This window comes from Brucella sp. JSBI001 (assembly GCF_026014005.1).
Lineage (GTDB): Bacteria > Pseudomonadota > Alphaproteobacteria > Rhizobiales > Rhizobiaceae > Brucella > Brucella anthropi.
The window spans coordinates 1,940,858-1,998,528 of the sequence record NZ_CP110339.1 but is presented as its reverse complement, the minus strand read 5'-3'; the positions used below and the strand labels follow the sequence as shown (position 1 = coordinate 1,998,528).

Genomic DNA, 57,671 nt, shown 5'->3' with positions numbered 1-57,671 from the left:
ATGTTCGGCAAGTGTCTTCGTCAGAAGATCGCGTTCACCGGTGACGATATTGACCACGCCGCCCGGCACGTCGGATGTGTCGAGCACCTGATAGAAATCACTTGCGATCAGCGGGTGACGGCTTGAAGGCACCACCACCGTGCGGTTGCCCATGGCGATTGCAGGCAAGACCAGAGACACAAGCGAAAGAAGCGGCGTTTCATCAGGGCAGACGATGCCCATCACGCCCCACGGTTCATTCATCGCCAGTGTCACATGACGCGACTTGGTGGAATGAACCGCCCCGTCAAACTTGTCGGCCTGTGCGGCATAATAGAAAATGCGGCGCAGTGAGGTTTCAAATTCCTCTTCAGCCTTTTTCTCGCTGACGCCCGTGCTTTCGATCAGCCGTGCCACGAAATCCGTGCGGCGTGCATCGAGGTTTTCGCCAAGATAATAGAGCACCTGAGCCCGGTTATGCGCCGTGGCTGCGCCCCAGCTTCCGGCCTTGCTTGCAGCTTCCACGGCATTACGGATGTCCTTCCGGTTGCCGATGCCAGCCTGGCCAATGACCGCACCGCCCTTGCCAGTGATCGAATAGCTGTAGCCGCCATCCGGGCGGGACTGCTTGCCGCCAATATAGTTCTTCATCGTGCGGTCGATGCCGTCGATGGTGATCTTGTCATCGTCAGAAGGCGAAGCCGATGGCACGAAGGCATCCGCAACTCTGGTCGGAGGGAGTGCTTTCTCCCAATCGGAGACGAAATATTCGTACATGCCTTCGCGCGCGCCCTCGCGACCGAACCCGCTTTCGCGATAGCCGCCAAAACCTGCGCCCGCATCCAGCATGTTGGTGCAGTTGATCCAGACGACACCGGCCTTCACCCGCGCGGCGAAATCAAGCGCGATATTGATGTTTTCAGACCAGATCGACGCGGCGAGCCCGTAGCGCGTATTGTTGGCGAGCGAGACGGCTTCATCCGGCGTGCGGAAGGTTGTTGCTGCCGCAATCGGCCCAAAAATTTCCACCTGACAAACGGTTGAAGCCTGATCCACATCGGTGAAGAAGCCGGGGGCGATATAATTGCCTTTTGCGGGCAGCGGGTTCGGTGTCTGCCAAAGCTCGCCGCCTTCCTCGATGCCTTTCCGGATGAGATCGGAAATGCGTTTCACCTGTCCGGGTGAAACAATGGCGCCGACATCGGTGGATTTGTCGAGCGGATCGCCGACGCGCAAGTTTTCAAGGCGCTTTCTGAGCTTGGCATAGAAGCGGTCGGCAATGCCTTCCTGCACGAGCAGGCGCGACCCGGCGCAACAGACTTCGCCCTGATTGAACCAGATGGCATCGACCACGCCTTCGACTGCGGCATCGAGATCGGCATCTTCAAAGACGATGAACGGCGATTTTCCGCCTAGTTCCAGTGACAGCTTCTTGCCCGATCCGGCCATCTGCTCGCGGATGATGCGGCCAACCTGTGTCGAACCGGTGAAGGCCACCTTGTCCACGCCGTCATGACCGCAGATTTCCGCGCCAGTGGTGCCATCGCCTTGCACGATGTTGACGACACCGGCGGGCAGGCCGACTTCATGGCAGATTTTGGCAAAGGCAATGGCCGAAAGCGGCGTCAGATCGGCAGGCTTCAGAACAACTGTATTACCGGCGGCCAAAGCTGGCGCGATCTTCCAGGCAAGCATGAGAAGCGGGAAATTCCACGGAATGACCTGACCGCAGACGCCAACGGGCGAAAAGCCCTTAAATTCATCTTCCACCATCTCGGCCCAGCCTGCATGGTGATAGAAGTGACGGGCGGCGAGCGGAATGTCGATGTCACGGGTTTCGCGGATCGGCTTGCCGTTATCCATGCTTTCCAACACGGCTAGAAAACGCTCGCGCTTCTGAATATGGCGCGCGATGGCATAGAGATATTTGGCGCGCTCATAGCCCGAAAGTTTGGACCATTTGCCGAAAGCGGTGCGGGCGGCTTTCACCGCCTGATCGACATCTTCCGCATTGCCGCAGATGATTTCAGCAAGCTTGTCACCATTGGCCGGATTGGCAACCGCAATTGCCTTGCGGCCTTCCGGTTTGACAAAGGTCCCGTTGATATAGTGGCCGAAAGAACGGCCATGCTGTTCCAGCCACAGGTTCACATCGCCGTTTGCTTCGGGGGAAGGTCCATATTCCATGGTCTTCAGGATGTCCTTGATGGGTCGCATTTCAATTTTCCTTACGCAGCAGCGTGACGGTTGGCGGCGGAGTAGCGCCCGGTCACGAAGTGCTCCAATTGCCGTTCGATATCGCCAAGCATCGACGATGCGCCGATGCGGAACAGATCGGGCTCCAGCCAGCGATTGCCGAGTTCTTCCTTCATCAGTGTGAGCCAGGCGAGTGCATCCTTGGCGGTCTTGAGGCCGCCTGCAGGTTTGAAGCCGACACTTCGGCCGGAAAGCTCCCCATAATCGCGTAGTGCCCGCACCATGGTCAGGCTCACCGGCAGGGTCGCGTTCACATCTTCCTTGCCGGTTGAGGTTTTGATGAAATCGGAGCCTGCCTGCATCGCCACCATCGAGGCGCGATAAACATTGGTCAGCGTATTGAGATCCCCGGTGGCAAGGATTGCCTTCATATGTGCATCCCCGCAGACTTCGCGCATGGCAGCAATCTCATCGTAGAGGGCCGACCAGTTCTGTGTCAGCACATGCTCGCGCGTAATCACGATGTCGATTTCATGCGCGCCCTGTTCGACGGCATAGGTGATTTCAGCAAGACGGAGCGGCAGCGGCATCAGCCCGGCGGGAAAGCCCGTCGCCACCGAGGCAACCGGAATGCCGGAACCTTCAAGCGCCTTCACGGCATGGGGCACCATGGTGGGATAAACGCAGACCGCGCCTGTGGTGATGCCCGCATCTGCAAGGCCGAGCGCTTCCAGAATATCCTCGCGCACCGGGCGGCGTGCCTTGGCGCAGAGCCTGCGCACGCGGCCTGCCGTGTCGTCGCCTGCAAGTGTCGTCAGGTCTATGCACTGAATGGCGCGGATGAGCCACGCCGCCTGATATTCCTTTTTCACCGAACGGCGGGCGCTGATCGTAGCAGCGCGGCGCTCGGAAGCACTGCGATTGACGGATACATCCTCAAACCATTCCGGCTTGAGCGGTGTCCCGTTATTGCGGGGGAGGGCTTCGGTCATTTCATTGTCCGTTCGTGGGTTCAATTACGTTCAAGTGCGATCAGGCGCGTTCGGTCGAAGGGGCGTGATCGCGGCAGAACGTTTCGAATTCTTCCTGGCTGGCATAGGCTTTCTGCGTGCCCGGCCGGGTGATGGAATGGGCCGCATAAAGAGCGGCCTTGCGAAGCGAGGCTTCCACATCGCCGGTCCCGGCATAGAAGCGGGCAAAGGAGCCGATAAAGGCATCGCCTGCGCCGGTGGTATCTTTCGGCGTGACCTTGACAGGTGGAATATTGACGATTTCGCTTGCCGTAATCATGCGCGCACCGCGTCCGCCGAGCGTGACGATGACGGTGCGGATGCCGCGCGCGATGAGTGAACGCGCTGCGGTGACGATTTCATCGTCCGTGCCGGTCGGCTGGCCGGAGAGGATCGCCAACTCGCTCTCGTTCGGCACGAGAAAGGTCACCTGCCGGATCAACTCGGGATCAAGATCTGCAGCGGCAGGCGCAGGGTTCAAAATGGTTTCGATGCCGTTTTCCGCGGCGAAAGCGATGGTGTGGTAGACTGTCTGAACCGGAACTTCCATCTGCATCAGGATGAGGCTGCACGCTTTCAGATCGTCTGCAGCCTTGTCGACTTCGGCAGGCAGAAGGTCGGCATTGGCGCCCTTGACGATCAGGATCGAGTTTTCACCCGATGGCTCGACGAAGATGGGTGCTACGCCGCTCGACTTGCCGGGAACCTTGCACACATGGCGCGTATCGACGCCGAACTCGTTCAGGTTGCGGATGGTATTGTCGGCAAAAATATCGTCGCCTACACGGGTGACCATCATCACATCTGCGCCAAGGCGTGCAGCAGCGACGGCCTGATTGGCGCCTTTGCCACCACAGCCGATTTCAAATGTCGGGGCTTCCAGCGTTTCGCCAGGGCCGGGCATACGGTTCACATAGGTGATGAGATCCACCATGTTGGAGCCGACTACTCCGATCTTTCTGGTCATGAGATGTTCCTTTGAAATTTCAGAGTGCCTTCATCGTGGCTTCAAACTGTTCGGCGGCGGCTGTATCGAGATAGCCGACACGCACGGGGAAAACGGCGCGCTCACCTGATGCCAGCACCTGAATATTGTTCTTGGCCTTTTCCGCCAGATAGCCTTCCGGCTCGCAGGTCGAGGGCAGGGCAAAGGCTGCAACCTGTGCATCCCCGTTCACGAGGATCCAGCGCACGGTTTTTGGGAAGATTTCGGTCGGGTAGGAAATGCCAAACGCGTCGCCCTCGGGAAGCTGCATCATCAGATGCGTGTTGCCTTCGGCATCTTTCGGCAGTCCGCGAATATAGAAGACCTGCTCGGGATCGTAGCGCTCCGGCTCGTCCAGCACTTCCATCGCGGCTGGATCGGTGGACAGTTCGTCGATCAGCGACAGGTAGTCATCATTGGGCGTAACGTGGCCGGGAACGGCTGTTCGCACCTGCACGTGATCCGGCGTATAGGGCACCGGCTGGAGGATCCGCGCAGCTTCCGCATAGGCGAAATTGACGTGGCACATATACATCAGCTCCATCGGAGCGGATGAAAGGTTCTCGACATCCATAGTGATGTCGAACAGTGTCTCATCAGCATGAAGCCGCACGCTTGGCCGTGCCAGATAATGCGCGCCGAAGCCCATCACATATTCATATTCACCGGTGATTTCGACAAAGGCGCCGCGCTCGTCATGGCCGAAGAGAAGACCGGCCTTGTCCATCTTCGCGCAGGCCATTTCGCCATGCAGAAGATGATTGTCCTGAGGCGAAGGACAGCCATTGCGCAGGATGCCGCTATGGAACGCAAAGCAGCCATAGGTCTCGACGATCGTGGTTGCCGGACGCGGCATGGAGAAGCTGTTGCCCATGGTCAGATCAACGCCGTCAAACTCCGCGCCCCAGATCATCTGCCCCATGAACGGGAGAACAATGATGTTGCCGCGTTCATTCTCGACCAGCAGCGCCTCGATGCCACTTGGATAGCGAAAGGCGGTCACGCTGAGGCTATAGGTATTGGCGATGACATGCGGCTGTTGGACAAAATCCTGACGGCGAAGATGAAATTCGATGTCCTGCATATGGGATCACCTGCCCTGATTGCGCGACGCGTTGATCGCGATGACGAGAATAAGGAAAGCGCCCCAGATGAAATCGATGAGGTGGTTGGAGAACCGCATCATCTGGAAGCCGGAGGAAAGCAGCATCAGAGCAATCAGCGCGATGGCGACGCCCAGAACACGCCCCTTTCCACCCGCCGGATTGGTGCCGCCGAGAACGGCGATCAGTACCGCCTGCAGCAGATAGGATGCGCCATAGTCCGACTTGGCGGCATTGGTGCGGCCCGAAAGGATGATCCCGGCTATGGAAGCAAGTACACCAGTGAGCATGTAGGAATAGAGCACCATGCGATCCTTGCGGATACCGGCAAAGACCGCAGCACGCGGATTGGTGCCGATCAGCATGAGATTGATACCGAGCGTCGTGCGTGTCAGGAGAATTGCCACGACAATGCACACCGCGATGAAGAGCAGGAAAGGCGTGGCGACGCCGAACAGCTTGCCGTTGCCGACCCAGTTCCATGCGTCGGGAAAACCGACGATGGCCGGACCGCCTGTCAGAACCAGAGCAAGCCCCATCAACACCTGTCCGGTGCCGAGTGTTGCCAGGATTGGCGTGATGCGGAGCTTGGCTATCAGCAGGCCGTTGACCAGTCCCGATACCAGCCCGATCAGCACTGCCAGCAATATGCCAATGATGGTGTAGAACAGCATGCCGGAACCGGACGTCTGCGCTGCCTGCACCATGGAAGAATGGAAATAGACGCCAGCGATGATGCCCGCCAGGTTGGCGATACCAACAACCGAAAGGTCAATGCCTCCCGTCAGCATGGCAATCATCATAGCTACGGAGAGGATGCCCAGCTCCGGCATGATGTAGCTGATGGATTCAAAGTTGTAATAGCGCAGGAACTTGTCCGGATTCATCCAGGTCATCAACGCGAAAACAAGCACCGTGATCACAATGAGCTGGATGATGTTGTTGTCTCCGCCAAGGATGCGGCGCATGTCAAAGGACTGTTTCATGTTGCGTTCTCCCCTCAGGCGATGCTTTTGCGGTCACGCCATGCGGTGATGGCTGTGGCGATGATGATGATGAGGCCGACAACGACGCGCTGCCATGTGGTGTCCACCTTCATGATGATGAGCGAGTTCTTGACCATGACGAGCATGAAGACGCCCATCAGCGTTCCAAGAACCGTGCCGCGTCCGCCGAAGATCGACGCGCCACCCAGAACCACGGCTGCGATCACGTCTAGTTCAAGCCCGACGAAATCGCGTGGATTGGCAAGCCAGATCATCGAAGAATGCAGAAGGCCCGCGAAACCTGCGAGCGCTCCGGCCACGCAATAGACGAAGAAGATCGTGCGGCGTGTGTTGAAGCCGACGCGCTTTGCCGCTTCCGGCGAGCCGCCATAGGCGTAAACACTGCGCCCGATCATCGTATAATTGAGGATCAGGTGGATCAGCAGCGCCAGCGCCAGATAGACGAGGAACATCGCGGTCAGGCTAAAGGCGGTTCCGGCGGCATTGGTCAGCGAAACAACATCTGTCTTGCCAAACTCGATCAGTTCCTTCGGCATCTTGTTGATGTTGACGGTGCTTGTACCCACCAGACCAAGCACCAGTCCGCGTACGATGGAACCGGTGCCGAGCGTCACGATCAGCGGGATCATCTTGAAGCGATGGATGATGAAGCCATTGAACGCGCCGAGCAGCAGGCCGATCAGTGTCGCCGCCACGAACGGAATGAACACGCCGTCATAGCCGAGATAGACCATGGCGCGAACGGTCAGATACATGGCCGCGATGGCGAAAGCAGTAAACGATACGTCGATGCCGCCGGAAATCATCACCAGCAGAACGCCAAGCGCCATGATGCCGATGACGACATTGGAGCGCAGAAGGCCGAAGATATTGTCCAGCGACCAGAAAGCCGGATTGATGAGGCCGATAATGACCATCGCCGCGAATAACACGCAGGCAATGATGAATTCGGTACTGCGAAAAAACTTCATGTGCCGGTTCCTCAATTCAGCGTCTTGAGCCGGTCATTGACGGCATCTTCGGTCATGCTTTCACCGGAAAGTTCGTCGACGAAACGTCCGCGATGCATCACCAGCACACGATTGCAGTTCTGCACCAGCTCGGGCACATCGTCGGAAATCATCAGGACGGCGAGACCTTCATCACGGGCAAGCTTGCGGATGATATTGTGGATCTGCGCCTTGGAGCCGACATCGACACCGACAGTCGGCCCGTTGAGGATCAGCACTTTCGCGCCTGTCAAAAGCCAACGTGCCAGCACCACACGCTGGGCATTGCCGCCTGACAGGTGATTGACCGGCGTATGCGGACCGGGGGCAACGATATGCATCGCCGAAAACATGTCGCGCGTCGTGGTGCCAGCTTTCTTGCGGTCGATGAAGAGGCCACGCACGAATTTCTCAATCGATGTGACGATGATGTTGCGCTCGATCGATTGCGTCAGGAACAGGCCTTCCGTCAGGCGGTCTTCCGGCACATAGGCGACGCCGCAGGCAATCCCTTCCTGAACTGTTTTCGGATGGACTTGCTTGCCATCGATACGAACAGTGCCGGTGAAATCCGGCTTCATGCCGAAGAGTGCCAGTGCCAGTTCCGTACGGCCTGAGCCGATCAGCCCGGATATGCCGACGATCTCGCCCGCACTGAGAATGAGGCTGGCATTTTCCACCGAGCCTGGAACAGAAAGATTCGTGATTTCGAGGGTCGGATTGGCCGAAGCGCCTTCACGCGGGGTCCAGTGATAATGGCCCGATGTGAGTTCCTGACCGGTCATCGCGCGGGTGATCGACGGTTCATCGAAATCGGAAATCGGGCCTTCAGCAACCTTCTTGCCATTGCGGAAGACAGTCAGCCTTTCGCTGATTTCCAGCATCTCGCGCATCTTGTGGCTGACGAAAAGCACGGCGATGCCCTGTGCCTGGATATCGCGTACGATCTTGAACAACGCATCGACTTCATGCCGCGTCAGCGCGGTGGTCGGTTCATCCATGATGATGAGGCGGGCGTCAGCCATGACGGCGCGCGCAATCGCCACGATCTGCTTGCCCGATGTTGGCAGGCTGTCCACATCTGCATCGAGGTCGATGCTGACGCCGAGCCGTTCCAGCGCCTTTTGCGCCAGTTCGCGCACGCGCTTCCAGTCGACGCCTTTGCGGCCTTCGATGAGAAAGGTATTGATTGCCAGATTTTCGGCAACGGTCAGGTTTCCGAACAGCGAGAAGTCCTGATAGATCACCTGAATGCCGTGATGAACCGACTTGACCGGGTCGAGCTTGCCGACTGATTTTCCGTCGATCACTATCTCACCATCTTCCGGCGTATAGACGCCCGACATGACCTTGATGATAGTGGATTTGCCGGAGCCGTTTTCGCCCGCGAGGCAGTGGATTTCGCCGGGCTTTATGGCAAAGGAAACGTCGTCCAGTGCCCTGACACCACCGAAGCGTTTTCCGATATGGCGCAGTTCAATCAGGTTTTCACTCATGAGGGGCCTCGTGCAAGGCTGGAATGCAATTTGCCGGATGGGAGGGGCGTGAAGCTCCTCCCATCGAACATCCATGGATATTAGAAGTCGTACTTATCCATGTTTTCCTTGGTCACACCGACCCAGCCTGCACCATAGAGCAGGTTTGGCTTGGCAGCGTCCGGTGCCAACAGGCTTTCATAGCCCGGCAGACCGAGATTGAGACCGGCCTTGATCTGGTCGTTCTTCTTCTCAAGCGCTGCGACGGCCAGCATGTTCATGGCATAGCCTGCAACGGCAGGGTCCCAGAACTGGATGTACTGGACGTCGTCGTTCTTCAGATATTCACCAGCCACCGAAACGAGACCCGTACCTGCGAAGAAGACCTTGCCCTTGAGGCCGCCTTCGGCGATCAGGCGTCCGGCACCGGCAGAGGTCGGCATTGGCGCACCAAGAATACCCTTGATGTCCGGATAGGCGGTCATCGCCTCCTTGAGCTTGTTATAGTCGGTGTTGGCATCGTCATAGGTTTCGAGACGGCCAGTTGCTTCTGACATTTCCGGGAAGTTGGCCTTCTGGTATTCGACTGCACCGTCGATCCATTCCATCTGCGACTTCGAGGTCAGGCTGCCGACGGTCGTGACATACTTCCCCTTGCCGCCCATCGACTTGCCGAGTTCCTTCATGAGGTTGGCGCCATAGGCCTTGTTGTCGAAGGCTTCAATGTCGTAATCGACGTTCTGGATGTTGGATGCTTCGTGGCTGATGACCACGATGCCACGTTCACGTGCCTTCTTCAGAACCGGTTCAACGGCTTCGACCGAGAACGGCACGATGGCGATGGCGTCAACGCCCTGCGCGATCAGGTTCTCGACGATCTGGACCTGTGCCGCGGCATCCGCCTGGCTTGGACCGACCATCCAGACGTCATTGCCGGTATCTGCCTTGAACTGGTCGACGCCGTCACGCATACGGTCGAACCAGGCAATGCCATCGACCTTCACGACTGTCGCAATGGTGTACTTCTTGTCATTGGCAGTGGTGATCAGTTCCTTGTTGATCTTCGACGTATCAACGACGCCTTCTGCAAAAGCGTGCGGAATGGCCACGGACATGGCAATCGCCACGGATGCTAGAAATTTTTTCACCGGTGTTTCCTCCCTGGGAATTCTTTGGTCGCCTGCCCTTGATGGTTCAGACAACACAATTGTTGCTACGCTGACGCATCTCAGGAACGGTGAGTGCGTCGGCGTTTTCCTCCATGCCCGGCTTCCCGGCCGGGCGAAAATTCAATCTGGTTTCCCGCCTGTCTGACGTCCTCGAAGAATGGAATTCTGTTCGAGGCGTGCAATACCCTGTTGTCATATCCTCCCAACAATGCGAATTATAATGTTACAATCCGATCATTATGTTTGGATCGTTTCACATTTATGTTCAGCCTGTCAAGATCGGATGATCGCGTTGCGTGAAATGTGACGGACGTATAAACGGGGTGATCGGACCGGAAGAATGGGGACAGCGTGAGCAGAATCAGCCGTAAGGAAGAGCGGATTGCCGAGCTGGCGGCGTTGGTCGATGAAGCTGGTGTGCTTCGCCTGCGCGATGCGGCAGCGCGTCTTGGCGTTTCTGAAATGACGATCCGCCGAGATATCGGCAGTGACGGCGGGATGCTGAATTGTTTGGGTGGTTACATTATTCCCACACAGGACGGTATGAATGGCGATTATGTCTTTGATTTTGAAAAAGACAGCCACGCCAATGCCAAAGCACAGGCTTGTGCCGCAGCCGCAGCGTTGATCGAACCCTATGATACGGTTTTCATTGATTGCGGCACGACGATGCCACACCTTGCTCACCGCATCCCGCAGAACCAGCACATTACGGTTGTCTGCTACGCTCTCAATATAGCGGAAATCCTGTCGCAGCGCAGCGATGTGCGGCTTATCGTTCTCGGTGGGCTCTATCACCCGGAAGCGGCGTCATTTTCAGGAGATGAGGGGATCGACGTCCTGAAGCGCGTCAACATCAACAAGGCATTTCTGTCGGCTGGCGGTGTCGATGAGCAGCACGGTATCACCTGCTCGCACTTTCATGAAGTGCCAATCAAGCAGATGGCCATGCAGCGCGCTGTTGAAAAACATCTGGTCGTCGACAAGAGTAAATATGGCAAGGTCCGTGCCGCGCGCTTCGCGGGCATGTCCGACTTTACGTCGATTGTGTCGGGCTGAGATCAGCCCGCTGAACCAGAGTACAAACGTAATGAAAGGGCGGCATATGCCGCCCTTTCATCTTCACGACCTCTGGACCAGATCGCATAGCCCCCGCGCAACTTGATATTGGGCAATATCAGCCGAACGCGCCGCGCCGACCGGAAGAGATGGATGGCAAAAAATAGCGGTTGGGGCCTACGGCCAGACGCATGGAACCTGCATGATCCTGCGAGGCTGCCGGTTGGCTTTCGGTTTTGCTGGTGGTCGGCGTCGCAGCAAAAGCTCCTGTTACGAGCATTGCAAACGCTGCCGCAGAAATCAAAGTCGTCTTCATATCGTCCTCCAAATGCGTGGGCTGGTATGCGCCCACATGGTCACCACGAACGATAGTTGGAGGACTGCCGCACAAACAATACGGCAGATGTCGTATTTCGAAAGGTGCTATTCCACCGGCAGGCCGAGGCGAACCGCATAGGCGGTCAGTTCGGCACTGTTGTGCTTCCCAAGCTTGCGCATCAGGTTCTCACGGTGTTTTCTCGCAGTGGGAACGCTGATGCCCAGCCGCTCCGCAATCTCCCTTGTCGTGCTGCCACGCGGAATCAGCGCCAGAAACTGCATTTCTCTGCGGGTCAGGGCGACAGACATCGGCAGTTCGACGGCGGGAAGCGGATTACCTGCAGGGTGTTTCTCTGGGTGATGGGAAATCGTGGCTGGGACACCGTCCAGTTTTGCATTGCGTAACGAGCGGACTGCAGCTACCAGTTCGTCGGGATTGCCGTTCTTGGTGAGGTACAGATCCGCTCCGGCTTCGAGTGCCTTTTCGATGGACTGCCGGTCGGAACTGGCTGACAATATGATGATGTTTAATCGGGGGTAAGCCGTTCGGATTTCTTCGATGAATGCATAGCCCAGAAATCCTGGCATTCCGAGGTCCAGAACAAGTAGATCGCAAGGGCATCGCTTCAGCTCAAGTAACAGTGTGCCGTAATCCCTTGCTTCTCCCACGATTGAAGTGTCTTCTATCGTTGATAAAAGCATCTTCAGACCTTCCCGGACAACACTATGGTCATCGGCAAGTACGACTCTGTAAGTTCGGGACATGAACTTCCCCCGCGGCAACAATCCGGCTTCAATATCACATGACGATCCATCCCGCACAAATAAATAGCTCCGTCGATACGCCGCGGAAACTCGATGAAACCAGAATCCGTGAGGAACTGACCGGCATGCTCTACAAGCATTCAGCGGGTGTCCTCCTGACAAACCTGTTGGTGCCGGTGCCCGCATTCATCGTTTTCTGGGGCAAAGTTCCAGACTGGTGGCTTTGGACCTGGGCAGCTTCGGTCTACCTTCTGTCCATTATCCGGGTATTCGTGACGCGGGCCTTCTTTCGTCGGAAACAACCGATCCTCAATTCCGACCGATGGGCCTGGCTGGCTGCAGGTTTTTCCTGGTTGTCCGGGCTGAACTGGGGCATGCTCGGCTGGATCGGCTTCATGTCCGGCGAACCACATCTCCTCGCTTTCTCGATCATTGTCATGACCGGGCTTGCCTGTGGCTCGGTTCCTACGGGCTCGGCTTTCCCGCCCTCCGTGATTGGCTCACTGTTCACCACAGTGCTGCCGGTAACGATCTTCTGCCTGCAGGCGGGTGGTGGTGTTTATAATGCCTATCTCTTTCTCATCGTGTGTCTGGTGGCGATCAATCTCCAGCACTGTCGGGTGACCTATCGCGATCTCTGGGAAACCATTCGTCTGCGTTTCGAAAACTCGGCGCTTGTGGACGAACTGAGAAGCGAAAGAGACAGGGCTTCGGCGGCCGATCAGGCGAAGACGCGATTTCTCGCTGCGGCAAGCCATGATTTGCGCCAGCCGGTCCATGCGCTGGGGCTGTTTAACTCCACACTTGCCGCACTTGCGTCCAGGGAGACGGTTGCCGCAACTGCAGCGCGACAGATTTCGGATAATATCAAGCGCGTCGTGGGCAGCCTGAGCGACCTCCTCAATGCGCTGCTCGATGTTTCACGACTGGATGCACAGCTCGTCGTGCCCAACAGGCAGGCGGTTTCGATCAACCGGATTTTTGAAGAAGTGCAGCATGAATTCGCAAGTGAAGCGGCTGAAAAGAAGCTCCACCTTCGTATCGTGCCGACTTCGCTTTCCTGTGACAGCGATCCCACGCTTTTGAAGCAGATTCTCGCCAATCTCCTTTCCAACGCAATCAAATATACCGATCAGGGGCGCATCCTGGTCGGCTGTCGGCACCGGGGCCGTGAAATCGAAATTCAGGTGCTCGACACAGGCATCGGAATTCCACAAGAAAAGCATGGTCTCATTTTCGAGGAATTCGTGCAGCTCGATAATTTCGAGCGCAATCGCGACAAGGGACTAGGGCTTGGACTGTCGATCATCAAACGAACGGCGGCACTTTTGCGCCATCCAATCCGGCTTGTCTCAGGGTTCGGGAAGGGATCGTTGTTTTCTGTAACGGTGCCCCGCGCCGAAAAGGTGGGAGAGCGGACAACATCGTCAACTGCGCAGGGAGGTATCCGCAATATCATAGTCATCGATGACGAGCCTGCCGTTCTGGATGCGCTTTGCGGGTTGCTTTCGGTGCTTGGACATAGGGTTCATGCCGGGCCGACTGCGGCGGCGGCCTATCGATCCTATCAGACATCTGAAGTGGCTGGGGAGCCAGATCTGTTGATCGTGGATTATCGGTTGCAAGGCCAGACGACCGGAACAGAAGCTGCGGGCGAAATATTCGCTCTGCTGAAGCGGGCCTTGCCGGTGATCATCCTGACAGGCGATACCTCGCCGGAAAGACTTCGCGAGGCATCTGCCAGCGGCTATCTGCTGCTGCACAAGCCGATTGACCCCGAAAGACTGGTTGCAGCTATTCGCGAAAGGGTCAGGGACTGACTTTCACTTTTCCTGCCGGATCAGCAGACCTTCCAGAAACGTCCGGAACGCCTTGACCGCCCTCTTCGATGTGGTTTCCGGATCGTCTGAATTGGCAATCCATTGTGCCGCAGCACTGCTCGCCGCATTGATCAGCCGCGCGGCGGCTTCCGGGTCAATATCAACAATGACACCATCTTTTCGTAGGGCGTCGAGACCTGTGGTGATCGTGCGAATACAGCCGTTGGCACTCGGCCAACTGGACGGATCGCCGAAAACCGCCGGCCCGTCGCGAAACATGATCCGCTGGATTTCCGGTTCGAGCGCCATCTCGATATAAGCCGTATTCTCTTCGACAAACCCCTGCCAGCGGTCGGGCGCTTTGGCAGAAATCATGCACAATCTCGCGGCCATCTCGCAATCAATTTCGTTGATCACGGCCTGCAGAAGGCCCTTCTTGTCACCGAAATGATGATAGAGCGCGCCGCGTGTCAATCCGGCGGAGGCGGTAAAATCATCCATCGAAGCTTCGGCATAACCAACGTTTCCAAAAGCCTTGCGGCCCGCAGCCAACAGCTTCGTCCTCGTTTCAGCAATCATTTCGCTTCGCGGTTTACGCATCATAGTTCCTTTTATTTGCATACGCTGCGTATATTAGTTGACATACGCCGCGTATCAATTATTTAATTAACATACGGACCGTATGCAAGTGTAGTAATTTTCCCTTTCAAGGACCCACTCCGATGTCCAATCCATATAGAGAAATTTTCAGCGCTCCAGGCGCTATCGGCTTTTCGGCGGCGGCCTTCTTCGCCCGTCTTCCCATCGCGATGGCCCCTGTCGGCATCGTGGCCATGCTTGCGCAGACGCACGGCGAATATTGGCTGGCTGGCGCCGTGTCTGCCACCTTCGCGCTCACGAATGCATTCATATCGCCGCAGATTTCACGCCTTGTCGACCGTTACGGACAAAGCCGCATCGTCATGCCTGCCACAATCGTTTCGGTGATAGCCTTCGTCTTTCTGCTCGTAGCGACAAATCAGGGCTGGGCAAACTGGACATTGTTCGTCTCGGCATTTTTTGCCGGTGCCATGCCCAGTATCCCGGCAATGGTCCGGGCAAGATGGACGGAAATTTTCCGCAACCGCCCCGAACTGAACACCGCTTTCGCGTTCGAGTCGGCGGCGGATGAACTGGTCTATATTTCAGGCGCGTCCCTTTCCGTGGCGCTGGCGGTGTCCCTGTTCCCCGAAGCGGGGATGCTGATCAGCACGGCTTTTCTGGCCGTGGGCACGATCGCCTTCCTCCTGCAGCGTTCCAGTGAACCGCCGGTTCGTGCGCTCGATCAAGACAGCCCGCAACGTTCCGCTATCTGGTCGCGTCCCGTTCAGATCATCACGCTGGCACTTATCTTCGTCGGCTCGACCTTTGCGACAGCCGAAGTCAGTGCTGTAGCGATCACAAGCGAGCTTGGTCAGCCCGGTGCGGCCAGCCTTGTGATCGGTGTCTATGCCATCGGTTCGTTTCTTGTGGGGATAACGCTCGGTGCATTGTCGCTTCGTATGCCCCTGCAGCGCCAGTTGATGATTGCCGTCAGCGTGCTGGCACTGACTGCCTTGCCATTACCCTTCGCGGGCACATCGACCACGCTTCTTGCCGTGGCGGTGTTCGTCAGCGGCGTTGCGATTTCTCCGACATTCATCACGGCCTTCGGCCTTATCGAACGCCGCGTGCCTGAGACGATGCTGACGGAAGGCATTACCTGGGTCATGACCGGCATCGGCATCGGAATGGCGTTTGGTGCGTTCGTTTCCGGTTGGGTGGTCGACAATTTCGGTGCAGCAAACGGCTTCTGGGTTTCTGTTGTCGCCAGCCTGAGCGCGGTTGCAACCGTCGCGCTTGGTCAAGTCAGCCTGTCCGGCACGCGGGAAGCAGCCGAATGCGACGCGCTGTGCGCAGCAGAAGCGGCAGAGTAGCTAGATAGGGACGAGCGGGTAAGGCCCGCTCGTCAATCTCCGTAAATACGGTTTTCCAGCGGTGTGGAAGCGATCAATCCCCTCAATCCGGCCAGCATGGCTTTCTCGGCCTTGTTGAGATTGGTTTCCGGATTGTGGATCAGGAAAACATCGATGGCGGGCGGGTTGTCGTAAGGCGGCAAACGCCAGAGAAGGCCGTCATCAATCTCGCGTCGCGCCACGTGCAGCGGAAGCGGACCGATGCCAAGGCCGGTAATGATCATCCGGCGCACTTCTTCAAGGCTCGACGAGGTGCCGACGACATCCGGTGAAAGCCGCGCCTCACTGCGCAGCAGAGCTACCGGGCGCAGCGCGTCAGCAATGTGGTCGGTCTGGAATGAAACCGACGGTTCTCCCTTCAGATCGGCAAGCGTCAGTCCGGACTGGCCGAACATCCGGTGCCGGGGCCCGCAGAAAAAGCCGAAGAATTCACGATAGACCATGGTGTAGTCGAGCGCCGGATCACGATTGCTCACCAGCCCAAGACCGAAAGAAGCGCGCTTCTCTCGAACCAGTCGAGCAACTTCGGTGCTGGCGGAAACATTGATTGTCAGCGTCGCTCGCGGATGCTGTTCATGAAAAAGCCCAAGTGCCCGGTCGAAGATCGGCGAAACAATGTGACTGGCCACCGATATGGTGACATGGCCGGTGACATCGTCACCGACCCCACGCACAAGCTGCGGCAGTTGCGAAATAGCGCCGAAGACTTCGATGCTCTGTTCATAGAGCAGTTTGCCGACTTCGGTCAGCTCAAAATGGGTGGCGTCACGCTCCACCAGTCGCTGGCCGATGCGGTCTTCCAGCCGGCGCAGCGCATTGCTCACACTTGGTTGCTTGAGATTGAGCCGTTCCGCAGCGCGGGTGATGCTTTTCACTTCAGCAATCACCACGAAACTGCGCAGAAGGTTCCAGTCCAGATCCCAGACAAGGCGCTCGGGGCGGTGCAGCGACATGGCTTTATCCATTCATGAAATCTATGCAATCCATTCCCATTATCTATTTGCGAAATGTATCCATAAAAGCAATCATGAAAATTGGGAGGCATCAAATAGCCTCAAGAAAAACAAACAAGAGGAAGTCGGGAACAGCATGTTTAACAAATTCACGGGTTTCATTGCCGCTGCTGCGATTGCCGCCAACGCAGTTTTTGCGGTTGCACCCGCACTGGCGGATGATCTTGAAAAGATCAAGGCATCGGGCGAACTGAAGATCGCCATGAGCGGCCAGTACCCGCCGTTCAATTTCGTCAATGAGAAGAACGAAGTCGTGGGTTTCGATGCCTCCATCGGTTCGGCGATTGCCGAGCGCATGCAGCTGAAGCCGCAGCTCATCACCACGGCCTGGGACGGTATCGTTGCCGGTCTACGGGCGGGCAAGTTCGATACGGTGGTCGGCTCCATGACGATCACGCCGGAACGCGAGAAGGCAGTGGACTTCGTGGGACCATATTATCACGCGGGCCGCGCGGTTTTCGTGAAGGAAGATTCCGCTGTTCAGAAGCTCGACGATCTCAAGGGCAAGACACTGGGCGTGACGCTTGGTGAAACCCATGAGAAGTGGGCGCGTGAACTGGGTGGCTGGACCATTCGCACCTATAAGGGTCTGCCGGAACTGATGCTTGAACTGAATTCGGGTCGTGTCGACGCCATTGTCGTCGACAACATCCCGGTCATGGTGGCGATCAAGGAAACCGGACAGAAAGTCCGCAAGCTCGATACGCCGGACATTGAAGGCGGCAGCGTTGCAATCGGTATCGCCATTCGCAAGAACAATCCCGAGCTGAAGGCAGCGATGCAGAAAGCTCTCGACGAGATCATGGCCGATGGCACCTACGAGAAGATCTCGATGCAATGGGTCGGCAGCGACATTCGCTGATATGTCGTCATCCCGGCCCGGCACATGTCCGGGCCGGTTGAGAACCGATTGACCGGAGTTTTCCGATGGATTTTGCGTTGATGCAGCGCGTCCTCCCGTTCTTTCTGGAGGCGGCATGGGTAACTGTGCAAATTTCCGCGCTGGCCCTGATCCTGGGCCTTGCGGTGGCTGCAATACTCGTGGCGGGCCGCCTGTCCCGCTCCCCTATTTTGCGGGGACTTGCAGCTGCCTATGTCAGTGTCTTTCGCGGCACGCCTTGCCTTGTGCAGCTCTTCATTCTCTATTTCGGCGGTCCGCAGATCGGCATCAATCTGGAACCGTTTGCTGCTGGCGTTATCGGACTTGGGCTGAACATCGGCGCCTATATGTCGGAATCGATCCGTGGAGCGATCCAGAGCGTCGATCGCGGCCAGAGCGAAGCCGCGCGCTCCATCGGCTTCGGGCGTGGCCAGACCATGCGGTTCGTCGTGCTGCCGCAGGCCGCTCGCCTCATGATCCGTCCACTGGGCGTCAACGCTATTGCCCTTTTGAAGGGTTCGGCGCTGGTCTCGACCATTTCGGTGGTTGAGCTGACTTATACGGCGCAGCGTTTCATCGGTTCGACCTACAAACCGTTCGAGATTTTCGGCGTTGCAGCCGTTCTCTACATGATCATCATCTATATCGTGGCGCGCGGGGTCGATCTCCTCGACAAGCGCTTCGCGGCGCAGTGAGGGAGGACTGGATGCAAGCTCTCGATTTCAGCATCGTCACTCCCTATACGGATCTGCTTCTGACCGGCCTTTGGTGGACGCTGGTTCTGACCGTCGCCTCCGCATCCTTAAGCTTCGTGCTCGGGATCGCATTTGCGCTGGTGGTGCTTTATGCGCCTGCCATTCTTGCATGGCCGGTACGGTTCTTCATGTGGCTGTTCATGGGAACGCCGCTTCTGCTGCAACTGTTCCTGATCTATTTCGGACTGGTTCAGATCGGCATCAATATTCCCGCCCTCGGCGCCGGCATTATCGGCCTTAGCCTGCATTTCGCGGTCTATAATGCCGACATCATCCGGGCAGGCATTGTGGCTGTCGATCCCGGCCAGATGGAAGGCGCCCGTTCCATCGGTTTCAGCCACGGTCAGGCTTTGCGTTATGTTGTCATTCCGCAGGCGATCCGCAACACGATCCCGCCCATTGGCAACAACATGATCGTTCTTCTGAAGGACACGTCGCTGGTTTCGATCATCGGCATTGCTGAACTGGTGCACAGCGCCCAGCTTGCCATCAGCGAAACCTTCAGCCCGTTTGAATTCTATATCACCGTCGCGGCCATCTATTATGTGGTCAATCTCGTCCTCGAGGCAGGCCTGCGGCGCATTGAAAGAAAAGTGGAGGGCACGCGATGAGCAGCTCCAAATCTGCAAAACCGATGGTCGAAGTAAAGGATGCCCGCAAGGCTTACGGCGCGCTGGAAGTCCTGAAAGGCATCGACCTTTCAGTGGCGCGCGGCCAGATCGTGGCGATCATCGGTCCCAGCGGTTCCGGCAAAAGCACGCTTCTGCGTTCGATCAACCACCTGGAAACACTGAATGGCGGTGAAGTCTGGCTCGACGGCGTGCAGGTCAACCAGTCACTGGCAGGACAGGCATTTGAAAAGCACATCAATGCGGTGCGTCAGCAGATGGGCATGGTGTTTCAGCACTTCAATCTATTCCCGCATCTGACGGTGCTGGAAAACATCACGCTCGGTCCGATCAAGCTGAAAGGCATGGGCAAGGACGCGGCCCGCACACTGGCGCTGGAGCTTTTGTCGAAGGTGGGGCTTGCCGACAAGATCGACGTCTACCCTTCGCGCCTGTCGGGCGGTCAGAAGCAGCGCGTGGCCATTGCGCGAGCGCTCGCCATGCAGCCGAAGGTGATGCTGTTCGACGAGGCTACTTCGGCGCTCGATCCCGAGCTGGTGGACGAAGTCAATGCCGTCATGAAGCAGCTTGCCGCCGAACATATGACGATGCTGATCGTCACGCACGAGATGCGCTTTGCGGGTGAGGTTGCCGACCGCATTCTGTTCATGGATGGCGGCGTGGTGGTGGAAGAGGGACCGCCGGATCAGATTTTGAGCAATCCGGTGCAGGAGCGTACCCGCTCCTTCCTCAAGAAATATCTGGCTGCCTGAGGTATCAGAATGAGCGAGAGACACCTCAACGAATTTCCCGATTTCGGGCTGACCCCGGCCCAGCGGCGTGAAGCCGTGCTTGGCCATTATTACGAATATCCTGGCATGGACGGGCCTCGCGGCGAAATCTGGTGCTATACCGACGCCTATTCCTATCTTCCGGGTGCGACGGTTCATCTACAGGTGAGCGCAACCGCCTCGCGTTTCGATATCGAGATTGTGCGGGATGGAGCGGTGGAAACGCCGGTCTTCTCCAAACGCGGGATCGACTGCAAATGGCAGGAAACACCGGCGCAATGTTCGGTCGTCGGTTGCGGATGGGAAACGACATTCGCCTTCAAGACGGATGAGAACTGGCCTTCCGGCGCTTATCGCATCATGTTGAAGGCGCATGGCAATGACGGTCAGCCGATCCATTGCCATCACCTGTTCATTCTACGACCCGCAGCGGGCCGTAAGCCGGGTCGTATCCTGCAGGTGGCTGCAACCGGCACATGGACGGCCTATAATACCTGGGGCGGCTCCAACCATTATCAGGGCATCACCGGGCCGAATGGCGATCAATATGCGACGACGGTGAGCATCGAGCGCCCGTTCTGCCGTGGCTTTGTTGTCCTGCCGTCCGATGCGCCTCGTGTTCCGCTGGAAATTGTGACGCCGCCTGCCGCGCCGCCGCGCTATCCGCATATGGAATGGGCCTATGCCAACGGCTATTCCAAGAAATATACCTCTTCCGGCTGGGCAAGTTATGACAGCCTATTCTTCCGCTGGGCCGAGCGGGAAGGCTATGCGGTCGATCTTGCCAGCCAGCATGAGCTGCATTTCTCGCCGGAAATCCTCGAGGGTTATGACTGCGTTGCCTTTGTCGGTCACGACGAATACTGGACGTGGGAAATGCGTGATACCGTCGATAATTATGTCGATGGCGGCGGTCGTGCGGCCCGTTTTGCAGGCAATTTCATGTGGCAGACACGGCTTGAGGACAATGGCAAGCGCCAGACCTGCTATAAATATCGTGCCCGCGCCGAAGACCCGGTTTATCGCTCCGCCGATCCCCGCCGCACCAGCGGGTGCTGGGAAGCGACTGAAACGGGACGGCCTGCCGCTGAAACTTTCGGCCTCAACGCTTTGCGCGGGCTTTATGTCGGCTGGGGCGGCTGCGCACCGCGCGGCGTGCGCGGTTTCCCCGTCTATCGCCCCGAGCATTGGGCCTTTGCAGGAACCGGCATCTATTACGGTGATCTTCTGGGCGCGGAAGGCCATGCCTTCGGCTATGAGGTTGACGGGCTCGACTATGTGATCCGGGGAGGATTGCCGGAGCCGGAGGAGGGCAGTGACGCTCCCGATGGATTGCAGATTCTGGCGCTCGGCATGTCGTCTCTCAAGGAGGAGAGTGCGGATATTCCAGCCGACGACCAGTTCCTCTCCGATGCCGATGCCAAATTCGTTGCCGATACGCTGATCGGCGACAATGGTGATACAGCCGTCGAACGCATCAAGCGCGGCTGCGGCATGATCGTCAATTTCCCACGCGGCAAGGGCGAGGTCTTCCACGCCGGAAGCTGCGAGTGGGTAGCGGCTCTCAAACGCGGCGACCGCATGGTCGAGCGTGTGACCGCCAATGTTCTCAACCAATATCTCAAGCGCTGACAGAGTAACGCCATGCTCAACACAAAAGCACAGAACGAACGCCCGGCATCGCATCTTTTTTACCAGTCACGCCTGCGCAGGCCGCTGGTGGATCGTGCCGAAGGCATCTATATCTGGGATCAGGACGGACGCCGTGTCATCGACGGGTCGAGCGGCGCGATGGTGGTCAATATCGGCCATGGCAATCGCAACGTGCTCGATGCCATGAAAGAGCAGATGGACCGCGTGACCTTCGCCTATCGCCTGCACTTTGAAAACGAACCGGCGGAAGATCTGGCACGCATGGCCGCCGAGCGTATGCCGGAGGGGCTGGACAAGATTTTCTTCGTTTCCGGTGGGTCGGAAGCCGTCGAATCCTGCATCAAGCTCGCCCGTCAATGGGCGGTCGCGACCGGGCAGGGCAAGCGCTGGAAAGTGATTTCGCGCTTTCCGTCCTATCACGGGGGCACGCTTGGCGCGCTGGCTGTCACCGGCTACGCGGCATTGAGCGAGCCCTTCGCGCCTATCATGCGCGAAATGCCGAAAGTCCCGGCTCCGACCGCTTATCTCGACCGCGATAATCTCACGATGGAACAGCGCGGGCAGAAATATGCCGACATGCTGGAGGAGAAGATTCAGGAAGAAGGTCCTGAAAGCGTGCTTGCCTTCATCATGGAGCCGATCGGTGGGGCATCCACCGGCGCGCTGGTTGCGCCCGACAGCTATTATCCGCGCATCCGCGAAATCTGCGACCGTTATGGCATCCTTCTGATCCACGACGAGGTGATGAGCGGTGCCGGGCGCACCGGCAAGTTTCTCGGCGGCGATCACTGGAACTGCAAACCCGACCTTATAGCGCTTTCCAAGGGCTTTGCTTCCGGCTATTGCCCGCTTGGCGCCATGGCGGCGCCGGCCCGCATCGTCCAGCCGGTTCTGGATGCAGGTGGCTTCCTGCACGGCTTCACCTATGCCGGCAATCCATTGGCCTGTGCGGCGGGCAAGGCCGTATTGCAGGAGATTGATCGTCTCGATCTGGTTGGCAACGCCGCTCGCATGGGCGATGCACTGAAGGGCGAACTGGAGGGGCTTGCGAAACGCTTCCCCTTCATCGGCGACGTGCGCGGCAAAGGCCTGCTGCTGGCGGCAGAATTCGTTTCTGACCCCGAAACCATGAAGCCGCTGCCGAAGGAACTGAACGCCCATCAGCGCATGGTCGATCTCGCCTATGAACGCGGGCTCATCATCTATTCGCGTCGCACGCGCGGCGGTGTCGAGGGCGACCATTTCCTCGTTTGCCCGCCGATGATTGTGAGCCGCGAACAGGTCGGCGAAATCACCGCCATTCTCGGTGACACGCTGGAGGTTCTGGCGCGTGAACTCAAACTGCCTGTGAATGCGTAAGGAAACCGGATCATGACCGACAAGAAGAAGACGCGTCGCAAGGTGATCATCACCTGCGCGGTGACAGGCTCCGTCCATACGCCCTCCATGTCGCCGCATCTGCCGGTGACGCCCGACGAGATTGCGAGCGAAGCCATTGCGGCGGCGGAAGCGGGCGCATCCATCCTGCATCTTCACGCCCGCGATCCACGCGACGGCAGGCCGTCCGCCAACCCGGACCTGTTCATGCAGTTCCTGCCGCGCATCAAGCAATCGACCGCGGCGGTGGTGAATATTTCTACCGGCGGCTCGTCGCTGATGACACTGGAAGACCGGCTGGCGGCGCCGCTTAAGGCGCAACCGGAAATGTGTTCGCTCAATATGGGCTCGATGAATTTCGCGCTGTTCCCGGCACTCGACAAACCGCGTGAATGGAAGCATGCGTGGGAGCCGGAACTGCTGGAAGCCACGCGCCATTCGATCTTCAAGAACACTTTCGCGGATATGGAAGGCATTCTGACCAGTCTCGGCCAAGGCTGCGGCACGCGCTTCGAGTTTGAATGCTATGATGTCGGCCATCTCTATTCGCTGGCGCATTTCCGCGACCGGGGGCTGGTGTCCGGCCATCTGTTCATCCAGTTCGTCTTCGGGGTTCTGGGTGGTATCGGGGCCGATCCGGACAATCTCATGCATATGAAGCGCATCGCCGACAAGCTGTTCGGGGACGACTATTCCTTCTCCGTGCTGGCGGCAGGACGGCACCAGATTCCGATGATTACCATGGCGGCGGCGATGGGCGGCAATGTCCGCGTCGGGCTGGAAGACAGCCTTTATGACGGGCGCGGTCAGCTTGCCAAAAGCAATGCCGATCAGGTGCGGCGCATCCGCAGCATCCTCGACGGCCTGTCGCTGGACGTTGCAACGCCTGACGAGGCGCGTGAATATCTGGGTCTCAAAGGTGGAGACAGGGTGGCGTTCTAGAGCATGTCTCCCGAAAGTGGGAACCGGTTTCGGGGTAAAGACATGCGTAAAACAAAAGGATCGAGAGTTTCCAATGATTCAATCAAAACAGGAAATGCTCTGATGCCGAAGATCGTGTTGGACAGTAAAACCGGCGTCGTGGTTCGGCTTGGCGAACTTGCCGATGCCGAACAGATTCACGCAGCAATCTGCACGATGGGCGCAGGACTTGGCGCTGCGGGAAAAATCTCCAGCACGGTTGAGGATTTCCGCTGTTATGGTTTTGGTCCCTATGCGGCTTTCACCAGTCTGATCGCCGAGGTGGACGATAGGTTTGCCGGTCTTGCCCTGTTCTTCCCGATCTTCTCGACATGGTTGGGCAAACCCGGCGTCTACGTGCAGGACCTCTATGTCGACGAAACCTTTCGCGGCAAGGGGATCGGCGAGATGCTTTTGCGTCATGTCGCCTCCTGGTCGATGGCGCGCGGCGGTGTCTATCTGCGGCTGGCCGTGGACCGGGACAATGTCGCAGCGCAAAGATTTTATGACCGGCTGGGTATCGGCTGGATTGAAGCCGACCGCGATCACGGTGCCTATGGCGATGATTTCGCCCGTCTGGCGCGCATCAATCAAATCAGGGAGTAATCATGAAAGCCTTTTACGCCGTTGAGCAGAAGCATCACGACCCGAAAGCCTTTCTTTCCAGCGGTGCGCCGCAGCCTAACCCCGAACAGCCGGAGCGTGTTGAGCGCCTGCTCGCCGGTGCGAAGGCCGCAGGCTACGAAATCATCCGTCCGCAAAATCATGGTCTGGGCCCGATTGCAGCCGTGCATACGCCGGAATATCTTGAATTCCTGCAGCACATTTATGCCCGTTGGCGGCGCATCGAGGAGGCTTCGGAAGAGGTGATCCCGAACATCCACCCGCTGGGGCGTGACGGCCGTTATCCGGCGTCTGCCGTGGGGCAGGTTGGCTATCACATGGCCGATACGGCGTGCCCGATTGCTGAACATACATGGGAAAGCGTGTGCTGGAGCGCATGGAGCGCGGTCGATGCCGCCGATGCGGTGCTTGCAGGCGAGGTCGCGGCCTATGCGCTTTGCCGTCCGCCGGGGCATCATGCCTTTGCCGATGTGGCAGGCGGTTTCTGCTTCGTCAACAATTCAGCGGTCGCAGCCCAGCGCCTGCGCTCGAAAGCGGAGCGCGTGGCAATCCTCGACGTCGATCTGCATCATGGCAACGGGACGCAGGGGATATTCTATGCCCGTCCCGACGTACTGACAGTCTCGATCCATGCCGATCCGGTGCGCTTCTATCCATTTTTCTGGGGCCATGCCGATGAGCGCGGCGAGGGTGCGGGGCTTGGTTACAATCTCAACCTGCCACTACCGCGCAAATCCGGCGATGCCGAATTCCTTGCGTCACTCGACACGGCCTTCCGCCGTATCGAAGCCTTTGCGCCGGATGCGCTGGTGGTGGCGCTTGGCCTTGATCCGTTTGAAGGCGATCCGTTTGGCGGATTGTCGGTCACCACTGGCGGTTTCGGCCGGATTGCCGAAGCAATCGCGAAGCTTCGGCTGCCAACCGTTATCGTGCAGGAAGGTGGCTACCTTTGCGATGCGCTGGGCGATAACCTCACGGCTTTCCTTGGTGGCTATCAATCGGTGGCGCGATGAGTGGTCTTGTTACCTTTGTTGGCGTCGCGCATCCGTGGGTGTGCGATGTCATGGGGCACATGAATGTCCGGCATTATGCCGGGATGTTCGATGATGCGAGCTTTCAGCTTTTGGGCCATATCGCTGGGAAAATTCCCGATGACAGCTTTGGCTGGGCAGATGTGCGCGCGACAACCGAATACAAGCAGGAAGTGCCAGCCGGAGACCTGCTGACGATCCGTTCGCATGTGCTGAAAGTCGGGCGCTCGTCGATCACCTTTCGCCAGATGATGGTGGGATCGCTTGACGGCGAACTGCGCGCGGTCAACGAGACGACTACGGTTTGTTTCGACAAAATTGCGCGACGTTCGACCGAGCTCGGATCGGACATGCGTGTCAGGGCCGAAAAGCTCCTTGCGGATTATCCCGCTGGCTGACACGAAAAATGCAGCACGCTTTTCGTGCAATCGCATTCGAGGTCGCGCAACAGGCCATCTTTGAGGCCGTAAATCCAGCCATGCACGACGATATCCTTGTTCTGTTTCCAGGCCGATTGCAGAACCGGCGTGCGCGACAGGCTTTCCACCTGCGAGGCGACGGTCAGCTCGCAAAGCCGGTTCAGACGTTCTTCGGGATCAGCAAAACCGTCCAGCTCCTGCTCGTTTGCCTGCGCAATATCGCGAACCGGCTGGAGCCAGTTGTCGATGATGCCGTGGCCATATCCGGCCATGGCAGCACGCACGCCACCGCATCCGTAATGGCCGCAGACGATGATGTGCTTGATCTCCAACACCTCGACGGCAAACTCAAGCACTGACAGAAGGTTCAGATCGGCGCGATGGACGAGGTTGGCGACATTGCGGTGTACGAAGACTTCGCCCGGCTGCAATCCGGTGACAACATTGGCCGGAACACGGCTGTCCGAACACCCGATCCAGAGATATTCCGGACGCTGCATCGATGACAGCCGGCTGAAATATTCAGGGTCTTCCTGGCGCTTTTCCGCTGCCCATTGCCGGTTGTGTTCGAAAAGGTCTGATAACATGAGCCCGTCTCATCCGGATGATCTTCGTTCACAGACATAGACGAATATAAAAATACAGTAATTGATGTCGATCAAGTATGAGCTGCTTCGGCATGGAAGGAGCGGGACGAGTGCCCGCTCCCCTTTGTCTTATGCCGCAGGTTTCTCGCTGCGACCAATGCCGAGCAGCTGGTAGAAGACCAAGGCTGCAAGCGTTGAGGTGGCAATACCGCCAAGAGCGAAATCGCCGATCTTCAGCGTGAAGTCGCCAGCGCCGAAAATCAGTGCCACGCCAGCGGTGAAGAGGTTGCGGGAATCCGCGAAGTCCACCTTGTTGACGATCCAGATGCGGGCCATTGCCGAGGCGATCAGGCCGAACACTGAAACGGCAAGACCCGCCAGAACCGGGGCAGGGATGGTCTGCAGGATCGCGCCGAATTTCGGCGACATGCCGAGGATCAGTGCCATGACGGCCGCAATGACGAAGATCAGTGTCGAATAAACTTTGGTCATCGCCATGACGCCGATATTTTCGGCATAGGTGGTGACGCCGGTGCCGCCGCCTGAGCCGGAAATCATGGTCGCGATGCCATCACCGAGGAAGCCGCGACCGATGTAGCGATCCATGTTCTGGCCGGTGATGGAGCCGAGTGCTTTGATATGACCGAGATTTTCAGCCACCAGAACGACGGCGACCGGCGCGATGAGGGTGATCGCCTGCCAGTTGAATTCCGGCGTGGTGAAATGCGGCAGGCCGAACCAGGCTGCATTGTTGACGGCGGTGAAATCGATGCCGGGCACGATGCCGAGACCGTTGCCGAGGATCAGGACCAGAAGATAGCCGAACAGCAGTGCGAAGAGCACCGACAGGCGCTTGGTTCCACGCGGTCCATAGGCTGCGATCATCGCCATGCAGAGAACAGTGAGCAGCGCGATGGTTATATGCGTGCCGCTTCCTTTCAACTGGCCGACGGCGACCGGCGCAAGGTTGAGGCCGATGGAAACGCCGATGGCGCCGGTGACGACTGGAGGCATCAGTCGTTCGACCCAGCCTGTGCCGATGGCCATGACTACAAGGCCGATAAGGGCATAGAGCGCGCCGCAGGCAATGATGCCGCCGAGCGCGATGGCGATATTGGGATTGGGGCCGGAACCGCTATAGCCGGTTGCGGCGATCACGACCGCGATGAATGCGAAGGACGAGCCGAGATAGCTTGGCACACGACCTGCCGTCAGCACGAAGAACAGAAGCGTGCCGATACCGGAGAAGAAAACGGCCACATTGGGATCGAAACCCATCAGCAGCGGAGCGACGATGGTCGAGCCCGACATTGCGAGAAGATGCTGCACGCCCATCGGTATGGCGGCGGCGGCTGGCAGGCGCTCGTCAGGAAGCACGACGGCGTTTGATGTCAAACGCCAACTTGGAAAATAGCCCATGATGTCCCTCTGGAAAATATTATCCTGTTGCCTTTATCGCCTCATGGCGGCGATTTCCAGAGAAGAAAGGCCCAAACGGCAAGCGAGCTGTTGATGAGCCGACTCAACAATTCCTATCCTGTCACCGTCACGCGGCCTGCATCGTCTGTCACCTTTCCGACGATGCGGGCAGATGGATAACCGGCGCCGCGGATGCTGTTCAAAAGCCTTTCGGCTTCCTCCGGTGCGCAGGATATCAGTAGCCCGCCGGAGGTCTGCGGGTCGGTCAGCAATTGCTGTTTCCAGAGCGGATAATCGTCTGGCAGCTGCACATCATGTCGATAGCTTGCCCAGTTGCGGGTGGAGGCTCCGGTCACGAAACCGCCTTGCGTCAACTTTTCGGCGTGCTTGAGCAACGGCAGCGCAGCATAGTCGAGGCTGATACCTGCATTCGAACCGCGCGCCATTTCGAGTGCATGTCCGAGAATGCCAAAGCCGGTGACGTCGGTGACTGCGTGGACGGCGTCATCCTTGCCTAGCTCGGCGCCAACCCGGTTCAGCAAGGTGACGGACGCCATCATTTCATCGTAACCGGCGCTGTCGAGTTCCTGCTTCTTGAAGGCAGCGGAATAAATACCGACGCCGATTGCCTTGGTCAGGATCAACGTGTCTCCGGGACGTGCGCCGCTGTTCTTGCGCAGGCTGGAAAGCTTGCAGGTGCCGATGACGGCCAATCCGTAGATCGGCTCCGGCGCGTCGATGGAATGTCCGCCCGCGACCGGAATGCCAGCTTCAGCGCAGATGCTGGAGCCGCCTTTCAGGATTTCGCGGATCATTTCGGCGGGCATCTTGTTCACCGGCATGCCGAGGATCGCCAGCGCCATGATCGGTGTTCCGCCCATGGCATAAACGTCGGATATCGCGTTGGTGGCTGCGATGCATCCGAAATCGAACGGATCGTCCACCATCGGCATGAAGAAGTCGGTGGTGGCGATCACGCAGTTTTCGTCATCGAGCTGCCAGACGGCGGCATCGTCGCCGGTTTCCGTTCCGACGAGAAGCTGGCTGAAAGGCTGCATGGTCGGTTGGTCGGCCAGCAGATCCTGCAGGACGGCGGGAGCAAGCTTGCAGCCACAGCCGCCGCCATGGGCAAGTGTGCTGAGACGAATAGGCGATGCGATATCCATGCTATTTCCTCAAGCTAAATTGTTATTTCGCGCGCGGTCATCGTGTAGCGGAAAGCATCCGCATCGAGACAATCCAGACGGGCGCTGGCAACTTCGGCCTGCGGATACATCAGGAAACCGAGTTCCGGGCCATGAGCAGAAGGCAAGGCGATATCGCTGCCATCATTGAAGGCGATCCAGTTGCCTTCCCATGAACCGAAAAGCTTTTGCCGCACGGCTGCGACACGTGGATCGTCGGCGGTCAGGCCATCCTTTTCCTCTTCCAGCATCACCTTGCGCACATCCGCCGGATCGGTTGCGACCCAGCCAATGCCGTCAAGATAGATTTCGGCGCGGCAGTGCTGGGCCTTGGTGATGACTTCGTTCTTCGCGCCAAGGCTCTTGTAACCGAAGGCGGAAGGCGCAACGCGCACGCCATAAAGGTCGCGGGCCGGAATTCCCGCCGCCCTGACCAGAGCGACGAACAGCGGATTGAGGTCGGCGCATTTGCCGCCGAGATCGCCGCTGTCGAGCATGGCGACGATATTGCCGTCGCCACAGCCTCGTGTCGAGGCGCGCCGGTAGGTGTTGGCGACGACCCAGTCATAGATGAGGCGCGCCTTTTCCTGATCGGTGGCGGCACCCGCAATGATCTTGTCGGAGGTCTGTTTGACGATACCATCAACGGGTGCAAGGCGTGTCCCGGCCAGATAGCGTTCGCGTTCGGCACGGGTCAGCGGCACGGCCTTTGCTGACGCATCGAGATTGCTTGCACGGTCTCGGGTGGAGATGAGGCTGATGACTTCGGCTTGCGGTTTCGCTTCGTTTGCGTCCCATTCGAGGTAAAGCAAGCCGGTGCCGCTGGCCGGATCGCGATCGAGCCGCGCGACCTTGGCGTTTGTCGTCCAGCGATTGCCTTCGGGACGGTTCCAGTCATTGCCATTGAACCCGGCCATCGGAACCCAGACACGAATGACTTCCCCCGAAGCGGCGGGCGTGATGTTGGTGGTAATCTCGAAGCTGCGCCAGCCCGACGGTTGCGGTGCGAATGTGTTACCGGCTGCAGATGCAAAATTCGGCAGCATGCTGAAAGCCGCGCAAGCCGCACCGGATTTAAGAAGTTCCCGACGGTTCATGACGATCCCCTTTTTGCTTTGAATTGTTCTTTTTGCAATTGCGCGAGAAAAATCGTTCCTCCCGCCCTCGGTCCGGAAAACGGCAGGTATGCAATGATTGCAGGAAATCTGGACGCGGCTTTGCCCGATTGAAGCGAGCCTGAGATGAGGGCCGCACAACACCGTCGCACCGGGTTAAACAAGCCGACGCGAGGCAAGAGCCACTCAAAATTCAGGCCCCGAAACTCGGGAGCAATATAAGAAGCCACAAAAGCAGTCTGGCGTTTTTACACAGGAACGTCAATCAGCCAGCGCGTTTTCAAGTCATTCTTGTGATGAGGTGCATGTATTAATACCTGACAATTAAAGTCATGTTATTGATAAATGCACCTTATTGTTAATTTTTTTAGCCTGCTGTTCGGTTGACAACTTGGTTTTATTGCGGTGAACTGATGTCAGGCAAGTCCAATTTAAAGAAGAATATGCTTCGGCGTTTTTCTTCTGACGATCAGGGAGGTGCAGCGCAATGAATGTGGAGCTCTCACGCCGCCAGTTTCTGGGCGGAACGGGGGCGGTAGTGGCGGCTTCGGCGCTTGGGTCCTTCGGTTTTGGTGCAGTGGAAAGCGCCTATGCCGAATCCATTCGCCCATTCAAGTTGACCAACACGGCCGAAACCCGAAATACCTGCCCTTACTGCTCGGTCGCCTGCGGTATTATTCTTTATTCCAAGGGTGATGTCAGGAAAGGCGAAAAGGCCGAGCTGATCCACGTTGAAGGCGATACGGATCACCCGACCAATCGCGGCACGCTTTGCCCCAAGGGCGCGGCACTGAAGGATTTCGTCAAGGCGAAGACTCGCCTGCAATATCCGCAGGTACGCGAACCGGGTTCGTCCGAGTTCAAGCAGATTGCCTGGGAAGATGCGCTTGACCGCATCGCGCGGCATCTGAAAGACGACCGCGACGCCAACTTCATCGCGAAGAACGCGGCGGGCACAACGGTCAACCGCTGGACCTCGACAGGCTTCCTTGCGGCTTCGGCAACCACCAACGAAACGGCGTTTCTCACCTACAAGGTGGTGCGCAGCACAGGCATAGTTGCATTCGATAACCAGGCACGCGTCTGACACGGCCCGACGGTGGCGAGTCTCGCCCCAACATTTGGCCGCGGAGCAATGACCAACTCCTGGACCGATATCAAGAACACCGATCTTGTCGTTGTCATGGGCGGCAATGCGGCGGAAGCGCATCCTTGCGGCTTCAAATGGGTGACGGAGGCCAAGGCCAACCGCGGTGCCCGGCTGATCGTCGTCGATCCGCGATTCACGCGCACGGCTTCCGTGGCGGATTTCTACGCGCCTATCCGGCAGGGCTCGGATATCGCCTTCCTGCTCGGCGTCATCAATTACTGCATCCAGAATGACAAGGTGCAGTGGGATTATGTGAAGCATTTCACCAATGCCAGCTACATCATCAAGGATGGCTTCGAATATAAGGACGGGCTGTTTACCGGCTATGACGAGGAAAAGCGGGATTATGACCGCTCGAGCTGGGACTATGTGATCGGCGATGACGGCTATGCGGTCGTCGACGATACGCTGCAGAACCCCCGTTGTGTGTGGAATCTGCTGAAGCAGCATGTTTCGATCTTCACGCCGGAAATGGTGGAACGCATCTGCGGCACGCCGAAGGAGAAATTCCTGAAAGTGGCCGAGATGATGTCCGAATGCTCGGCGCCCGACAAGACGATGACGTCGATGTATGCGCTCGGCTGGACGCAGCATTCCAAGGGGTCGCAGAATATTCGCTGCATGGCGATGCTGCAGCTGATCCTCGGCAATATCGGCGTGCGTGGCGGCGGCATGAATGCGCTGCGCGGTCACTCCAACATTCAGGGGCTGACCGATATCGGTCTGATGTCCAATCTTCTGCCGGGCTATATGAATATCCCGGTTGAAAAGGAAACCGATCTCGAAATCTATATGTCGACACGCGGTTTCAAGCCGCTGCGCCCGAACCAGACGAGCTACTGGCAGAACTATCGCAAGTTCTTCGTCAGTTTCCAGAAGGCGATGTGGGGTAGTGCCGCAACTGTCGAAAACGACTTCGTCTATGACTGGCTGCCGAAGCTGGACGTGCCGAATTACGACATGCTTCGTATCTTCGACATGATGTATGAAGGCAAGGTCAACGGCTATGTCTGTCAGGGCTTCAATCCGCTGATGGCGGTGCCGAACCGCAAGAAGCTGACCGATGCTTTGTCGAAGCTGAAATTCCTCGTGACGATGGACCCGCTGGAAACGGAAACCTCTCGTTTCTGGGAAAACCACGGTGAATTCAACGATGTGGATTCGGCTTCCATCCAGACGGAAGTGTTCCAGCTGCCCTCCACCTGCTTTGCAGAGGATGAGGGTTCGCTCACCAATTCCGGACGCTGGCTGCAATGGCACTGGCCTGGTGCTACACCGCCCGGCGACGCGAAGACCGATAACTGGATCATGGCGCAGATATATCTGCGGCTGAAGGAGCTTTATCGTAAGGAAGGCGGTGCTTTCCCCGATCCGATCCTCAATCTCGTGTGGGATTACAAGGATGAGGGCGAACCGACGGCTGAAGAACTGGCCAAGGAACTGAACGGTCGTGCGATTGGCACGGTGACCGATCCAACCGATCCGACCAAGGTGGTTGCCGAGGCTGGCAAACTTCTGTCCGGCTTTGCGGCATTGCGCGACGACGGTTCGACGGCATCGGGATGCTGGATTTATTCCGGTTGCTTCACCGAGGCTGGCAACAATATGGCTCGCCGCGACAACCATGATCCGGACGAGACAGGCGCCTATCTCAACTGGTCTTGGTCGTGGCCTGCAAACCGTCGCATTCTCTATAACCGCGCCTCCGCCGACCTCAACGGCAAGCCGTGGGACCCGAGCCGCAAGCTCATCGAATGGGACGGTTCGAAATGGACGGGCTATGACGTGCCGGACATCGCGCCGACCGCCAAGCCGAACGAGGTCGGTCCGTTCATCATGAATGCGGAAGGCTCTTCGCGCCTGTTCAGCCGCGGCATGATGCGTGACGGTCCGTTCCCGGCCCATTACGAGCCGTTTGAATCGCCTGTCGCCAATGTGATCGCGCCGAAGGTTCGGGGCAATCCGGTGGCACGCGTCTTCAACGACGACTTCAAGCAGTTCGCGGAAACGGCCTCGGAGGAATTCCCCTATGCGGCGACTTCCTACCGCCTGACCGAGCATTTCCACTACTGGACGAAGCACGTCACAGTGAATGCCGTTCTGCAGCCGGAATTCTTCGTGGAAATCTCGGAAGAGCTGGCGAAGGAAAAGGGCATTGCCAAGGGCGACTGGGTGCGGGTGTGGTCGAAGCGCGGCTCGGTCAAGGCCAAGGCCGTGGTGACCAAGCGCATCAAGCCGCTCATCTGCGACGGCAAGACGGTGCATGTGGTCGGCATCCCGCTCCATTGGGGCTTCATGGGGGCCGCCCGCAAGGGCTTCGGTCCGAACTCGCTGACACCTTTCGTCGGCGACGCGAACATTGAAACGCCGGAGTTCAAGGCGTTTCTGGTCAATATCGAGCGCTCAAGCGCGCCTGTAGCTTAGGAGGGACTAGAGATGTTTCCACCCGTTCCCAATCCTAGCGTCCAGCCGCAACAGCCGCGTTTCGGTGACAAGGACCTGATCAGGCGGTCGGCGTCGAATGTGACGCCGCCTGCCAAGCGCCAGACCGAGGTGGCAAAGCTCATCGATGTGTCGAAATGCATCGGCTGCAAGGCCTGCCAGTCGGCCTGCGCCGAATGGAACGACACGCATGAGGAGGTTGGCATCAATGTGGGTGTCTATGACAATCCGCACGACCTGACACCGAATACATTCACGCTGATGCGCTTTACCGAGTGGGACAATCCCGACACCGGCAATCTGGAATGGCTGATCCGCAAGGATGGCTGTATGCATTGCGAAGACCCCGGCTGCCTCAAGGCATGTCCGGCGCCAGGCGCAATCGTGCAATATTCCAACGGTATCGTCGATTTCATCCACGATAACTGTATCGGCTGCGGCTATTGCATCAAGGGGTGCCCGTTCAACATTCCGCGTGTTTCGGAAGTAACCCACAAGGCCTATAAGTGCACGCTCTGCTCCGACCGCATTGCGGTGGGACAGGGACCGGCCTGTGCCAAGGCCTGCCCGACACAAGCCATCGTCTATGGTACCAAGGACGAGATGAAGGAATGGGCCGATGGCCGCATCAAGGATCTGAAATCGCGCGGCTTCGAAAATGCCGGGCTCTACGATCCGCCGGGCGTTGGCGGCACGCATGTCATGTATGTGCTGCAGCACGCCGACAAGCCGGAAATCTACGCCAACCTGCCGAACAATCCGCGCATCAGCCCGGTTGTCGAAGCGTGGAAGGGTGTGTCCAAATATGCAGGCATGGCCGCAATGGGGCTGGCTGCGGCAGCAGGTCTGCTGCATTATATCTTCAAGGGTCCGAACGTCGTGACAGAGCATGACGAGGAACAGGCCGAAAAGCTCACGGGAGAGAAAAGCTCATGAGCAAGACCGACTTTGACGATGTTGAACGCGGTGACGGGATAGAACTCGGTAAGCCCGTCAAGGTGCATCGCTATTCCGGTGGCGCACGCATCAACCACTGGATCACCGCCATCAGTCTCGTGCTGCTGGCCCTGTCCGGCCTTGCGATGTTCCACCCATCGCTGTTTTTTCTGTCGGGCCTGTTCGGCGGCGGACAATGGACACGCGCCATCCATCCATGGATTGGCGTGGTGCTGTTCTTCAGCTTTCTGGGGCTTTTCGTGCGTTTCTGGAGCGCCAATCTGTGGAAGCGCGAAGACAGCCAATGGCTCGCACATGCCAATGACGTGATTTCCGGCAATGAGGAAAAGCTGCCTGAAGTCGGCAAATATAATGCCGGTCAGAAGCTCGTTTTCTGGTCCATGTCCTTGCTGATCATCATCCTGATTGTTTCCGGCGTGATGATCTGGAACGAATATTTTGGCTCCTATACCAGCATCAATCAGCAGCGTTGGGCCCTGCTTGTCCATTCCATGGCGGCGGTGGCGGCGATCTGTGTCTGGATCGTGCACGTCTATGCCGCGATCTGGGTCAAGGGCACGATCAATGCGATGACACGCGGCACGGTTACCGGCGGCTGGGCATGGCGACATCACCGCAAGTGGTTGCGCGAACTGACATCGAAGCAGAAAGTGAAGCAGGGCGGCAGCAAGCCTGCCGCCTGAACTTACTCGACGTCCTAGAGGGTAATAATATTCCGTGGTTTACGTGACCCGTTGGGTTCGTGAGGAGTGACATGGCAGGCAAGAAAGATCTGGTGCCGGACCCGACGGTCATCGGCGAAATATCGGCCCCACCCTTCGTGCAATTGCCGGACCCCGGCGCGCTTTTTGCCAGAAGAGCAGAGCGTCTGCGTTTTCTGGGTTCGGTCAGCCCGCTGAAACCTTATCTGGAGTTCATTGCCGACCTGAGCGAGGCACAGTCTGAAATAGCGGCTGGTCTCGGTCCTGTCGCCGCGCGACACGGCGACGACCGGGGACGGGATTTCGGCATGCCGGCGATCGATCGTGCGGATGCCATATCAGAACCAGCACTAGGGACTGTCTTCGACCGGCTGTTCGAGCACGCCCGCACGATCGCCAAACCGCAAGATGCCGCCGATGCGTTGGAACGTGTGGCGAACAGCGATGCGGGTGCGCGTCGCCGAATGATCGAGGCAGTTTTCGCCGGTATTCTGCCGCCGGAAGCAATTGCTGAACATATCTATGTCTGGGCAGGCTTGCAGCTCCATTTCACGCGGCTTGCAGCGGCGCTTGACTCGAAGTCGCTGAAACCCGTTGCCGATGGCGTCTGCCCGACTTGCGGCAGCATTCCGTCAAGCTCGATGGTCGTGGGCTGGCACGGTGCGCATGGCGCGCGTTTCTGCTCCTGTTCCGTCTGCAACACGCTCTGGCACTATGTCCGGGTCAAATGTGTGTGCTGCGGCTCGACAAAGGGTATCGGCTACAAGGAAGTCGAGGAAGGTGGCGGCATTATCAAGGCTGAAACCTGCGATGAATGCCAGCGCTGGGTTAAGATCATCTATCAGCAGCTATCGGCGGATGCCGATCCTATGACCGACGATATTGCGAGCCTCGGCCTTGATATATTGATGCGCGAGACGCCTTACAGGCGAGGTGGCTTCTCGCCGCTTCTTGCCGGACTGTGAGGAAGCATGGACCAGATCAAGTCTCCGCTGCGCCACCTGCCGTCCGTGGATGCCATCCTGCAAATGGCGGAGCTTTCCGGGGCATTGGAGAGTTTTGGCCGTGCGTCGGTGACTGAGGCTATTCGCAAGGTTTTGAGCGACGAGCGCGAGGCGGTGAAATCCGGCGCCTCGCTCTCCAGTAACACGCATTTGGCTGAGCGGGTTCTCCATTTGCTTGAAGCGTCAGGGCGATCGAGCCTGCGTCCGCTGTTCAATCTGACCGGAACTGTCCTGCACACCAATCTGGGGCGAGCCATTCTTGCCGAAGCCGCCGTCGAGGCTGCCACACAAGCCATGCGGCAGGCGGTTTCGCTCGAATTTGACCTGTCATCGGGTGGGCGTGGCGAGCGCGATGATCTTCTGCGGGCGCTTGTCTGTGAGCTGACGGGAGCGGAAGATGCCACCGTCGTCAACAACAATGCTGCTGCTGTACTTCTGGTGCTGAACAGCCTTGCTGCAGGTAGGGAGGCCATTGTATCGCGCGGCGAACTGATCGAGATCGGCGGCGCATTCCGCATGCCGGATATCATGACCCGCGCCGGTACGCGACTTGTCGAAGTGGGCACCACCAACCGCACCCATCCGCGTGACTACGAGAGTGCAATCAACCCCGATACAGGGTTGGTACTGAAGGTCCACACGTCAAACTATCGGATTGAAGGCTTTACGCGGGAAGTCTCAGCGGCGGAACTGGCCGCTATTGCGCAGGCCAAAGGCGTGCCGCTGGTCAATGACCTTGGCTCCGGCACACTTGCCGATCTGACTTCCTTCGGTCTCGCACACGAGCCGACAGTGCGCGAAGCGGTCGCCGAAGGTGCAGATATCGTCACCTTTTCCGGCGATAAGCTTCTCGGTGGACCACAGGCGGGCTTCATTGTCGGGCGACGCGATCTGATTGCCCGTATTAACAAGAACCCGATGAAGCGTGCTTTGCGGGTGGACAAAATCAGGCTCGCAGCACTTGAAGCGACGTTGAAACTTTATCGTAATCCGGAACGACTTTCTGAAAAGCTGCCGACTATTCGCTATCTGGCGCGTCCGCAGACCGAAATTGCCGCGCAGGCGACACGGCTCAAGCCGGGGCTGGAGAGAATACTCGGCCCGGCTTTCATTGTGGCGGTGACAGATTGCGCCAGCCAGATCGGTTCTGGCGCATTGCCGCTCTCGACCGTTCCAAGCGCGGGATTGTCGATTGTGCCTAAAGACGGTAGCGGCTCCGTGCTGACAGCGCTCGGCGGTTCATTGCGTGCGCTGCCTTTGCCGGTCATCGGGCGGATCGAAAAGGGTGCACTCGTGCTCGATCTGCGCTGCCTTGATGACGAGACCAGTTTTGTTCGGAACCTGTCATCCTATGCGGCTCGCTGATCTTTTCACCCGCAAGCCCAAGCCGGATACGACAGCTCAAGCGCTGGAAAAGGCGCTTGTCGCTGCAAAGGCGGGTGATTACGCAGCGGCGCTTTCCATCTGGGAGCCGCTGGCGCGTGCAGGCAATGCCCGCGCGCAGAACAATATCGGCGCCTGCTTTGCGGGCGGCATGGGCGTTGAGAAAGATGTCGTCCTTGCGCAACGCTGGCTGGTCCTTTCAGCCGCGGCCGGCGATGCTTCCGGCCAACGCAATCTGGCTTCGCTGCTGTTCAAGGGCGAAGATATCGAAGCCGACTATCCGGAAGCTGCAAGGCTGTACCGGCTTGCCGCAGAACAAGGGGACCCGCAGGCACAGGACATGCTGAGCTGGATGCTCATGGAAGGGGAGGTAATGACCGCCGACCCGGTTGAGGCGCGTGAATGGGCGTTGAAGGCGGCGGAAGGCGGCATAGCCGCAGCCATGACGCGGCTTGGCATGATTTATCATAATGCTCTCGGGGTGCCGCGCGATCCCTCTCAGGCCGTTTGCTGGTGGCGGAATGCGTCCGCTGCGGGCGATCCGGATGGCGAAGCCATGCTCGGCGCGGCGCTGCATCTTGGCATGGGTGTGGAACGCGATCCTTCGTCGGCTTACGAACATCTGCTGCGCGCTGAGGCGGGCGGCAGCACGCTTGCCGCTCCTTTCATCGAGGCAGCGCGCAATGCGCTGAACGAAAAGCCATGATCGTCGGAACGGCGGGGCATATCGATCATGGAAAGACCTCGCTGGTGCGCGCCCTTACACAGGTCGACACGGACCGGCTGAAGGAGGAAAAGGCGCGGGGCATTTCCATCGATCTCGGCTTTGCCTATCTGCCCTTGTCCGGCGACGAAAAGGACATACTCGGCTTTGTTGACGTGCCGGGGCATGAAAAATTCGTGCATACGATGCTTGCCGGTGCGGCGAGCATCGATTTCGTCATGCTGGTTGTCGCTGCCGATGACGGGATCATGCCGCAAACGCGCGAACATCTGGCAATCGTCAACCTGCTCGGTATCCGGCGTGGCATCGCCGTCATCACCAAATCCGATCTTGTCGAACCTGACCGTCTTGTTGAAGTTGAAACCGCTATCAGCAATGAACTGGCGCTGACGGGACTTGCCGACATTCCCGTGCTGGCGGTCTCCACCGTGTCGGGTGCCGGGATCGACGATCTGAAGGCGCTGCTGGAAGTGCAAGCGCATGCATTCGGTGAGCGGCGGACAAACGGACGCTTTCGTCTTGCGGTGGACCGCTCCTTCACGCTCAAGGGCGCTGGCACAGTGGTCACGGGCACGGTGCTGTCCGGCAAGGCCGCCATTGGCGATCATCTGGTCATCAGCCCGTCTGGCAAGGAGGCGCGTATCCGCACCATTCAAGCGCAGAACCAGCCAAGCGAAATAGCGCAGGCGGGTGATCGCTGCGCGCTCAATCTGGCAGGTGACGGCATATCGAAAGAGGCGATACATCGCGGCGATATGCTGGTGCTGCCAAGCCTTCATCGTCCGACGGACCGCATCGATGCATTATTGCAAATCCTCTCCTCGGAAAAAAAGCCGATCGGTCAGTGGTTCCCGGTTCGCCTGCATCATGCCTCGACGGAGGTCGGTGCCCGCATCGTGCTTTTGCGGGATGAAGAGCTCCAGCCGGGCACCGAAGATCGGGTGCAACTGGTGCTGGATCGTCCTTTCTCGGCTGCAGTCGGAGACCGCTTCGTCATCCGCGATGTGTCCGCACAACGCACCATTGGCGGCGGACGTTTTCTCGATCTGCGCCCGCCGCAACGCAAGCGCCGCAGTCCGGAGCGCATGGCAGAGCTTGACGCCCATTCCATTGACGACCCGGTAGAATCGGCACGCGCACTGCTGGCTGCTGAACCTTACTATCTTGATGCGACGGCATTCCTGCGCGACCGCGCGCTGGCGGACGACCCGCAAGGTTTGGCACAAGCGCTTGATGCCGTGATGCTCCCGCAGGCAAATTCCGTGCTGTTGTTATTGCCGGAACGATGGGACGCTCTGCGTGACGATATTCTGGCGCTACTGGCCACCTTCCATGACGAAAATCCAGACCTGATCGGCATGGGTGTCGAACGGCTGCGGTTGTTGTTGAAACCGCGCCTGCCAGCGCCCGCCTTTCGCGCTGCCATCGCTGCGCTGGTCGAGGCGGACCTGCTGAGACTGGATGGTGCCTGGCTTCGCCTGCGTGATCATGAAGTGACGATGAGCGATGCCGACGAGGCGCTCTGGCAGCGTATCGCACCTCTGCTTGGCGGTGAGGCTCGTTTTCGTCCGCCGCGCGTGCGCGATATTGCGGGTCTGCTTGATGAGCGGGAGGAAGATATTCGCCGCCTGCTCAAGCTTTCCGGGCGTATGGGCCGGGTGCATGAAGTGGCGCACGACCATTTTTTTCTGCGGGGGACGATTGCTGAAATGATCGGCATCCTGTCGGATATGGATGCGGCATTTGATAGTGGCTGGTTCATTGCGGCGCGGTTTCGCGACCGGGTGGATAGTGGTCGCAAGGTGGCGATCCAGATACTGGAATTCTTCGATCGCAACAGTGTCACGATAAGACGCGGAGACATACGTCGCCTGAACCGCCGCAAGCTGGACTTGTTCGGCGATTTCGCGCAAGGGGAAGCACCACAGATCGGAGGAACAAAATGAAATCTCTGTCGACTACAATCTGCCTTTTGCTCGTTCTAGCCGCCGTTGGTGGCTGCGCCAACCGGCAGTGCAGCGACTGGCCGGGAACCTGCATCATCCAGTGACGGGCAAGATTAACAGAGAACAAAGCTCGTTACTATCAAAACGCTTCTCTCAGCGAACTATCCATTTGTTTGGCGCATCAGAGATTCCAGCGACCCCACGGTGTCCGCTCCATTCTCGCAGCTAACACTAACGGCTTGGCACACAACGGTTTCTGCGTTCTTGCTGAGTACGATCTGTTTGCATGACGCGGAAAAATTTTGGCGAGCGCCATCTCGCATGCTGCACTGATATCACCTCGCGCCAGACACTCGCTTAGCTACGAATTTTGCCGCAGCCCTACCTAGTTCGTCCCTCGACAATGCATTTTCTTATGGAGGAGAAAATGGCTTGGGGAAACCGGCAGACTGAGAATATCAGGTTGTGCCAGACACATCGACAGCCGCGCGCTGCCTGATTAATGAGTGGCCTAAAAATGCTTATGACACGAGTATAAGGAAGCCTTGCAGGCTTGACTTGCCGATCTGGAAGCTTGCCCAGTACGTATGCCAAGCGCCGCGCCGATATTCGCTAGGTGCGTCAGGCCATTATTTGTTGGGGTTACCCACGGACAGGGGATCATGAAAAGCTCAGAAGTCGAGAATGCCATTCGGTATCTCAAATTGCGCGAGCCGTTCAATGGTAAAAACACTTCAACGCGCTTTGCAGAATTTGGATCTCACAAAATCGCTGTTCGACTGCAAAACCACACAGTTAAGTTCAACAGGGCTTACAAACCCACCTACATCCAAGTCATGAGAAGCTTCTACTGGTTGAATGAACGTTGAACGTTAGGTCTTTACAAGCTCGAACTTCTCGAGGTGCCGATGACATATGACTTCCGACCCCGTGCGATCACGCTGAGGGGCTCCTTTTTTAACAACTCACCAAGGAATACCGTCGAGATTTCCAACATGCAAAGTTAACAGACCAGCCCTAGACTGCTTCTCGCATCAACGGGGATTGAGGGGGCGAGCGATGAATAGAATAATGAAACGTTGGGATGACGTAGAGAAGTACGTTTCTGAAGATCATGTAATTGCATTTCAAGATACTCTCAGATCAGCTCTCGAGGAGCGAGGCATGTCACATTCAGATCTAGCAAATATGCTCGGTGTGTCGCGATCACGCGTAAGTCAGCTTTTTATGGAAGGCGTAAACCCTTCCCTTCGATATTGCGCTCTGGTTCTCTTTCGTCTTGGCTACACCATTGAGTTCAAGAAAGTTGAACCTAGCGGACTACCCAACGAATGACTGCTATATTTTCTTGTCCTGCGCCAGCTCAGCCAATACGCGATCAAGCCACTTGTCGTTTCTTTCAGGCCCTCGTGCTCCCATCATATTAGAAAGCCACGCAGAGGGCATACAGGCCAATGCTACTGCACTGATTGACGGCATGATCAGTAATGCGCTAGCAAAGATGAAAAATGGAAATGGTAGAAATTGGGCGGCTAAACGCCACTCAAGGCCGCTGTCGTGAAAGAAACTATATAATGAACTCAATATTTGGAAGGGATGCATGCCCGGTGGCATGTCCGGACTTCAAATCCGGGAGGGGCCGATAGACGGTCTTTGGTGGGTTCGACTCCCATTCTCTTCCGCCAGTCGGCTTTTCAGGTCATTTTGAGCGTACGATGCTCAGCACATTACGAACCACTTCGTCCTGAAGCGGGCGCTGCTTCTCGATGTTGAAATGGCCGATATCCTTCATGCCTGAGAAGTCGCGATTGTCGAGGTTGCCCTTGAAACGCGGGCCGGCGGTCAGCGGCAGACCCCAGCCGTGTTGCCTGAAATAGAAGTTCACGACACGCCGGATATTGCCGGGCAGAGGGGCTGGCGCCGTGGCGGCAAAGGTGGCCATATAAGTGACCTGAATGCCCTTCTTTTCAAGCGCGGTTGCAATGTCGATGACGGCATTGGCGCCGAGCGAATGGCCGATAAGAATGACAGGCGCGCGTGGGTTCTTCTGCTGGTCGGCGAGTATCTGGTTCAGCACGAAACGCCAGGCCTGATGCCCTTCGACACGCGCGTCGACACCGTTGGCCTGCAACTGTTTGCCGATTTCGTCGATACCGGTGGAGAAGACGTCCCCGAAACCGCGCAGAAGATAGACATCGGCTTGCGGCGAGCTTCTGGAGGGCGTTTTGGGTGCCGCCTGTACCCTGGTGCTACCATAGAGCGCAAGCGCAGCTCCGGTAAGCAGCAGGCTGCGGCGGGTCAGGGGTTTCGAACGCAAACTATTCGGCTTTGAATTCATCTTCGATTACCTGTTGGAGCACGTCCGAGAACGATGAAATGGCGTTTCGAACGCGATATATGGCACAGGTATCTAGAGCGCCGATCCGTTTCAGCCAAATCACTAGAACTTGATTTTTGGAATGACGCGTCCGGTCCGGCTTGCATATTCGTCATAGGATGCGCCGAATGTCGTGCGCATCATCGCCTCCTCGTGATCGACCCGATAGAAATAAAGGATAGCAACGCCGACAAGGCCAGCCAGACCGGCAAACCAGTTCGGCAGCAGGCAAAACTGCGCAATCGCCCACAGCCAGAACGACAAATACATCGGATGACGGACATATTTGTAAAGCCCGTCGGTCACCAGCTTGTGCTCGCGGCGGATTTCAAGCGAGACGGACCAGTTCTTGCCCAACTGGCGGTGGCTTGCATAGAAAAGCCAGAGGAAAGCGATTTCGACAATCAGACCGATCCAGGCCAGCCATGGCTGGAAAGCACAATCGGCAAAGGCAGGAAAGCCGGTTGCGACATAGACAATCGGGATCAGCGACAGGCCGACGCTCGCTGTACCCAGCGCCAGCCTGTCGGCCAGCGTTTTTGCATTGTTCGCAACCTTGATCTTGCGCGCACGTCGCTGATGCGGAATGCGGATAACGACCCAGGCGACAAGCCCAATAGCCCAGACGATTGCGGCCAGTGTCGGTGTCATTCGGCAATAGTTTCCTTCTTTGGCAGGGCACCGATTATTCGGTCATCTGTTCGAGCCCGGAGCGAGATCGGCCCACAGCAAATCTGAAAGAAATCATACCAATAAGGCTTCGTGTTTCCGAATACATATTGATAGTGCACACGAAAAAGGTTCCGCTTCACACGCTTGTAGATTTCGGGCTGCAGCATTTCCTTTATCCGAACGGTTTTTGTGACAGGGAACGGCCGCTGGGGCTCCCGCTTCAAGCCCATCTCGGTTACTGGATCGGTTTTGTAAAAATTGATCGCATCGGTCAGGCACTGGATTTCCACCCAATCGATTTTGCCATCGTCCACCAGTTGTTGCACGCCTTCTCGAAAATGCTTGCCTGCTGGATGGTATCCGGCCTTGAGTGCGGTCGACCCAAGCGTGAGGATCGTCACGTTGGGCGCACGGCTGCTGAAATCGGGATCAATGGCAAGGCAGCGCGCGGCAACGTCCAGCATCAGCATGCCGCCGGTGCTGTGGCCGATCAGAATGACTTCGTCGTAATGTTTTGCGGTGATGCGCTCGACGATACCGGCTGCAAAGCGCTGCATCAGGGATTCAGCGTCCTGCCGCCGCCCCCGAATGAAATTGAGCGAAAACGACCATAGGTCCATCAGATGGTTGGTTGACCACCGCTTGCCGAGAACGGCGAGCGCTGCGGAAAAAACCACCAGACCGAGGAGCCAGCTGACGGCGCCCAGCCATTGCACAGTCCATCGCGCCACGGCATAGCCTGCTGCTGCAAACAAAGCGAGCACAAGAAACGGGTAGAGGAAATAGAGCCCGAAGCGCCAGGCTTTAGCAAAGAAACGAAAGGCTGTGCCGGTTACGACGAAATCGCCGAAAGCGACAAGATATTTGGCCAGCCTGACAGGCAGGGGGCGGTCGAAATCCGCCAGCACAATTTTGTCCAGTGCAAGAAAATTGAAGTCTGTTTCGGTGTTCCAATCGTCATCGGCAGGAACCGTCTTGATCGATACGAAGCCGAGCTCGCAATCAGGCGATATGCTAACATTCGAAACATCGGAACGAACGCCCCAGAGTGCCTCGAACCGCTTGATTTCTCTATTCAATCGCCCAAAAAAAGCGTTGGGCGTTTTTGGGTCATAGCCGCCAATGAAGAAGACAGCGCGTCGTCGAACCGGTTGCTCCATGATCAAACCGTAATTTGGGGCTTTCTGATTGTCGAGATCATTGCCGGTCATCCCCAAACAAATATGTTTGAACTGGCTCGCTTATCTCATGTCGACCAAACCGCGCCTTATTGCTTCACGGGTTGCCTCGGCGCGAGAAGAAACGCTCAGCTTTTGATAAATGGCCTTTACATAGTCGCTGACTGTATGTTCCGACAGTCCAAGTTTGCGGGCAATTTCACCATTCTTGTGCCCATCCCCGATCTCTTTCAGTACTTCGGTTTCCCGGCGCGAAAGATGGATGAATTCGCCTTCCGGTTCCATCGCAGCCGAATGGGCGGATATGGCTTTCACTCGAGCGACCAGATTGAGCCGGGCGCGGATTGTGAGGATGAGAACGTCGAAATCGATTGGCTTGGTCAGATAATCGTCAGCGCCTGCCTGCCTCCCTGTCAACTCATGGCTGCGGTCGGCAAGAGCGGTCAGGAACAGAAATGGTGTTCCGGCCAGGTCGGAGCGGGCGCCGCGAATCTGTTCCAGAAACTGCAGGCCATTGGTGCCGGGCATCAATATATCGCAGATGATGATGTCGGGCGTCGTCGTGTCCAGTATGCGCATCGCCTCGATCGCATTGGCCGCGCCGACAGCGTTGAAACCGGAAGTACCCAGTTCATCGATCAGTTCTTCCAGAATATGAGCCTCGTCCTCAATGCAGAGGACGGTCGGCAAGGGGAGGATTTCAGGTAGTCGCATGCTGGGCCACCTTTGGTAGGGTCAGAATGAACACCGTACCTTGTCCTTCAATCGAAGTGAAGACAAGCGTTCCGCCGTGCAATTCGGCGAGGGCGCGTGACAGACTGAGACCAAGGCCGGTGCCTGCCATATGTGATGCGTTGCTGGCCCGGAAAAAGCGCGTGAATATGCGGTCTTTATCCTCCGCCGGTATGCCGATACCGTAATCACGAACGATGCATCTGAACCCGTTTTCGTCTTCTTCGGTGGTCACCTCGACGGGCTTGTTGGCCGGGGAATATTTGGTGGCGTTGCCAAGCAGGTTGACCAGAATCTGTTCGACTAGAATACCGTCGCAATAACAGAAGGTATCGCTGTCCTGAATGTTTGTGACAAGCTCCAGCTCCGGATGCAATTCCCGATGATAGGCGCAGGTATTGCGAACCAATTCCGAGAAATCGACTGGTTGCCGGTTGATCTGAAATCCGTTCTCATCGAGACGTTCCGCATTGGCGGTGCTTTCCAGAAGCAGGATCAGGCGGCGGCTGGCGTTCCGCATCCGTTTGGCCTTGTCAACGATGATCTCGGGCGTGAATTCGTCGGCGCGACGGATGAAACGCTGGGCGATGATATCGATGATCGATACAGGCGTGCGGAACTGGTGTGACACCGTGGTGATAAAGCTCTTGTAGAGCTCCTTTGCCTTGCGCTCGCTCTCTAATGCCTCGCGTAAGGCGGCGGTACGGTCGGCAACTGTATGTTCCAGTTGCTGCTTGTATTCCTGCAGCGCCTTGTGAGCGCGTTCGGCCTTGCGCATGTTGGAAAACACCTGCCATGACAGAATGGCGCCGGTGGCCATGATACCCAGCACTGCGAACATGATCAGATAGATCGACTGTAATTGCTGGTCGCGCTGCGCGCCGCCGCGGTCACGCTCCAGGATCATCGCATCATTGGCGACCTTGCTCAGTTCCTCGCGCATGGGGACCAGTGTTTCATAGATGGCAATCGGGTCGAATTTATCAGGTTCCGCATCGATCATCGCCTCGATTTCGGGAAGCCGGTCGGCATTGCGCTGAATGGTTTCGGCACCGTCCGGAATGCGGGCGAAATATTTCTTCTGCGGCGCATCGGCCAGAAGCGCAAAACGGCTGTAAAGAACGTCGAGACGGAGCGAGAGGTCAGCGGTGTTTGCGTTGCCGCTTGGCAGTGTCAGCGCGGTTTCGCCGAGACGACCGGCGTCGCGTTCGGTCTGGGTAATGGCCCAGACCATGTTTTCGCCGACATAGGTTGCGAGCGATTTCTGGATGACGAGAAGTTGAATGAAAGCATAAGCGAGCAGGGCCGCAAACCCCACCATGACAAGGCCAGAAAGAATGTAGCCCCGCTTTAATCTCATTTTACCTCGATCTGCTTGAGCTGCCATGCCCAGCGGTGATCATAGCGCGAATCGTTCAGTTCCTCATGCTGATCGCGCGGGTAGACGATCCAGTACGGTCCCTTGTCTCGCCGGTTCAACTCCTTGCCATTCATCTTGTGCGCGACGAGGACGTCGTATTTATAGGCGTCTTCCAGCGGAATGCTGATGCTGTAATCGTTAAGCGCAAGCACCGTGATCGAGTGGCTGCCTGCTTCCGTTCCGTCAACGCCCACCGTTGCCAGCACATCGCGCAGCAGCACGCCGTCGAAACTCTGCGGCCCTTCGGTCCATGCCGTGTTGGTTTGCAAGCTGTTCTGCGGCAGCTTCGTGAAGTCATCGCTGCTGAGCACGCGCGTCGTTCCATTTGGAGCGATAATGGTCAGTGTGATGGTCATGGCGGGGGGTGGCCCAGCATCCGCCAGGCCAGTGAATTGTGTGATTTGCCAAATAGCGAAAAGCGCGATCAGTGCCCGGAGCGCGAGAAGACGCCGGAAAGCGAACATCCAGTTTGCGCATGACACGTGAGGCATCTCCAGAAACGAAAAATTGCGAATGTATCCAAGCTTAAACGGGAGGACGCGCGCAATTTCAAGAATCTCTTGAGTTCGCCGAGCGAAATTTCCGTTCAAAAGTGACAATTCACACATAACACTAAAAAATTTTGGTCCGATTCCAAATAAATATCAAACTGATTTACGATTTTTTTTAGTCTCTACCGGCGTTTACAAGTCATTTAAGGATGGAATGGCGGATTGTTCTTTGTGAACTATCCCCCTGAATAGGGGAATTGTTTTTCGCTACTAGAGAGTTCACTAAATGATCGCCGGCCTGTTGGGGCTTAGGAGGCTGGCGCAAAAATTGGGCGGGGGCTGCTTATCGACCGCGGGGAGTCGGGGTCGATAGGCAGCCAACCAGTCCGGATAGCGCAGAAGCGGTGATAAAGGTTACTCTCGAAGCGAAGTGTTTCGAGCTACGAATAAAAACCAATCACGCAGACATTGATGCTTTCCGGGAAAGAATGGCCGACTGGCATCTGGTCGAGCCTTGTGAACCTGCCGTTCGGGTTCCTCGATCAGAGCGAGCTTGCACCTCTTTCGCGTCCTTCATCTGGAGGGCGCGCTTTTTTTTGCTCTTCTACTGAAGCGGATAATATTTCCGGCCATTTTTCACAACGTCTCGTGATTTCCCGACTTAGCCCTCTATTGGTTAAATATTTAAAAAGAAATCTCTTTGAGAAGGCCAGTTTTCCTCCCGGGAACCTGAGATTTTCATCTTTTGGTTTGGTGAATTACAAAAGGACAATTTGGTAATGGAGTGGTGCGAAATGGCTTCAACGCTTCATTCAACGTGAAGTTCCAGTTCAAAAAATTTGTGACGATGGTTGCCTATGACAATGATCGTCACAAATGAAAATATGGCAGTTCAGCTTCAAACATTCCGGCAGTTATTTCTGTTCCGGTGCTGTTGTCTGAATGCTTGCAGTTGTCTGAGGTTTCTCAATCTTCGTGGAAGATTGAGCATTATGATAAGTGCAGTCTGCCATCGCAGCTGTAACCGACAGAGCGAGGACAGCTGTAGTCACGAATACGACTTTCATGTCTGTCTCCCTTCAGTTTGGGTGTGGCATTGCAACGGGGAGTTTAGCAGAGAGGGATTGCCCTGTCGCATCACATCGTTACCAAAAACTATTTGCCATATTTTGGTCACAACTTCGGCGGTCGTTCGCCATAATTTCCGTCAGGAAAATGCAATACGCTATTCGTAAAAACGCGTTTGGCGCGAAAATCGCGCCAAATCATTGTCGGCTTCAATGTGATTTAGGGGCGGTCAGGAGGCGCAGCGGCTCACCACAGCACGCTTGCCGCCCATAGACAGGAACGAGATATGCAGCGATTGGCCGACAGGGGAAATAGTGATGTTTTCGTTCGACTGCTGACCGTTGGCGGTACAGGACATGGCGACGGTAAACGTGCCTTCGTAATTGTTTATCCGTGTTACGGAGCACTGGCTGTCGCGGCTGTCGAAACGCTCGCCGGAAATGGAGAACCGCTGGCCATCGGAGCTACACCAGTTGCCGGTGATCGGTGTGGGGTCGACGGGCGGTTTTGCGGGAGAGGCACTTGCCGACGGGCCGGGCGTCGTTTCGGAACATGCTGTTAGCGCAGTGACAACAAGGGTGAGGGCAAGCAAGCCGGACTTTTGCAACAATCTTCTCCTTCATGCATCGAACGAGCCTTCTCTTAAAAAACAGATTCGGGCGATATCGCGACGCGAAGAAAATATATCCGTTAATTGCATGAAAAGGGCCGGATTGCTCCGGCCCTTCTGGTCAGGTTTTGAGGTGATGCCGGGATTATTCCCCCGGCGCCAGATGCGGGGCTTCGATCTTGGCACCTGCATGCTTTAACGGGCGTTCACCGGAGAGCTTCCGGATCAGCACATAGAACACCGGTGTCATGAAGATGCCGAAGGCCGTCACGCCGATCATGCCTGCAAAGACCGCGATGCCCATGGCCGAGCGCATTTCCGCACCGGCACCGGTCGACGTCACCAGAGGCACCACGCCCATGATGAAGGCCATCGAGGTCATCAGGATCGGGCGCAGACGCAACCGGCTTGCCTCGACCGCCGCCTGTACGACGGTTCGTCCGGACAGCTCCAACTCGCGGGCGAATTCCACGATCAGGATCGCGTTCTTCGCCGATAGCCCCACAAGGACTATCAAGCCGATCTGGGTGAAGACGTTGTTGTCGCCTCCCGTCAACCAGACGCCGGTGAGTGCGGCCATGATCCCCATCGGCACGATCATGATGATCGATAGCGGGAGGGCAAGGCTTTCATATTGGGCGGCCAGAACCAGATAGACCAACAGCAGCGCCAGCGGGAAGACGAGGAAGCCTGAGTTGCCGGCGAGAATTTGCTGGTAGGTCAAGTCTGTCCACTCGTAAGCGATGCCCGGAGGCAAGGTTTCTTCTGCGATCCGTTCGATGGCAGCCTGTGCCTGGCCGGACGAGAATCCGGGAGCTGGGTTACCGTTGATATCGGCAGAAAGGAAGCCGTTATAACGGATGGCGCGTTCCGCACCCACCGTCTGCTCCACCTTCAGAAGAGCCGACAGCGGGATCATCTCGCCCGACTGCGAACGAACCTTCAGCTTGCCTATGTCCTCGGCGTGGCTCCGGTAATTCGCATCGGCCTGAATGCGCACGCTATAGGTACGTCCAAAGGCATTAAAGTCGTTGACATAGAGCGAACCCAGATAAATCTGAAGGGTTTCGAACACATCGGTCACCGCCACGCCTAGCTGACGTGCTTTTGTACGATCAAGATCGGCATAAAGCTGCGGCACATTGATCTGGTAGCTCGAATAGAGACCAGCCAGTTCGGGTGTCTGATAGGCCTTGGCGAGAAACGCTTTGGTTGCATCGTCCAGCGCACGGAAACCAAGCCCGTTGCGATCCTCAAGCTGGAGCTTGAAACCGCCTGTTGTGCCGAGACCCTGAACGGGTGGCGGCGGGAACATGGCGATGAAGGCATCCTGAATGGCGCCGAACTGCTGGTTCAGTTCTCCCGTAATTGCATTGGCCGAAAGCTCCGGCGATTTACGTTCCTCGAACGGCTTCAGCGTCACGAAGACGATGCCGGAGTTCGACGAGTTGGTAAAGCCATTGATCGACAGACCGGGGAAGGCGATGGCATTGGCCACGCCCGGATGCTTGAGCGCGATGTCGCTCATGCGGCGGATCACGTCTTCCGAACGATCGAGCGTTGCCGCATCCGGCAATTGCGCGAAGCCGATCAGATATTGCTTGTCCTGCGCCGGAACGAAACCGCCGGGCACTGCACGGAACAGCACGAAGGTGACGCCGAGCAGCACGATATAAAGGCCCATCACCAGCGACTTGCGCGAGAGAATGCTGCCAACGCCGCGCCCATAGGCTTCCGAACTTGCCCCGAAGAAGCGGTTGAAGCCACGGAAGAACCAGCCGAACAGCTTGTCCATGATCCGGGTCAGACGATCCTTGGGCGCGTCGTGACCGCGCAGCAGCAGGGCTGCCAGAGCAGGCGAAAGCGTCAGCGAGTTGAAGGCGGAAATCACTGTTGAGATTGCGATAGTGAGAGCAAACTGACGGTAGAACTGACCGGTCAGGCCGGTGATGAAGGCAAGCGGCACGAAGACCGCGACCAGCACCAGCGCGATGGCGATGATGGGCCCGGACACTTCCTGCATGGCGCGATAGGTTGCCTCGACCGGTGACAGTCCCTGCTCGATGTTACGCTCGACATTTTCCACTACCACGATGGCGTCATCGACCACGATGCCGATGGCAAGCACAAGGCCGAAGAGGCTGAGCGCATTGATGGAGAAGCCGAACACATACATGATCGCGAACGTGCCCACGATGGAGACAGGAACGGCAACCAGTGGAATGATGGAGGCGCGCCATGTCTGCAAAAACAGGATGACGACGATCACCACCAGCACGATAGCTTCGAGCAGGGTGTGAATGACCGACTCAATGGAGGCTTTCACAAACGCCGTCGTGTCATAGACGATGTCGAAATCCACGCCTTCCGGCATAGTTTTCTTCAGGTCGGCCATGGCGGCATGGACGTTTTCGGAAATTTCAAGCGCATTGGAGCCGGGTGCCTGAAACACACCCATGCCAACCGCTGACTTGTTGTCGAGGAGCGAGCGCAGGGAATAATCGGCTGCGCCCATTTCGACACGCGCAACATCGCCCAGCCGGGTGATTTCACCTTCGCTGCCCGATTTTACGACGATGTTCGCGAACTCTTCCGGTGACTGGAGACGGCCTTGCGCATTGACGGATAGCTGAAGGTCGAGGCCCGAAACGGACGGCGATGCGCCGATGACACCGGCAGCAGCCTGAACGTTCTGCTGGCGGATGGCAGTGGCGATATCGCTTGCAGAAAGTCCGCGTTCGGCTGCCTTCTGCGGGTCAATCCAGACGCGCATCGAATAATCACCGCCGCCGAATATCTGCACCTGACCGACGCCCGGAATACGGGCGATACGATCCTTGACGTTCAAAACGGCATAGTTGCGCAGATAGTTCACGTCATACCGGCCATCGGGCGAGATGAGGTGAACCACCAGCGTCAGGTCGGGCGAGCTTTTGGCAGTTGTGACGCCAAGGGTGCGCACTTCTTCCGGCAGGCGCGGTTCGGCCTGCGAAATACGGTTCTGCACCAGCTGCTGGGCCTGATCGGGATCGGTGCCGAGCGCAAATGTGACGGTCAGCGTCATGACGCCGTCGGCGGTCGCCTGGCTCTGCATATAAAGCATGCCTTCGACGCCGTTGATCTGTTCTTCAAGCGGCGTGGCGACGGTTTCGGAAATAACGGCTGGGTTGGCGCCCGGATATTGCGCGCGAACTACGATTTGTGGCGGCACGACTTCCGGATATTCCGAAATCGGCAGACCTGTCATGCCGATCAGACCGGCAACAAAGATCAGGACCGACAGAACGCCAGCGAAGACCGGGCGGTCGACGAAAAAGCGTGAAAAGTTCATCTGTTTATCCCCCTTAAGCGGGAAGGCAAAGACTCTCCTGGCCCGCGGGAACAAGTGTTCTCGCGGGTTGTTTAGGCTGAGTGTTTGCGTTTATGCGCGCTTCAGGCGCGCACTGTTTCAATGAGCATTTCCAGCAAAAGTGCGAAGCGGTTTTGCGTGAGGTAAATGCGTACAAGCAAAGAGATAGAGCGGTTCCACGATTCCGTTCAAACTGGAACCGCTCTAGTTCTGGGCAAGTGTTTCGGTTACCGGTTGCGGTGCGACGACCACGCCCGGACGAATGCGCTGCAGGCCGTTCACGACGATACTCTCGCCGGGCTTCAGCCCACTTTCGATAATGCGCAGGCCGTCATAATTGCGACCGAGAACCACCTGTCGGTATTCAACCTTGTTATCCGTGCCGACCACGAAGACGAACTTTTTGTCTTGATCGGAAGAAATCGCCCGGTCGCTGACCACCAGTTTTTCATCGGGTTCCGGCTCGCCGAAGCGAATGCGGACAAACTGTCCCGGAATGAGCCTTCCATCCGGATTGTCGATTGCCGCACGAACCCGAATTGTACCGGTCGTGGCATCGACTTCATTGTTGATGAGCTGGATATGGCCGGAAATCGGAGTGCCTTCATCGGAAGCAGTGCCGATCTGGACAGGAATGCGCTCGATGGCGCTTCCACCAGGTGAGGCTGCAAGCTTGGCAAGTGCCTTGGTGACGACTTCCTCATTCGCGCTGAAGCTTGCGTAAATCGGATCGACCGAAACAAGCGTGGTCAGGACTGGTGAGGCGGAACTTGCCGCAACGAGATTGCCCGCCGTGACTTCCAGCCGCCCGACGCGACCGGAAATCGGTGCGCGCACTTCCGTATATTGGAGATCGAGCTCGGCTGAACGCAGTGCAGCCTTGGCGGAGCGCAGGGTTGCCTGCGTTTCGTCATAGGCGCTGGAGCGCTGGTCGAGACCGCTCTGGGCGATGGTGCGGGTGGTCACGAGCTGGCGACCACGTTCCAGTTCGGTCTTAGCCAGTGCGACGCGGGCTTCTTCGGCTGAAACCTGCGCTTTTGCTTTTTCAACAGCTGCTGCATAGGGCTCGGGATCGATGGTGACGAGCAGGTCGCCCTGTTTCACCAGAGCGCCTTCGCGGAAATGAGCTTTCAGTATGGCGCCGCCGACGCGCGGGCGAATTTCTACCCGGTCAATCGCTTCCAGACGGCCGGAAAACTCTTCCCAGCTTACAATGCGTCGCGATTCTGCCTTGGCGACCGAAACCGGCACGGCAGGCGGTGGAGCGGAAATATCGGTCGCAGCATCGGCCCTGAGGTGAGGCACGCCGAAGAGAATGGCGCCGCCGCCGGCTGCAGACAATAGGATACTCAGGCCGGCGCCCCATAGGGCCCGGCGGGCTGTGATCGATGTCATTGTTGTATCTCCTAACCGGTGGGGGCCGGCTTCAATGTGAGCACCAGATCAAAGCTTGGGAGGACTTTAAAACTGATGTTATGCTGCGATTGACTTTGCTCCTGCCTGCCGGAAGAAATCGGAAAACAGGTCGATAAGTTTATGTTCTTGTGGCGACCAGTCGGTGCCCGCCACCTTGTTTTCGGCTATCCAGCCGGCTTTCCCGGGCAGGACATGCGATTGTACCTTCACGCCCGCCTGACGGAGACGCTCGGCATAGGCCTGCGTTTCATCGCGCATCGGGCACTGGGCGCTGGTGACAAGCAAGGTGGGTGCCAGACCAGCAAGACGCGTACACAGGGCAGGCGCGGCGTAGGGGTGGGTGAAACCCGCACACTCGCCCAGATAATGCTGCCAGCCATCCGACATCGTCTGGACGGCGCTTTCCGGGCAATACTTGCGGAAAGACGCCGTGGCGAGGCAGGGGTCGAGCATGGGCGAAAGCAGTATCTGACCCTTGAGTTCGGTCAGATATTGATCGCGCGCCATGAGGGCTACGCCGGCAGCAATATTGCCGCCCGCCTCTTCACCGGCGACGAACAGCATCGACTTCTTGTGCGCTAATTCAGGGCAACGCGTGCGCATCGAAGACAAAATGGAGTAGGCTATCTCAAGCGCCGCCGGGAACGGGTTGAGGCAGGCCGACGAATATTCTGGCGACACGACCACCGCACCTGCCTCGGCAAGTGTTTCGGCAACACGCTCGCAGTCACCAAGGCAGTTGACCGAGAAAGCACCGCCGTGAAGGTGCAACACCACAGGCGGCGGAGAGAGCAACTTGGCGCCCTTATAAATGCGCGCCGTGCAGTTGGTGTTACCCGCCTGCATTGTCTCAACCGTAAACTTCTCGCACATCTTTCTTGGCCTTCATGTATAGCGGCAAACCGCCATGGTTAGATATTAGCATTGTCTATAGGCTGGAATAGTCCCCTATAATTGGTTACACTGTCCAGAATTTCGAACAATGACGGCTTTTTGATAATGGACCAGCTCTCGGCCATGCGCGCTTTTCTCCGGGTTGTTGAAACCGGGAACTTCACGCGCGCCTCCGCCTCGCTCAATATGCCCAAGGCAACGATCAGCAATCTTATCCAGGGATTGGAAGCCCATCTTCGTACCAAACTCCTCAATCGTACGACCCGCCGTGTTCTCGTAACACCGGATGGCGCACTTTACTATGAGCGCGCTGCACGATTGCTGGCCGATCTTGCGGAACTTGACGGCAGCCTGTCGAGCGCCCAGACCTTGCCCAAAGGTCGCCTGCGCGTGGAAATGGCGAGCGCGGTCGCCAATCTCATCATCATTCCGGCGCTGATCGAGTTTCATCAGCGTTATCCCGATATCCAGATCGATCTTGGCGTATCGGACCGGCCTGTCGATTATGTGGCGGAGAACGTCGATTGCGCCATCCGCATTGGCGAGCTGGCCGACCAGTCGCTGATTGCGCGGCGCATCGGCGACATGCATTTCATCGCCTGCGCTTCCGCCGAATATCTCGACCGTTGTTCCACGCCGCTGCACCCGTCCGATCTCGGCAGGAACTGCACGGTGGTCGGTTATTTCCGGCCATCGACCGGCCAGCAGATGCCGTTCCGTTTCAAAAAAGGGACGGAGGAAATCGAGGTCAACGGACGCTATGTGGTGGCAGCGAACGAATCGACCACCTATCTCGCAGCCGCGCGCGCAGGGCTCGGTGTGGTGCAGGCACCCTTGTTCATGGTGAAGGATGACATAGAAAACGGCACGTTGCGCCCTGTCCTGCAGGAATGGGAAATCGAGCCGATGCCGATCTATCTGGTCTATCCGCCCAACAGGCACCTCAGCAACCGTCTCCGCGTCTTTGCCGACTGGGTCGTCAAGACCGTTGCAAAGTCACAGCTTAATGGGAGTTAGAACGGTCCTGTTATAGCAGGGCTGTTCTAACGAATTGGTTTGCCGCACTATCCTAGGCAAAACCGCTTCGCGCTTTTGCTGGAAATGCTCTAGCGCGCGCACCGCCGCTTGTTGAGCCGGACCTTGATCTTGTCGGGAGAAGTGCTTTTCGCCTTGTGACCCGACGAGATGATATGCGCTCGCACGGTGCAGTCGCCTGCGAGAACCTCGAAATTATTGGAGCGGATATACATCACCGTATTGATCGGCTGGTCGGGCATTTTCTGCGCGATGGCGTTGACGACAGCGGTGACTTCCTTCGCCCTTTGTTTCGAACTGCCATTGCTGGCAGCCAGCGCCGGGCTGAGCGCGGATGAAAATGCGAATATGCCCGCAAACAGAAAAGCAGTCTTAGCTTTCTTCATTGGCATGGCCTCCGATTGAGCTGGAATTGAATGGACCAACATAGGCCCCAATTGCGTCAATACCAGTACCGGAAAGCCGTTTTACCCGCTCTTTGCTTCGTTTATGCCGTTTGTGATGCGCTTGACCGTGGTCGCGACCAGAAGCAGGCATAGGAGCGGCTGCAGCCAGAAAATCCATTGTGGCAGAATGCCATCAATGGAAATCCATGCGCCGAGCACGCCAAAGACCACAGCGCGGTCACTTTTGCCCATCGGGCCGTCATAGCGGCGGCTCGCACCCACGGACGCACCGGCAACGCCTGCAAATTCCGTAAGGGTGGCCAGAAAGATAATCGCGAATAGCCATGGGCTGGTGAACGGCGCGATGATCGCGAAGGGCGCATAAAGGGCGGCATCGGAAACAACGTCTCCAATCTCGTTGAGATAGGCACCCAGTGTCGATTTCTGTCCGTGTTCGCGCGCCAGCATTCCGTCGACAGCGTTCAGCGCCATGCGCAGGAAAAGCCAGATCGGGACGAGTGCAAACCATGCCGCGTTACCGCTCAACGCCAGAAAAGCGCCAAGTATGATCGAGACGAGCGCGGCAGCGACTGTAACCTGATTGGCCGTTACACCGCCTGCAGCAAGTCGCACGACAAGAGGTCTCAGTAAATTCTGGAAACGCGACTTGAGTTGATAAACCGACATCAAGAATCTCTTGGGAAACGAAGAATAAGTATTGAACAGCTATTTGCGGTTCGCTCCAGCTCGTTTATTCAAACATTTTGTTTCACTCAATAGAAATTGCGGGCAATTGTCCCATGAGGAAACAGGTGGAGAGGGGATGGCATGAACGAGCACGCTACAAATCGGCATCGCGCGGCGCAGGAAAGCCAGTTCGTCACCCATGACGGCACGTCGCTGTTCTACCGTTTCTGGCCGGCAATTTCCGGCAGGCCGAAAGGCGTGATTGTCCTCCTGCATCGTGGCCATGAGCACAGCGGACGCGTCGCACACCTCGTTGATGAGCTGGGGCTGGATGACTACGCCTTCTACGCCTGGGATGCACGCGGCCACGGCCAGTCGCCGGGCGTGCGCGGCTTCTCGCCGTCCTTCGGCGCGTCGATCCGTGACCTCGACAGTTTTGTCGCCCATATCCGTCAGGAAACTGGCACCGCCATCAAGGATGTGGCAATCATCGCGCAGAGTGTCGGCGCGGTTCTGGCTGCGGCCTGGGTGCATGACTATGCGCCGAATATTCGGGCGCTGGTGCTGGCTTCGCCCGCTTTCGACATCAAGCTCTATGTGCCACTCGCCAAGGAAGGCATCGGCCTGTGGCAGAAGCTGAAAGGCACTTTCTACGTCAATTCATACGTCAAGCCGCAATTCCTGACCCATGATCCGGAACGCATCGAATCCTATCGTACCGATCCGCTGATTACGCGCCCCATCGCCTCGCACATCCTGCTGCA

51 protein-coding genes and 1 tRNA gene (2 of these 52 running past the window's edge) are annotated in these 57,671 nt (G+C 57.4%); 24 read left to right on the top strand and 28 right to left on the bottom strand.

Going from position 1 to position 57,671, the window contains the following annotated elements; translation table 11 throughout:
- From LJ361_RS09420 to LJ361_RS09385, 8 genes are all read right to left on the bottom strand, one after another.
- On the bottom strand, positions 1–2,196 hold the 5' portion of the coding sequence (locus LJ361_RS09420) for an aldehyde dehydrogenase family protein (protein ID WP_209418666.1). It extends 201 nt beyond the left edge of the window; 2,196 of the gene's 2,397 nt are visible here — the first part of the coding sequence; it begins with the start codon at positions 2,194–2,196; its stop codon lies beyond the left edge, outside the window.
- Positions 2,197–2,207: 11 nt separating this feature from the next.
- The gene (gene deoC, locus LJ361_RS09415; protein WP_151614569.1) at positions 2,208–3,167 is read right to left on the bottom strand and encodes a deoxyribose-phosphate aldolase; all 960 of its coding nucleotides are present in this window, start codon (positions 3,165–3,167) and stop codon (positions 2,208–2,210) included.
- A 40-nt stretch (positions 3,168–3,207) separates the two neighbouring features.
- Entirely contained in the window at positions 3,208–4,152 is a 945-nt protein-coding gene (rbsK, locus tag LJ361_RS09410; RefSeq protein ID WP_151614570.1) for a ribokinase, read from the bottom strand.
- 19 nt (positions 4,153–4,171) lie between these two features.
- Positions 4,172–5,254 (bottom strand): aldose 1-epimerase family protein, encoded by a 1,083-nt coding sequence (locus LJ361_RS09405; protein WP_151614571.1) that lies wholly within the window; start codon positions 5,252–5,254, stop codon positions 4,172–4,174.
- 6 nt (positions 5,255–5,260) lie between these two features.
- Positions 5,261–6,259, bottom strand: a complete 999-nt coding sequence (locus LJ361_RS09400; RefSeq protein ID WP_010660797.1) for an ABC transporter permease — start codon at positions 6,257–6,259, stop codon at positions 5,261–5,263.
- A gap of 14 nt (positions 6,260–6,273) precedes the next feature.
- Positions 6,274–7,251 (bottom strand): ABC transporter permease, encoded by a 978-nt coding sequence (locus LJ361_RS09395; protein WP_010660798.1) that lies wholly within the window; start codon positions 7,249–7,251, stop codon positions 6,274–6,276.
- A gap of 11 nt (positions 7,252–7,262) precedes the next feature.
- A complete protein-coding gene (locus LJ361_RS09390) occupies positions 7,263–8,765 on the bottom strand; it encodes a sugar ABC transporter ATP-binding protein (protein WP_151614572.1) in 1,503 nt (500 codons plus the stop codon).
- Between the two features lie 80 nt (positions 8,766–8,845).
- Positions 8,846–9,892 (bottom strand): autoinducer 2 ABC transporter substrate-binding protein, encoded by a 1,047-nt coding sequence (locus LJ361_RS09385; RefSeq protein ID WP_010660800.1) that lies wholly within the window; start codon positions 9,890–9,892, stop codon positions 8,846–8,848.
- Between the two features lie 372 nt (positions 9,893–10,264).
- On the opposite strand from LJ361_RS09385, the gene LJ361_RS09380 reads away from it, so the two are divergent.
- Positions 10,265–10,972: a DeoR/GlpR family DNA-binding transcription regulator gene (locus LJ361_RS09380; protein ID WP_029376190.1), complete on the top strand. Its 708-nt coding sequence runs from the start codon at positions 10,265–10,267 to the stop codon at positions 10,970–10,972.
- Between the two features lie 118 nt (positions 10,973–11,090).
- Here LJ361_RS09380 and LJ361_RS09375 read toward each other — a convergent pair whose 3' ends face one another.
- Both LJ361_RS09375 and LJ361_RS09370 read right to left on the bottom strand, forming a co-directional pair.
- A complete protein-coding gene (locus LJ361_RS09375) occupies positions 11,091–11,288 on the bottom strand; it encodes a hypothetical protein (protein WP_010660802.1) in 198 nt (65 codons plus the stop codon).
- Positions 11,289–11,395: 107 nt separating this feature from the next.
- A complete protein-coding gene (locus LJ361_RS09370) occupies positions 11,396–11,992 on the bottom strand; it encodes a response regulator (RefSeq protein WP_235924402.1) in 597 nt (198 codons plus the stop codon).
- Between the two features lie 101 nt (positions 11,993–12,093).
- On the opposite strand from LJ361_RS09370, the gene LJ361_RS09365 reads away from it, so the two are divergent.
- Positions 12,094–13,875, top strand: a complete 1,782-nt coding sequence (locus tag LJ361_RS09365) for a hybrid sensor histidine kinase/response regulator (protein WP_051517829.1) — start codon at positions 12,094–12,096, stop codon at positions 13,873–13,875.
- Positions 13,876–13,878: 3 nt separating this feature from the next.
- Here LJ361_RS09365 and LJ361_RS09360 read toward each other — a convergent pair whose 3' ends face one another.
- Positions 13,879–14,475, bottom strand: coding sequence for a TetR/AcrR family transcriptional regulator (locus tag LJ361_RS09360; RefSeq protein WP_010660805.1), 597 nt, complete (start codon positions 14,473–14,475; stop codon positions 13,879–13,881).
- Positions 14,476–14,597: 122 nt separating this feature from the next.
- Between LJ361_RS09360 and LJ361_RS09355 the strand changes: the two genes are divergently transcribed.
- The gene (locus LJ361_RS09355) at positions 14,598–15,830 is read left to right on the top strand and encodes an MFS transporter (protein WP_036582445.1); all 1,233 of its coding nucleotides are present in this window, start codon (positions 14,598–14,600) and stop codon (positions 15,828–15,830) included.
- A gap of 32 nt (positions 15,831–15,862) precedes the next feature.
- Here LJ361_RS09355 and LJ361_RS09350 read toward each other — a convergent pair whose 3' ends face one another.
- Positions 15,863–16,822, bottom strand: a complete 960-nt coding sequence (locus LJ361_RS09350) for a LysR family transcriptional regulator (protein WP_036587095.1) — start codon at positions 16,820–16,822, stop codon at positions 15,863–15,865.
- A gap of 136 nt (positions 16,823–16,958) precedes the next feature.
- Here LJ361_RS09350 and LJ361_RS09345 point away from each other — a divergent pair, with 136 nt between their 5' ends.
- From LJ361_RS09345 to LJ361_RS09300, 10 genes are all read left to right on the top strand, one after another.
- A complete protein-coding gene (locus tag LJ361_RS09345) occupies positions 16,959–17,744 on the top strand; it encodes an ABC transporter substrate-binding protein (protein ID WP_209418664.1) in 786 nt (261 codons plus the stop codon).
- 65 nt (positions 17,745–17,809) lie between these two features.
- Positions 17,810–18,457, top strand: coding sequence for an amino acid ABC transporter permease (locus tag LJ361_RS09340; RefSeq protein WP_010660809.1), 648 nt, complete (start codon positions 17,810–17,812; stop codon positions 18,455–18,457).
- A gap of 11 nt (positions 18,458–18,468) precedes the next feature.
- Positions 18,469–19,128 carry an amino acid ABC transporter permease gene (locus LJ361_RS09335; protein WP_094515014.1) on the top strand — a complete coding sequence of 220 codons (660 nt, stop codon included), beginning with the start codon at positions 18,469–18,471 and terminating at the stop codon, positions 19,126–19,128.
- A gap of 23 nt (positions 19,129–19,151) precedes the next feature.
- Positions 19,152–19,898, top strand: a complete 747-nt coding sequence (locus LJ361_RS09330) for an amino acid ABC transporter ATP-binding protein (RefSeq protein WP_209419077.1) — start codon at positions 19,152–19,154, stop codon at positions 19,896–19,898.
- 9 nt (positions 19,899–19,907) lie between these two features.
- Positions 19,908–21,548, top strand: a complete 1,641-nt coding sequence (locus tag LJ361_RS09325) for a N,N-dimethylformamidase beta subunit family domain-containing protein (RefSeq protein ID WP_151614575.1) — start codon at positions 19,908–19,910, stop codon at positions 21,546–21,548.
- Positions 21,549–21,560: 12 nt separating this feature from the next.
- Positions 21,561–22,928, top strand: coding sequence for an aspartate aminotransferase family protein (locus tag LJ361_RS09320; RefSeq protein ID WP_125300825.1), 1,368 nt, complete (start codon positions 21,561–21,563; stop codon positions 22,926–22,928).
- 12 nt (positions 22,929–22,940) lie between these two features.
- Positions 22,941–23,888: a 3-keto-5-aminohexanoate cleavage protein gene (locus LJ361_RS09315; protein ID WP_010660814.1), complete on the top strand. Its 948-nt coding sequence runs from the start codon at positions 22,941–22,943 to the stop codon at positions 23,886–23,888.
- 102 nt (positions 23,889–23,990) lie between these two features.
- Positions 23,991–24,512 carry a GNAT family N-acetyltransferase gene (locus tag LJ361_RS09310; RefSeq protein WP_151607074.1) on the top strand — a complete coding sequence of 174 codons (522 nt, stop codon included), beginning with the start codon at positions 23,991–23,993 and terminating at the stop codon, positions 24,510–24,512.
- A 2-nt stretch (positions 24,513–24,514) separates the two neighbouring features.
- Positions 24,515–25,543 (top strand): histone deacetylase family protein, encoded by a 1,029-nt coding sequence (locus tag LJ361_RS09305; protein WP_209418663.1) that lies wholly within the window; start codon positions 24,515–24,517, stop codon positions 25,541–25,543.
- Positions 25,540–25,959 carry an acyl-CoA thioesterase gene (locus LJ361_RS09300; RefSeq protein WP_029928198.1) on the top strand — a complete coding sequence of 140 codons (420 nt, stop codon included), beginning with the start codon at positions 25,540–25,542 and terminating at the stop codon, positions 25,957–25,959. Before LJ361_RS09305 ends, LJ361_RS09300 begins: the two co-directional genes overlap by 4 nt.
- On the opposite strand, the gene can is transcribed toward LJ361_RS09300, so the two are convergent.
- From can to LJ361_RS09280, 4 genes are all read right to left on the bottom strand, one after another.
- The gene (gene can / locus LJ361_RS09295) at positions 25,944–26,567 is read right to left on the bottom strand and encodes a carbonate dehydratase (protein WP_029928196.1); all 624 of its coding nucleotides are present in this window, start codon (positions 26,565–26,567) and stop codon (positions 25,944–25,946) included. The genes LJ361_RS09300 and can overlap by 16 nt on opposite strands.
- A gap of 129 nt (positions 26,568–26,696) precedes the next feature.
- Positions 26,697–27,986, bottom strand: a complete 1,290-nt coding sequence (locus LJ361_RS09290) for a solute carrier family 23 protein (protein ID WP_036587102.1) — start codon at positions 27,984–27,986, stop codon at positions 26,697–26,699.
- A 113-nt stretch (positions 27,987–28,099) separates the two neighbouring features.
- Entirely contained in the window at positions 28,100–29,152 is a 1,053-nt protein-coding gene (gene selD / locus LJ361_RS09285) for a selenide, water dikinase SelD (protein ID WP_036587103.1), read from the bottom strand.
- A 14-nt stretch (positions 29,153–29,166) separates the two neighbouring features.
- The gene (locus LJ361_RS09280; RefSeq protein ID WP_151614577.1) at positions 29,167–30,267 is read right to left on the bottom strand and encodes a transglutaminase-like domain-containing protein; all 1,101 of its coding nucleotides are present in this window, start codon (positions 30,265–30,267) and stop codon (positions 29,167–29,169) included.
- Positions 30,268–30,772: 505 nt separating this feature from the next.
- Here LJ361_RS09280 and fdnG point away from each other — a divergent pair.
- The 9 genes from fdnG to LJ361_RS09240 all read left to right on the top strand — a co-directional run bounded on the left by fdnG (position 30,773) and on the right by LJ361_RS09240 (position 42,277).
- Positions 30,773–33,859: a formate dehydrogenase-N subunit alpha gene (gene fdnG, locus LJ361_RS09275; protein ID WP_080728145.1), complete on the top strand. Its 3,087-nt coding sequence runs from the start codon at positions 30,773–30,775 to the stop codon at positions 33,857–33,859.
- Positions 33,860–33,871: 12 nt separating this feature from the next.
- Positions 33,872–34,813 carry a formate dehydrogenase subunit beta gene (gene fdxH, locus LJ361_RS09270; protein WP_151614578.1) on the top strand — a complete coding sequence of 314 codons (942 nt, stop codon included), beginning with the start codon at positions 33,872–33,874 and terminating at the stop codon, positions 34,811–34,813.
- Positions 34,810–35,517, top strand: a complete 708-nt coding sequence (locus LJ361_RS09265) for a formate dehydrogenase subunit gamma (protein ID WP_010660825.1) — start codon at positions 34,810–34,812, stop codon at positions 35,515–35,517. The genes fdxH and LJ361_RS09265 overlap by 4 nt, the downstream gene beginning before the upstream one ends.
- Positions 35,518–35,588: 71 nt before the next feature.
- Positions 35,589–36,500: a formate dehydrogenase accessory protein FdhE gene (gene fdhE, locus LJ361_RS09260; RefSeq protein WP_036587106.1), complete on the top strand. Its 912-nt coding sequence runs from the start codon at positions 35,589–35,591 to the stop codon at positions 36,498–36,500.
- Between the two features lie 6 nt (positions 36,501–36,506).
- On the top strand, positions 36,507–37,904 hold the full coding sequence (gene selA / locus LJ361_RS09255) for an L-seryl-tRNA(Sec) selenium transferase (RefSeq protein WP_264813386.1): 1,398 nt from the start codon (positions 36,507–36,509) through the stop codon (positions 37,902–37,904).
- Positions 37,891–38,628: a tetratricopeptide repeat protein gene (locus LJ361_RS09250; RefSeq protein WP_036587110.1), complete on the top strand. Its 738-nt coding sequence runs from the start codon at positions 37,891–37,893 to the stop codon at positions 38,626–38,628. The genes selA and LJ361_RS09250 overlap by 14 nt, the downstream gene beginning before the upstream one ends.
- Complete coding sequence (gene selB / locus LJ361_RS09245) at positions 38,625–40,592, top strand: selenocysteine-specific translation elongation factor (RefSeq protein WP_151614580.1); 1,968 nt, start codon at positions 38,625–38,627, stop codon at positions 40,590–40,592. Before LJ361_RS09250 ends, selB begins: the two co-directional genes overlap by 4 nt.
- A gap of 1,059 nt (positions 40,593–41,651) precedes the next feature.
- Entirely contained in the window at positions 41,652–41,927 is a 276-nt protein-coding gene (locus LJ361_RS23580; protein WP_080692070.1) for a helix-turn-helix domain-containing protein, read from the top strand.
- A 254-nt stretch (positions 41,928–42,181) separates the two neighbouring features.
- Positions 42,182–42,277: transfer RNA gene (locus LJ361_RS09240), tRNA-Sec, on the top strand.
- Positions 42,278–42,291: 14 nt separating this feature from the next.
- Here the strand turns inward: LJ361_RS09240 and LJ361_RS09235 are convergent.
- From LJ361_RS09235 to LJ361_RS09190, 10 genes are all read right to left on the bottom strand, one after another.
- Positions 42,292–42,930, bottom strand: a complete 639-nt coding sequence (locus LJ361_RS09235) for a lipase (protein WP_413775045.1) — start codon at positions 42,928–42,930, stop codon at positions 42,292–42,294.
- Positions 42,931–43,032: 102 nt separating this feature from the next.
- A complete protein-coding gene (locus tag LJ361_RS09230) occupies positions 43,033–43,620 on the bottom strand; it encodes a protein-S-isoprenylcysteine O-methyltransferase (RefSeq protein ID WP_151614581.1) in 588 nt (195 codons plus the stop codon).
- Positions 43,617–44,801: an alpha/beta fold hydrolase gene (locus LJ361_RS09225; protein WP_151614610.1), complete on the bottom strand. Its 1,185-nt coding sequence runs from the start codon at positions 44,799–44,801 to the stop codon at positions 43,617–43,619. The genes LJ361_RS09230 and LJ361_RS09225 overlap by 4 nt, the downstream gene beginning before the upstream one ends.
- An 81-nt stretch (positions 44,802–44,882) precedes the next feature.
- On the bottom strand, positions 44,883–45,533 hold the full coding sequence (locus LJ361_RS09220; RefSeq protein ID WP_151614582.1) for a response regulator transcription factor: 651 nt from the start codon (positions 45,531–45,533) through the stop codon (positions 44,883–44,885).
- On the bottom strand, positions 45,520–46,911 hold the full coding sequence (locus LJ361_RS09215; protein ID WP_071630376.1) for a sensor histidine kinase: 1,392 nt from the start codon (positions 46,909–46,911) through the stop codon (positions 45,520–45,522). Before LJ361_RS09215 ends, LJ361_RS09220 begins: the two co-directional genes overlap by 14 nt.
- On the bottom strand, positions 46,908–47,327 hold the full coding sequence (locus LJ361_RS09210) for a molybdopterin-dependent oxidoreductase (RefSeq protein WP_235916881.1): 420 nt from the start codon (positions 47,325–47,327) through the stop codon (positions 46,908–46,910). The genes LJ361_RS09215 and LJ361_RS09210 overlap by 4 nt, the downstream gene beginning before the upstream one ends.
- Before the next feature lie 1,432 nt (positions 47,328–48,759).
- Complete coding sequence (locus LJ361_RS09205) at positions 48,760–49,137, bottom strand: hypothetical protein (protein ID WP_071630378.1); 378 nt, start codon at positions 49,135–49,137, stop codon at positions 48,760–48,762.
- A 148-nt stretch (positions 49,138–49,285) separates the two neighbouring features.
- Positions 49,286–52,471 (bottom strand): efflux RND transporter permease subunit, encoded by a 3,186-nt coding sequence (locus tag LJ361_RS09200; RefSeq protein ID WP_151614584.1) that lies wholly within the window; start codon positions 52,469–52,471, stop codon positions 49,286–49,288.
- A gap of 222 nt (positions 52,472–52,693) precedes the next feature.
- Positions 52,694–53,884, bottom strand: a complete 1,191-nt coding sequence (locus LJ361_RS09195; RefSeq protein ID WP_151614585.1) for an efflux RND transporter periplasmic adaptor subunit — start codon at positions 53,882–53,884, stop codon at positions 52,694–52,696.
- Between the two features lie 78 nt (positions 53,885–53,962).
- Positions 53,963–54,778: an alpha/beta hydrolase gene (locus tag LJ361_RS09190; protein ID WP_151614586.1), complete on the bottom strand. Its 816-nt coding sequence runs from the start codon at positions 54,776–54,778 to the stop codon at positions 53,963–53,965.
- A gap of 126 nt (positions 54,779–54,904) precedes the next feature.
- Here LJ361_RS09190 and LJ361_RS09185 point away from each other — a divergent pair, with 126 nt between their 5' ends.
- Complete coding sequence (locus LJ361_RS09185; RefSeq protein ID WP_010660841.1) at positions 54,905–55,816, top strand: LysR family transcriptional regulator; 912 nt, start codon at positions 54,905–54,907, stop codon at positions 55,814–55,816.
- An 89-nt stretch (positions 55,817–55,905) separates the two neighbouring features.
- On the opposite strand, the gene LJ361_RS09180 is transcribed toward LJ361_RS09185, so the two are convergent.
- Together LJ361_RS09180 and LJ361_RS09175 are read right to left on the bottom strand one after the other, a co-directional pair.
- Positions 55,906–56,220: a hypothetical protein gene (locus LJ361_RS09180; protein WP_151614587.1), complete on the bottom strand. Its 315-nt coding sequence runs from the start codon at positions 56,218–56,220 to the stop codon at positions 55,906–55,908.
- 81 nt (positions 56,221–56,301) lie between these two features.
- The gene (locus LJ361_RS09175; protein ID WP_151614588.1) at positions 56,302–56,907 is read right to left on the bottom strand and encodes a CDP-alcohol phosphatidyltransferase family protein; all 606 of its coding nucleotides are present in this window, start codon (positions 56,905–56,907) and stop codon (positions 56,302–56,304) included.
- Positions 56,908–57,048: 141 nt separating this feature from the next.
- Here LJ361_RS09175 and LJ361_RS09170 point away from each other — a divergent pair, with 141 nt between their 5' ends.
- A protein-coding gene (locus tag LJ361_RS09170) for a bifunctional alpha/beta hydrolase/class I SAM-dependent methyltransferase (RefSeq protein ID WP_151614589.1) crosses the window boundary here: on the top strand, positions 57,049–57,671 show its start. It continues 1,162 nt past the right edge of the window; only the first 623 of its 1,785 coding nucleotides appear in the window; it begins with the start codon at positions 57,049–57,051; its stop codon lies off the right edge, out of view.

Excerpts from the sequence above, each read along its gene's own strand:
- deoC (WP_151614569.1), bottom strand. The coding sequence starts at position 3,167 with ATGACCGAAGCCCTCCCCCGCAATAACGGGACACCGCTCAAGCCGGAA.
- rbsK (WP_151614570.1), bottom strand. The coding sequence starts at position 4,152 with ATGACCAGAAAGATCGGAGTAGTCGGCTCCAACATGGTGGATCTCATC.
- LJ361_RS09405 (WP_151614571.1), bottom strand. The coding sequence starts at position 5,254 with ATGCAGGACATCGAATTTCATCTTCGCCGTCAGGATTTTGTCCAACAG.
- LJ361_RS09400 (WP_010660797.1), bottom strand. The coding sequence starts at position 6,259 with ATGAAACAGTCCTTTGACATGCGCCGCATCCTTGGCGGAGACAACAAC.
- LJ361_RS09395 (WP_010660798.1), bottom strand. The coding sequence starts at position 7,251 with ATGAAGTTTTTTCGCAGTACCGAATTCATCATTGCCTGCGTGTTATTC.
- LJ361_RS09390 (WP_151614572.1), bottom strand. The coding sequence starts at position 8,765 with ATGAGTGAAAACCTGATTGAACTGCGCCATATCGGAAAACGCTTCGGT.
- LJ361_RS09375 (WP_010660802.1), bottom strand. The coding sequence starts at position 11,288 with ATGAAGACGACTTTGATTTCTGCGGCAGCGTTTGCAATGCTCGTAACA.
- LJ361_RS09370 (WP_235924402.1), bottom strand. The coding sequence starts at position 11,992 with ATGCTTTTATCAACGATAGAAGACACTTCAATCGTGGGAGAAGCAAGG.
- LJ361_RS09365 (WP_051517829.1), top strand. The coding sequence starts at position 12,094 with ATGACGATCCATCCCGCACAAATAAATAGCTCCGTCGATACGCCGCGG.
- LJ361_RS09360 (WP_010660805.1), bottom strand. The coding sequence starts at position 14,475 with ATGCGTAAACCGCGAAGCGAAATGATTGCTGAAACGAGGACGAAGCTG.
- LJ361_RS09355 (WP_036582445.1), top strand. The coding sequence starts at position 14,598 with ATGTCCAATCCATATAGAGAAATTTTCAGCGCTCCAGGCGCTATCGGC.
- LJ361_RS09350 (WP_036587095.1), bottom strand. The coding sequence starts at position 16,822 with ATGTCGCTGCACCGCCCCGAGCGCCTTGTCTGGGATCTGGACTGGAAC.
- LJ361_RS09345 (WP_209418664.1), top strand. The coding sequence starts at position 16,959 with ATGTTTAACAAATTCACGGGTTTCATTGCCGCTGCTGCGATTGCCGCC.
- LJ361_RS09340 (WP_010660809.1), top strand. The coding sequence starts at position 17,810 with ATGGATTTTGCGTTGATGCAGCGCGTCCTCCCGTTCTTTCTGGAGGCG.
- LJ361_RS09335 (WP_094515014.1), top strand. The coding sequence starts at position 18,469 with ATGCAAGCTCTCGATTTCAGCATCGTCACTCCCTATACGGATCTGCTT.
- LJ361_RS09330 (WP_209419077.1), top strand. The coding sequence starts at position 19,152 with ATGGTCGAAGTAAAGGATGCCCGCAAGGCTTACGGCGCGCTGGAAGTC.
- LJ361_RS09325 (WP_151614575.1), top strand. The coding sequence starts at position 19,908 with ATGAGCGAGAGACACCTCAACGAATTTCCCGATTTCGGGCTGACCCCG.
- LJ361_RS09320 (WP_125300825.1), top strand. The coding sequence starts at position 21,561 with ATGCTCAACACAAAAGCACAGAACGAACGCCCGGCATCGCATCTTTTT.
- LJ361_RS09315 (WP_010660814.1), top strand. The coding sequence starts at position 22,941 with ATGACCGACAAGAAGAAGACGCGTCGCAAGGTGATCATCACCTGCGCG.
- LJ361_RS09310 (WP_151607074.1), top strand. The coding sequence starts at position 23,991 with ATGCCGAAGATCGTGTTGGACAGTAAAACCGGCGTCGTGGTTCGGCTT.
- LJ361_RS09305 (WP_209418663.1), top strand. The coding sequence starts at position 24,515 with ATGAAAGCCTTTTACGCCGTTGAGCAGAAGCATCACGACCCGAAAGCC.
- LJ361_RS09300 (WP_029928198.1), top strand. The coding sequence starts at position 25,540 with ATGAGTGGTCTTGTTACCTTTGTTGGCGTCGCGCATCCGTGGGTGTGC.
- can (WP_029928196.1), bottom strand. The coding sequence starts at position 26,567 with ATGTTATCAGACCTTTTCGAACACAACCGGCAATGGGCAGCGGAAAAG.
- LJ361_RS09290 (WP_036587102.1), bottom strand. The coding sequence starts at position 27,986 with ATGGGCTATTTTCCAAGTTGGCGTTTGACATCAAACGCCGTCGTGCTT.
- selD (WP_036587103.1), bottom strand. The coding sequence starts at position 29,152 with ATGGATATCGCATCGCCTATTCGTCTCAGCACACTTGCCCATGGCGGC.
- LJ361_RS09280 (WP_151614577.1), bottom strand. The coding sequence starts at position 30,267 with ATGAACCGTCGGGAACTTCTTAAATCCGGTGCGGCTTGCGCGGCTTTC.
- fdxH (WP_151614578.1), top strand. The coding sequence starts at position 33,872 with ATGTTTCCACCCGTTCCCAATCCTAGCGTCCAGCCGCAACAGCCGCGT.
- LJ361_RS09265 (WP_010660825.1), top strand. The coding sequence starts at position 34,810 with ATGAGCAAGACCGACTTTGACGATGTTGAACGCGGTGACGGGATAGAA.
- fdhE (WP_036587106.1), top strand. The coding sequence starts at position 35,589 with ATGGCAGGCAAGAAAGATCTGGTGCCGGACCCGACGGTCATCGGCGAA.
- selA (WP_264813386.1), top strand. The coding sequence starts at position 36,507 with ATGGACCAGATCAAGTCTCCGCTGCGCCACCTGCCGTCCGTGGATGCC.
- LJ361_RS09250 (WP_036587110.1), top strand. The coding sequence starts at position 37,891 with ATGCGGCTCGCTGATCTTTTCACCCGCAAGCCCAAGCCGGATACGACA.
- selB (WP_151614580.1), top strand. The coding sequence starts at position 38,625 with ATGATCGTCGGAACGGCGGGGCATATCGATCATGGAAAGACCTCGCTG.
- LJ361_RS23580 (WP_080692070.1), top strand. The coding sequence starts at position 41,652 with ATGAATAGAATAATGAAACGTTGGGATGACGTAGAGAAGTACGTTTCT.
- LJ361_RS09235 (WP_413775045.1), bottom strand. The coding sequence starts at position 42,930 with ATGAATTCAAAGCCGAATAGTTTGCGTTCGAAACCCCTGACCCGCCGC.
- LJ361_RS09230 (WP_151614581.1), bottom strand. The coding sequence starts at position 43,620 with ATGACACCGACACTGGCCGCAATCGTCTGGGCTATTGGGCTTGTCGCC.
- LJ361_RS09225 (WP_151614610.1), bottom strand. The coding sequence starts at position 44,801 with ATGGAGCAACCGGTTCGACGACGCGCTGTCTTCTTCATTGGCGGCTAT.
- LJ361_RS09220 (WP_151614582.1), bottom strand. The coding sequence starts at position 45,533 with ATGCGACTACCTGAAATCCTCCCCTTGCCGACCGTCCTCTGCATTGAG.
- LJ361_RS09215 (WP_071630376.1), bottom strand. The coding sequence starts at position 46,911 with ATGAGATTAAAGCGGGGCTACATTCTTTCTGGCCTTGTCATGGTGGGG.
- LJ361_RS09210 (WP_235916881.1), bottom strand. The coding sequence starts at position 47,327 with ATGACCATCACACTGACCATTATCGCTCCAAATGGAACGACGCGCGTG.
- LJ361_RS09200 (WP_151614584.1), bottom strand. The coding sequence starts at position 52,471 with ATGAACTTTTCACGCTTTTTCGTCGACCGCCCGGTCTTCGCTGGCGTT.
- LJ361_RS09195 (WP_151614585.1), bottom strand. The coding sequence starts at position 53,884 with ATGACATCGATCACAGCCCGCCGGGCCCTATGGGGCGCCGGCCTGAGT.
- LJ361_RS09190 (WP_151614586.1), bottom strand. The coding sequence starts at position 54,778 with ATGTGCGAGAAGTTTACGGTTGAGACAATGCAGGCGGGTAACACCAAC.
- LJ361_RS09185 (WP_010660841.1), top strand. The coding sequence starts at position 54,905 with ATGGACCAGCTCTCGGCCATGCGCGCTTTTCTCCGGGTTGTTGAAACC.
- LJ361_RS09180 (WP_151614587.1), bottom strand. The coding sequence starts at position 56,220 with ATGAAGAAAGCTAAGACTGCTTTTCTGTTTGCGGGCATATTCGCATTT.
- LJ361_RS09175 (WP_151614588.1), bottom strand. The coding sequence starts at position 56,907 with ATGTCGGTTTATCAACTCAAGTCGCGTTTCCAGAATTTACTGAGACCT.